Annotated in this window: 54 protein-coding genes, 1 tRNA gene and 1 pseudogene (1 of these 56 running past the window's edge); 23 read left to right on the top strand and 33 right to left on the bottom strand. The window is 61.4% G+C overall.

The window, feature by feature from the left end; genetic code table 11:
• From H7995_RS24180 to edd, 10 genes are all read right to left on the bottom strand, one after another.
• Window positions 1–1,201, bottom strand: the 5' portion of a protein-coding gene (locus H7995_RS24180; RefSeq protein WP_166591030.1) for a carbohydrate porin. Its footprint begins 146 nt before the window's first position; only the first 1,201 of its 1,347 coding nucleotides appear in the window; its start codon is at window positions 1,199–1,201; its stop codon lies off the left edge, out of view.
• Window positions 1,202–1,277: 76 nt separating this feature from the next.
• Window positions 1,278–2,438 (bottom strand): ABC transporter ATP-binding protein, encoded by a 1,161-nt coding sequence (locus H7995_RS24175; protein WP_166591029.1) that lies wholly within the window; start codon window positions 2,436–2,438, stop codon window positions 1,278–1,280.
• A gap of 3 nt (window positions 2,439–2,441) precedes the next feature.
• Window positions 2,442–3,287, bottom strand: a complete 846-nt coding sequence (locus H7995_RS24170; protein ID WP_095169821.1) for a carbohydrate ABC transporter permease — start codon at window positions 3,285–3,287, stop codon at window positions 2,442–2,444.
• Window positions 3,280–4,188 (bottom strand): carbohydrate ABC transporter permease, encoded by a 909-nt coding sequence (locus H7995_RS24165; RefSeq protein ID WP_185819038.1) that lies wholly within the window; start codon window positions 4,186–4,188, stop codon window positions 3,280–3,282. The genes H7995_RS24170 and H7995_RS24165 overlap by 8 nt, the downstream gene beginning before the upstream one ends.
• Before the next feature lie 159 nt (window positions 4,189–4,347).
• The gene (locus tag H7995_RS24160; RefSeq protein ID WP_166591027.1) at window positions 4,348–5,640 is read right to left on the bottom strand and encodes an ABC transporter substrate-binding protein; all 1,293 of its coding nucleotides are present in this window, start codon (window positions 5,638–5,640) and stop codon (window positions 4,348–4,350) included.
• 116 nt (window positions 5,641–5,756) lie between these two features.
• Window positions 5,757–7,016, bottom strand: a complete 1,260-nt coding sequence (locus tag H7995_RS24155; RefSeq protein ID WP_185819037.1) for a D-mannose isomerase — start codon at window positions 7,014–7,016, stop codon at window positions 5,757–5,759.
• A gap of 137 nt (window positions 7,017–7,153) precedes the next feature.
• Entirely contained in the window at window positions 7,154–8,623 is a 1,470-nt protein-coding gene (locus H7995_RS24150) for an ATP-binding protein (RefSeq protein WP_166591025.1), read from the bottom strand.
• Window positions 8,613–9,344 carry a response regulator gene (locus tag H7995_RS24145; protein WP_095169826.1) on the bottom strand — a complete coding sequence of 244 codons (732 nt, stop codon included), beginning with the start codon at window positions 9,342–9,344 and terminating at the stop codon, window positions 8,613–8,615. The genes H7995_RS24150 and H7995_RS24145 overlap by 11 nt, the downstream gene beginning before the upstream one ends.
• Window positions 9,345–9,490: 146 nt before the next feature.
• Complete coding sequence (locus H7995_RS24140) at window positions 9,491–10,441, bottom strand: glucokinase (RefSeq protein ID WP_166591024.1); 951 nt, start codon at window positions 10,439–10,441, stop codon at window positions 9,491–9,493.
• Complete coding sequence (edd, locus tag H7995_RS24135) at window positions 10,438–12,264, bottom strand: phosphogluconate dehydratase (RefSeq protein ID WP_182341979.1); 1,827 nt, start codon at window positions 12,262–12,264, stop codon at window positions 10,438–10,440. Before edd ends, H7995_RS24140 begins: the two co-directional genes overlap by 4 nt.
• A gap of 223 nt (window positions 12,265–12,487) precedes the next feature.
• Between edd and gap the strand changes: the two genes are divergently transcribed.
• The 10 genes and pseudogenes from gap to H7995_RS24090 all read left to right on the top strand — a co-directional run bounded on the left by gap (window position 12,488) and on the right by H7995_RS24090 (window position 23,308).
• Window positions 12,488–13,489 carry a type I glyceraldehyde-3-phosphate dehydrogenase gene (gap, locus tag H7995_RS24130; protein ID WP_166591022.1) on the top strand — a complete coding sequence of 334 codons (1,002 nt, stop codon included), beginning with the start codon at window positions 12,488–12,490 and terminating at the stop codon, window positions 13,487–13,489.
• A gap of 55 nt (window positions 13,490–13,544) precedes the next feature.
• On the top strand, window positions 13,545–14,009 hold the full coding sequence (locus H7995_RS24125) for a methylglyoxal synthase (protein ID WP_166591021.1): 465 nt from the start codon (window positions 13,545–13,547) through the stop codon (window positions 14,007–14,009).
• A gap of 78 nt (window positions 14,010–14,087) precedes the next feature.
• On the top strand, window positions 14,088–14,606 hold the full coding sequence (locus tag H7995_RS24120; RefSeq protein ID WP_166591020.1) for an RNA polymerase sigma factor: 519 nt from the start codon (window positions 14,088–14,090) through the stop codon (window positions 14,604–14,606).
• Window positions 14,607–14,725: 119 nt separating this feature from the next.
• Window positions 14,726–15,697, top strand: coding sequence for a FecR domain-containing protein (locus tag H7995_RS24115; protein ID WP_166591019.1), 972 nt, complete (start codon window positions 14,726–14,728; stop codon window positions 15,695–15,697).
• A 120-nt stretch (window positions 15,698–15,817) separates the two neighbouring features.
• Complete coding sequence (locus tag H7995_RS24110) at window positions 15,818–18,406, top strand: TonB-dependent receptor (protein WP_185819036.1); 2,589 nt, start codon at window positions 15,818–15,820, stop codon at window positions 18,404–18,406.
• A 122-nt stretch (window positions 18,407–18,528) separates the two neighbouring features.
• Window positions 18,529–19,137 (top strand): biliverdin-producing heme oxygenase, encoded by a 609-nt coding sequence (locus H7995_RS24105; protein ID WP_182341987.1) that lies wholly within the window; start codon window positions 18,529–18,531, stop codon window positions 19,135–19,137.
• A gap of 80 nt (window positions 19,138–19,217) precedes the next feature.
• Window positions 19,218–19,613, top strand: coding sequence for a YbaN family protein (locus tag H7995_RS24100; protein ID WP_182341990.1), 396 nt, complete (start codon window positions 19,218–19,220; stop codon window positions 19,611–19,613).
• Window positions 19,614–19,700: 87 nt separating this feature from the next.
• Window positions 19,701–21,047: pseudogene (locus H7995_RS28915) on the top strand (methyl-accepting chemotaxis protein); the annotation flags it as partial.
• A 102-nt stretch (window positions 21,048–21,149) separates the two neighbouring features.
• The gene (locus H7995_RS28910) at window positions 21,150–21,905 is read left to right on the top strand and encodes a methyl-accepting chemotaxis protein (RefSeq protein ID WP_371927865.1); all 756 of its coding nucleotides are present in this window, start codon (window positions 21,150–21,152) and stop codon (window positions 21,903–21,905) included.
• A 56-nt stretch (window positions 21,906–21,961) separates the two neighbouring features.
• Window positions 21,962–23,308: a CoA transferase gene (locus H7995_RS24090; protein ID WP_185819034.1), complete on the top strand. Its 1,347-nt coding sequence runs from the start codon at window positions 21,962–21,964 to the stop codon at window positions 23,306–23,308.
• A 264-nt stretch (window positions 23,309–23,572) separates the two neighbouring features.
• On the opposite strand, the gene arcD (H7995_RS24085) is transcribed toward H7995_RS24090, so the two are convergent.
• The gene (gene arcD / locus H7995_RS24085; RefSeq protein WP_182341996.1) at window positions 23,573–25,000 is read right to left on the bottom strand and encodes an arginine-ornithine antiporter; all 1,428 of its coding nucleotides are present in this window, start codon (window positions 24,998–25,000) and stop codon (window positions 23,573–23,575) included.
• Between the two features lie 433 nt (window positions 25,001–25,433).
• Here arcD (H7995_RS24085) and arcD (H7995_RS24080) point away from each other — a divergent pair, with 433 nt between their 5' ends.
• From arcD (H7995_RS24080) to H7995_RS24025, 12 genes are all read left to right on the top strand, one after another.
• Entirely contained in the window at window positions 25,434–26,861 is a 1,428-nt protein-coding gene (gene arcD / locus H7995_RS24080) for an arginine-ornithine antiporter (RefSeq protein WP_166591012.1), read from the top strand.
• A gap of 37 nt (window positions 26,862–26,898) precedes the next feature.
• Complete coding sequence (gene arcA, locus H7995_RS24075) at window positions 26,899–28,155, top strand: arginine deiminase (RefSeq protein ID WP_166591011.1); 1,257 nt, start codon at window positions 26,899–26,901, stop codon at window positions 28,153–28,155.
• A gap of 68 nt (window positions 28,156–28,223) precedes the next feature.
• Window positions 28,224–29,234 carry an ornithine carbamoyltransferase gene (locus tag H7995_RS24070; RefSeq protein WP_166591010.1) on the top strand — a complete coding sequence of 337 codons (1,011 nt, stop codon included), beginning with the start codon at window positions 28,224–28,226 and terminating at the stop codon, window positions 29,232–29,234.
• A 169-nt stretch (window positions 29,235–29,403) separates the two neighbouring features.
• Window positions 29,404–30,333: a carbamate kinase gene (gene arcC / locus H7995_RS24065; protein ID WP_166591009.1), complete on the top strand. Its 930-nt coding sequence runs from the start codon at window positions 29,404–29,406 to the stop codon at window positions 30,331–30,333.
• A gap of 12 nt (window positions 30,334–30,345) precedes the next feature.
• Window positions 30,346–30,708 (top strand): DUF5064 family protein, encoded by a 363-nt coding sequence (locus tag H7995_RS24060; RefSeq protein ID WP_166591008.1) that lies wholly within the window; start codon window positions 30,346–30,348, stop codon window positions 30,706–30,708.
• A 136-nt stretch (window positions 30,709–30,844) separates the two neighbouring features.
• Complete coding sequence (locus H7995_RS24055) at window positions 30,845–32,353, top strand: sigma-54-dependent transcriptional regulator (RefSeq protein ID WP_185819033.1); 1,509 nt, start codon at window positions 30,845–30,847, stop codon at window positions 32,351–32,353.
• A gap of 349 nt (window positions 32,354–32,702) precedes the next feature.
• A complete protein-coding gene (gene gcvH / locus H7995_RS24050) occupies window positions 32,703–33,086 on the top strand; it encodes a glycine cleavage system protein GcvH (RefSeq protein ID WP_166591779.1) in 384 nt (127 codons plus the stop codon).
• An 11-nt stretch (window positions 33,087–33,097) separates the two neighbouring features.
• Complete coding sequence (gene gcvP / locus H7995_RS24045; protein WP_166591778.1) at window positions 33,098–35,950, top strand: aminomethyl-transferring glycine dehydrogenase; 2,853 nt, start codon at window positions 33,098–33,100, stop codon at window positions 35,948–35,950.
• A 107-nt stretch (window positions 35,951–36,057) separates the two neighbouring features.
• Window positions 36,058–37,434 (top strand): L-serine ammonia-lyase, encoded by a 1,377-nt coding sequence (locus H7995_RS24040; RefSeq protein ID WP_166591777.1) that lies wholly within the window; start codon window positions 36,058–36,060, stop codon window positions 37,432–37,434.
• A gap of 43 nt (window positions 37,435–37,477) precedes the next feature.
• Window positions 37,478–38,602 carry a glycine cleavage system aminomethyltransferase GcvT gene (gene gcvT / locus H7995_RS24035; RefSeq protein ID WP_166591776.1) on the top strand — a complete coding sequence of 375 codons (1,125 nt, stop codon included), beginning with the start codon at window positions 37,478–37,480 and terminating at the stop codon, window positions 38,600–38,602.
• A gap of 401 nt (window positions 38,603–39,003) precedes the next feature.
• Window positions 39,004–39,216, top strand: a complete 213-nt coding sequence (locus H7995_RS24030; protein ID WP_166591775.1) for a cold-shock protein — start codon at window positions 39,004–39,006, stop codon at window positions 39,214–39,216.
• Between the two features lie 97 nt (window positions 39,217–39,313).
• Window positions 39,314–39,802 (top strand): RDD family protein, encoded by a 489-nt coding sequence (locus H7995_RS24025; RefSeq protein WP_166591774.1) that lies wholly within the window; start codon window positions 39,314–39,316, stop codon window positions 39,800–39,802.
• A gap of 74 nt (window positions 39,803–39,876) precedes the next feature.
• Here the strand turns inward: H7995_RS24025 and nadA are convergent, their stop codons facing one another.
• The 19 genes from nadA to H7995_RS23930 all read right to left on the bottom strand — a co-directional run bounded on the left by nadA (window position 39,877) and on the right by H7995_RS23930 (window position 55,101).
• Complete coding sequence (nadA, locus tag H7995_RS24020; RefSeq protein ID WP_185819032.1) at window positions 39,877–40,935, bottom strand: quinolinate synthase NadA; 1,059 nt, start codon at window positions 40,933–40,935, stop codon at window positions 39,877–39,879.
• 273 nt (window positions 40,936–41,208) lie between these two features.
• Window positions 41,209–41,284 (bottom strand) — tRNA-Lys (locus H7995_RS24015).
• 63 nt (window positions 41,285–41,347) lie between these two features.
• On the bottom strand, window positions 41,348–42,040 hold the full coding sequence (gene queC / locus H7995_RS24010) for a 7-cyano-7-deazaguanine synthase QueC (RefSeq protein ID WP_166591772.1): 693 nt from the start codon (window positions 42,038–42,040) through the stop codon (window positions 41,348–41,350).
• A 1-nt stretch (window position 42,041) separates the two neighbouring features.
• Window positions 42,042–42,689 (bottom strand): 7-carboxy-7-deazaguanine synthase QueE, encoded by a 648-nt coding sequence (gene queE, locus H7995_RS24005; RefSeq protein WP_166591771.1) that lies wholly within the window; start codon window positions 42,687–42,689, stop codon window positions 42,042–42,044.
• Between the two features lie 167 nt (window positions 42,690–42,856).
• Window positions 42,857–43,684 (bottom strand): tol-pal system protein YbgF, encoded by an 828-nt coding sequence (ybgF, locus tag H7995_RS24000; protein WP_166591770.1) that lies wholly within the window; start codon window positions 43,682–43,684, stop codon window positions 42,857–42,859.
• Window positions 43,685–43,690: 6 nt separating this feature from the next.
• On the bottom strand, window positions 43,691–44,188 hold the full coding sequence (pal, locus tag H7995_RS23995) for a peptidoglycan-associated lipoprotein Pal (RefSeq protein WP_003178634.1): 498 nt from the start codon (window positions 44,186–44,188) through the stop codon (window positions 43,691–43,693).
• 52 nt (window positions 44,189–44,240) lie between these two features.
• Window positions 44,241–45,521 (bottom strand): Tol-Pal system beta propeller repeat protein TolB, encoded by a 1,281-nt coding sequence (tolB, locus tag H7995_RS23990; protein WP_166591769.1) that lies wholly within the window; start codon window positions 45,519–45,521, stop codon window positions 44,241–44,243.
• A 17-nt stretch (window positions 45,522–45,538) separates the two neighbouring features.
• Complete coding sequence (tolA, locus tag H7995_RS23985) at window positions 45,539–46,618, bottom strand: cell envelope integrity protein TolA (RefSeq protein ID WP_166591768.1); 1,080 nt, start codon at window positions 46,616–46,618, stop codon at window positions 45,539–45,541.
• Window positions 46,618–47,070 carry a protein TolR gene (tolR, locus tag H7995_RS23980; protein WP_162530237.1) on the bottom strand — a complete coding sequence of 151 codons (453 nt, stop codon included), beginning with the start codon at window positions 47,068–47,070 and terminating at the stop codon, window positions 46,618–46,620. The genes tolA and tolR overlap by 1 nt, the downstream gene beginning before the upstream one ends.
• Before the next feature lie 23 nt (window positions 47,071–47,093).
• Window positions 47,094–47,789, bottom strand: coding sequence for a protein TolQ (gene tolQ / locus H7995_RS23975; RefSeq protein ID WP_034149144.1), 696 nt, complete (start codon window positions 47,787–47,789; stop codon window positions 47,094–47,096).
• Complete coding sequence (ybgC, locus tag H7995_RS23970; RefSeq protein WP_027619828.1) at window positions 47,779–48,246, bottom strand: tol-pal system-associated acyl-CoA thioesterase; 468 nt, start codon at window positions 48,244–48,246, stop codon at window positions 47,779–47,781. Before ybgC ends, tolQ begins: the two co-directional genes overlap by 11 nt.
• Window positions 48,247–48,382: 136 nt before the next feature.
• Window positions 48,383–49,444: a Holliday junction branch migration DNA helicase RuvB gene (gene ruvB, locus H7995_RS23965; protein WP_166591767.1), complete on the bottom strand. Its 1,062-nt coding sequence runs from the start codon at window positions 49,442–49,444 to the stop codon at window positions 48,383–48,385.
• Complete coding sequence (ruvA, locus tag H7995_RS23960; protein WP_166591766.1) at window positions 49,445–50,056, bottom strand: Holliday junction branch migration protein RuvA; 612 nt, start codon at window positions 50,054–50,056, stop codon at window positions 49,445–49,447.
• 118 nt (window positions 50,057–50,174) lie between these two features.
• Entirely contained in the window at window positions 50,175–50,699 is a 525-nt protein-coding gene (gene ruvC, locus H7995_RS23955; protein ID WP_008147379.1) for a crossover junction endodeoxyribonuclease RuvC, read from the bottom strand.
• A 157-nt stretch (window positions 50,700–50,856) separates the two neighbouring features.
• A complete protein-coding gene (locus H7995_RS23950) occupies window positions 50,857–51,603 on the bottom strand; it encodes a YebC/PmpR family DNA-binding transcriptional regulator (RefSeq protein WP_166591765.1) in 747 nt (248 codons plus the stop codon).
• 113 nt (window positions 51,604–51,716) lie between these two features.
• Complete coding sequence (gene aspS / locus H7995_RS23945; protein ID WP_166591764.1) at window positions 51,717–53,492, bottom strand: aspartate--tRNA ligase; 1,776 nt, start codon at window positions 53,490–53,492, stop codon at window positions 51,717–51,719.
• Between the two features lie 107 nt (window positions 53,493–53,599).
• On the bottom strand, window positions 53,600–53,821 hold the full coding sequence (locus H7995_RS23940) for an FmdB family zinc ribbon protein (protein WP_010457489.1): 222 nt from the start codon (window positions 53,819–53,821) through the stop codon (window positions 53,600–53,602).
• A 176-nt stretch (window positions 53,822–53,997) separates the two neighbouring features.
• Window positions 53,998–54,333, bottom strand: a complete 336-nt coding sequence (locus H7995_RS23935; RefSeq protein ID WP_166591763.1) for a ribbon-helix-helix domain-containing protein — start codon at window positions 54,331–54,333, stop codon at window positions 53,998–54,000.
• A gap of 294 nt (window positions 54,334–54,627) precedes the next feature.
• A complete protein-coding gene (locus H7995_RS23930; protein ID WP_166591762.1) occupies window positions 54,628–55,101 on the bottom strand; it encodes a Dps family protein in 474 nt (157 codons plus the stop codon).
• 380 nt (window positions 55,102–55,481) lie between these two features.
• Between H7995_RS23930 and H7995_RS28660 the strand changes: the two genes are divergently transcribed.
• Window positions 55,482–56,087 (top strand): cold-shock protein, encoded by a 606-nt coding sequence (locus H7995_RS28660; protein ID WP_166591761.1) that lies wholly within the window; start codon window positions 55,482–55,484, stop codon window positions 56,085–56,087.
• A gap of 96 nt (window positions 56,088–56,183) precedes the next feature.
• Here the strand turns inward: H7995_RS28660 and H7995_RS23920 are convergent, their stop codons facing one another.
• The 3 genes from H7995_RS23920 to H7995_RS23910 all read right to left on the bottom strand — a co-directional run bounded on the left by H7995_RS23920 (window position 56,184) and on the right by H7995_RS23910 (window position 57,376).
• Window positions 56,184–56,390, bottom strand: a complete 207-nt coding sequence (locus tag H7995_RS23920; protein WP_166591760.1) for a SlyX family protein — start codon at window positions 56,388–56,390, stop codon at window positions 56,184–56,186.
• A gap of 3 nt (window positions 56,391–56,393) precedes the next feature.
• Window positions 56,394–56,819, bottom strand: a complete 426-nt coding sequence (locus tag H7995_RS23915; RefSeq protein WP_095166122.1) for an HIT family protein — start codon at window positions 56,817–56,819, stop codon at window positions 56,394–56,396.
• Window positions 56,820–57,133: 314 nt separating this feature from the next.
• Complete coding sequence (locus tag H7995_RS23910; protein WP_166591759.1) at window positions 57,134–57,376, bottom strand: hypothetical protein; 243 nt, start codon at window positions 57,374–57,376, stop codon at window positions 57,134–57,136.
• Window positions 57,377–57,671: the final 295 nt, after the last annotated feature.

Here is a 57,671-nt window from a genome sequence, read left to right as displayed (position 1 = left end):
CGGTGCTGCGCAGTGGCGAGAACAACGGATCGGCGTAGTCACTGACGCCATTGGCCGCGTTGACCAGTTCGGCATTCTTCTTCACGTCGTCGTTGACGTGGATGCGGGCGAAGCCGATGCCGACGTCATCTTTTGGCCGCGCATCGAACGGCCCCTTGTACACGAACATCAGCGACTGGTAGTTGTCGACGACGTTGGTGTCCTTGTCGTGGAAAGTGGCGTTGGCCGCGATGTTCAAGCCGCGGGAAGCGTCGCCGTTGTGGCTGGTCAGTTGCTGCTGGGCGACGAACCAGTAACCGTGCTTGCTGCTGTGCTCGCGGTAGGCGTTACCGCTGGTGGCGGCGTCCTGGCCGTTGTCGTCCTCACGAACGTCATTGGCTGCGGCCGTGCTCTTGTAGTAACCGACACGGTATTCACCGGGCAGGTTGTTGACCTTCGGCGACCAGACCAACTCGACCGGCAACACGGTGCCCTGGGTGCCGCTGCCGCTGAGCTTGAAGCCGTTGCCGTGCTCCAGTTGCGAGGGGTTCTGGTTGTAGGCACCGATCTGCGCAAAGAGCTCTGGCGTGATGTTGTACTTCACGCGGATAGCCGCCTGGCTGACCGGCCAGTTGTACCAGATGTTGGTGGCCCAGTTACCCACCTGGGATCCGCAGAACGCCAGGTTCTGGAACTCACACGGGAAGGTATTGAAGTCCTCGCCCTCACCGAAGTAACCGGCCTTGACGTCGAGCTTGTTGTCGAGGAACTGGTGCTGGATCCACAGCTGGGTCAGACGCACCATATGGCCGCGGCCGTAGACTTCCTGGGAGGAGCTCAAGGTGCCGGCACGCGGGTCGCCGATACGGTCGTTGGAGATGTTTTCGCCATTGCGGTTGGTCAGCTGGATCTTGGCCTGGGTGTTGTCCCAGCCCCAGAGTTTTTGCAGGTCCAGCGCCACGCCCAGGCCAAACTGGTCGGCATAACGTGCGGTCTTGTCGTCGTTGTAGCCACCGTTGAGGTTGCCACCGACTTCGCCCACGTAGTCGGCCTTGATGTCGATGCCCTGCTCGATCAGCCGGGTACGCTCGCCGCCCCAATCGCCAGTCATCCACTTGGAGTCAGCGCTGAACGCGTCAGCGGCATGCGCGTTGGCCGCCAGGCACATCGCCGCGACCGCCGACAGTTGGCAGATGAGTTGAGCGTTGTTCTTGATCTTCATCCCTACTTCCTCGTTTTATTGTTATTAACGGTCATCCCCTGTGGGAGCGAGCACGCTCGCACCCACAGGCTTGTGCTCAGCGACCTTTGAACTGAGCAACGTTGGTGCTGTGCGCCTCGGCTTTCGGTACGCCGGCAACCCCTAACCGCTCCCCGGTCTTGGCATCGAACAGCAGCACCTTGGCCGGATCGAATTGCAGGGTCAGGGTTTCGCCCACGGCAGGCGCCACATCCGGGGCCAGGCGGCAGCAGACTTTGGTTTCATTCAGGTTGACGAACACCAGCGTGTCCGGCCCGGTCGGCTCCGTGACCTGGACCTCGGCACGGATAGTCGGCAAGCCGTTGGCTTCGCCAGACGCCAGCACGATCTGCTCCGGACGCATGCCGAGGATCACTTCGCGATCCTCAAGGCCCGCGTCCTGCATGCTCAATGGCAACTCGACGCGCGCCTGGCCACTGTCCAGCAGGGCCAGCAGGCGGCCGTCCTTGCGCTGCAGGCGCAGGGGGATGAAGTTCATTGGCGGCGAGCCAATGAAGCTGGCGACAAACAGATTGGCCGGGTCGTTGTAGATCTGCTTCGGGGTGCCGAACTGCTGGATGATCCCGTCCTTCATCACCGCCACCTTGTCCCCCAGGGTCATGGCTTCGATCTGGTCGTGGGTGACGTAGACTGTGGTGGTTTTCAGGCGCTGGTGCATCAGCTTCATTTCGGTACGCATCTCGACCCGCAGCTTGGCGTCGAGGTTGGACAGCGGTTCGTCGAACAGATAGATCTTCGGCCGCCGCGCCAACGCCCGGCCCATCGCCACGCGCTGTTGCTGGCCGCCGGAAAGCTGGCCCGGCTTGCGGCTGAGCAGGTGTTCGATCTGCAGCAGCTTGGACACCCGCGCCACTTCTTCATCGATTTCGGCCGTCGGCATTTTGCGGATCTTCAGGCCGAAGGCGATGTTGTCGCGCACGCTCATGGTCGGGTACAGCGCGTAGGACTGGAACACCATGGCGATGTCGCGATCCTTGGGGCTCATGCCGCTGATGTCGGCGTCGTCCACCAGGATCGCCCCGCCGCTGATGTTCTCAAGGCCGGCGATGCAGTTCATCAGGGTCGACTTGCCGCACCCGGATGGACCGACCAGGATCAGGAACTCACCGTCGTCGATCTTCAGCTCGATGTTTTTCAGGGTGTCCGGCAAGCCGGCGCCATAGGTCTTGTTGACGTTGCGTAATTCGAGAGTTGCCATGTTCTACCCCTTGACCGCGCCGGACGTCAGCCCACGCAGGAAATACTTGCCAGCGAATATGTAGACCAGCAGTGTCGGCAACCCGGCGATCATCGCCGCCGCCATATCAACGTTGTATTCCTTGGCCCCGGTGCTGGTGTTGACCAGGTTGTTCAGGGCCACGGTGATCGGTTGCGCGTCGCCACTGGCGAAGACCACGCCAAACAGGAAGTCATTCCAGATCTGGGTGAACTGCCAGATCAGGCAGACCATCACGATCGGGATCGACATCGGCAGCAGGATCTTCCAGAAAATCGTGAAGAAGCCCGCGCCGTCCAGGCGTGCCGCCTTGACCAGGGCATCGGGAATGCTCACGTAGTAGTTACGGAAGAACAGCGTGGTGAACGCCAGCCCGTAGACGATGTGCACCAGCACCAGCCCGGTGGTGGTGTTGGCCAGCCCGAGCTTGCCGATGGTGAACGAGGCCGGCAGCAGCACGGTCTGGAACGGCAGGAAGCAGCCGAACAGCAGCAGGCCGAAGAACAGCTGCGAGCCGCGGAAGCGCCACATCGACAGTACGTAGCCGTTCATTGCACCGATAAAGGTCGAGATCAGTACCGCCGGCACGGTGATCTTCACCGAGTTCCAGAAGTACCCTCCCACGCTGTCCCAGGCCTTGAGCCAGCCGATGCCGTCGATCACTTGCGGCCAGCTCAAGAGGTTGCCGGTCCGGATGTCTTCCGGCGACTTGAAGCTGGTCAACAGCATCACCACCAACGGGATGAGGTACACCGCAGCAGCCAGCAGCAGGGTCGCGTAGATGGCGATCCGGCTGACGCTCAGGCGCGGGGTGGCAAGCGAGTTATTCATGGCGTTTGCCCCGTAGTTCGGAGTACAGGTATGGCACCAGGATCGCCAGGATCGCGCCGAGCATCATCATCGCGCTGGCGGAACCGATGCCCATCTGGCCACGGCTGAAAGTGAAGGAGTACATGAACATCGCCGGCAGGTCGGAGGAGTAACCCGGACCGCCCGCAGTCATCGCCGCGACCAGGTCGAAGCTCTTGATCGCAATGTGCGCGAGGATCATGAACGCGCTGAAAAACACCGGGCGCAGGCTCGGCAGGACAATCTTCAGGTAGATGGTCGGCAAGCTCGCACCGTCGACCTGGGCGGCGCGGATGATCGACTGGTCGACCCCTCGCAGACCGGCCAGGAACATCGCCATGACGAAGCCTGAGGCTTGCCACACGGCGGCGATCACCAGGCAATACACCACGCGATCCTGATCCACCAGCCAGTCCAGGCGAAAGCCTTCCCAGCCCCAGTCGCGCAGCATCTTGTCCAGGCCCAGGCCCGGGTTGAGCAGCCACTTCCAGGCGGTACCGGTGACGATCATCGACAGCGCCATCGGGTACAGGTAGATGGTGCGGATGAAACCTTCCTTGCGAATGCGCTGGTCCAGCAGCACCGCGAGGAACACCCCCAGCACCAGGCTGATGCCGATGAACAGGCCACCGAACAGCGCCAGGTTCTTGCTCGCCACCCACCAGCGGTCGTTGTCCAGCAGGCGGGCGTACTGCTGCAGGCCGACCCACTTGTAGCTCGGCATGAAGCTGGAATTGGTGAAGGACAGTACGAATGTCCAGATGATGTAACCGTAGAAGCCGACCAGAACGATCAGCATGCTGGGCGCCAAAACCAGTTTGGGCAGCCAGTGCTGCAGTGCATCGAACGGTGAGGCTTTGCTGAAAACCGCCACAGAGCTCATCGGGATTATCCAGGTAAGGAGAAATATTCGGCACACAGCGATCCCTTGTGGGAGCGAGGCCGCTCGCGAAGGCGGTGTATCAGCCGACATCCATGGTGAATGTCAGTCCGTCTTCGCGAGCAGGCTCACTCCCACATTGGGAGTAGCCTGTGTCAGGGATTACTGCGCGGCTTTGACCGCCGAGGCCAATTGAGCGCTGGCCTTGGCCGGGTCGGCGTCCTTGTCGTTCATGAAGTTGGTGACGACGTCGAAGATCGCCCCCTGCACCGCCAGCGAAGTGGCCATGTTGTGGGCCATGCTCGGTTGCAGGCCGCCGGACTTGTCGTCCGCCAGGAAGTCCTTGGCCGAGGCCTGGGCACAGGAATCGAAGCCCAGCGCGCTCATGTCGTTGAGCATGTCGGTGCGCACCGGGATCGAACCCTTGTTGATGCTGAAGACCTTCTGGAAGTCCTTGCCCAGCGCGACCTTGGCCAGGTCCTGCTGCGCGGCGATATCACCCTTGCGATCGGCTTTGAGCTTGAACACCGCCAGGGAGTCGATGTTGTAGGTGAAGGCATTTTGGGTGCCCGGGAACGGCACGCACTGGTAGTCCTTGCCGGCGACTTTATGGGCGGCGGTCCACTCGCTCTTGGCCCAGTCCCCCATCATCTGCATGCCGGCCTTGCCGTTGATCACGTCGGCGGCAGCGATGTTCCAGTCACGGCCCGCGCGGTTGGGGTCCATGTAGCCGATGAGTTTTTTCAGCACGGTGAACGACTTGACCATCTCTGGACCGGAGAGGGTTTGCTGGTCCAGGTCGACCAGGGCTTTTTTGTAGCCTTCGGCGCCCATGACCGAGAGCACCACGTCTTCGAACACGGTGCTGTCCTGCCATGGCTGGCCGCCGTGGGCCAGGGCAATGAAACCGGCCGCCTTGAGTTTGTCGGCAGCGACGTAGAATTCTTCGAGGGTGGTCGGGGCCTTGTCGATCCCGGCCTTCTTGAACACTTCTGGGTTGATCCACAGCCAGTTGACCCGGTGGATGTTCACCGGCACCGCGACGTAGTCACCTTCGTACTTGACGGTGTCAGAGACTTTTTTCGACAGCAGGCCGTCCCAGTTTTCCGCCTTGGCGACGTCGGTCAGTGCGTCGGTGCTGAGCAGGCCGGTGCTGCCCCACTCCTGGATGTCCGGGCCCTTGATCTGGGCCACGCCCGGTGGGTTGCCCGCCACGGCGCGGCTCTTGAGTACGGTCATGGCCGTTGCGCCACCGCCGCCTGCCACCGCACCGTCCTTCCAGGTAAAGCCGTCTTTTTCAACCTGGGCCTTGAGTACGTCGACCGCCGCTTTTTCGCCACCCGAGGTCCACCAGTGCACAACCTCCACGGAACCTTTGGGGTCGGCGGCCAGGGCGCTGAGGGGAAACAGGGAGGCAAGGGAAATGACAGTGGCGAGGCGAGAAATCGCATTCATCTGAAGTACCTTTCTTGTTGTTATGCATGCAAGTCTGGTGCTTGCGCTGCAAACGAGTTTAAACAGGCTGGGATCCGCCGCAGGTAACGAAGCGACGGCGAAATGTCACCGCATGGTTACATAACCCGTGACCCAGAGCCCTGCGCCAACGCCGTGGCCATGCTCGGCGCCAACGGCAGGCGCGGAATCAGCACCGCTTGCCAGGCGTGATAGAGGTCCGGCTTGCCGCCCCAGATCTGCGCACTCGGGCGATTGTCGGCATCCAGTTCGTGGTGCCAACTGCCGTGGACGGGGTCGATCAGGTACTGCTCGCTGTACTCCCAAAGCCGCCGATACCAGGTTTCGTATTGGGCCTCGCCGGTGCGCTGGAGCAAGGCACTGGCTGCCGCGCTCGCTTCGCAATGCACCCAGTGCAAACGCTGGCGCACCACCGGGCGACGATCCCAGTCGAGGGTGTAGACCATGCCCGGCGCACCATCGACCTGCCAGGCGTGCTGGCAGTTGTGGGCGAACAACTGCTGTGCATCGCGCAGCAGCCAGCCGGGGGTCAGCATGCCAGCCTGGACCCGCGCCGCCTCAAGGTGCAACAACAGCCGCGCCCATTCAAAACCGTGGCCCGGGGTGGTACCAAAGGGGCGAAAACCATCGGCCGGGTTGGCCTGGTTGTAAGCGTGCAGCGGTTGCCATTGACCGTCGAAATGCTCGATCACCAGGTACTGGTTGGCTGCGCCGTGGCCGTGGATCAGTCGCTCGGCAATGCGCAAGGCGCGGTTCAGCCAGCGGCTGTCCTGGGTGACATCGGCCAGGGCGAGAAAGGCCTCGGTGGCGTGCATGTTGCTGTTGGCGCCGCGATAGGCTTCCTCGACGCTCCAGTCGCGATTGAACGACTCACGCATCGCGCCCTGGGTTTCGCACCAGAAATGGCGCTCGATGACCGCGATCGCATCGTCAAGCAACGCTTGGGCTCCGGGGCGCCGCGCGACCTGCGCGGAACTCGCGGCCAATGCCACGAAGGCATGCAGGTAAGCGGCTTTGTCGGTACTGCCGTCGCGCGGCTCGAGCGTGGCGAACCAGCCGCCGTGTTCGGCATCACGCAGCGGCCCACTGAGGGCCTGGATACCGTGATCCACCAGCTCGGCAAACCCCGGCAAGCCCTGGAGATGGGCCAGGGCGAAGCTGTGGGTCATGCGCGCGGTGTTCATGGTTTCGGCTTGCGCGTCCGCCGGCAGCTGGCCGCGCTCGTCGAGATTGCCGAAACCGATGGTCAGCCTCGAGGCCTTGGCGAACGCCAACAGGCGCATGCCCTCGGCGGCGAGCCATTGCTGATGGGCAGGTGTGTTCAGCCAACTGCTGGAGGCGGCAGGGATGGAGTGCATGGTGGACCTTTTTTTGTTGTTATGACTGCCAGCAGTCTAAACAACAGGCCGTGACGGCCAGGTAACGAAGGCGCCGAGTTATGTCACCAGGCTGTGACATTGGCTTCAGGCGCCATCGCGGGCAAGGCGGTCCCTGATTAATCCACGCTGCGCGGCAACTGCAACGTCACCCGCAACCCGCCCTCGCGCAAGTTCTGCAAACTCACTTCGCCGCCATGGCTATGGGCGATGTTGCGCGCGATCCCCAATCCCAGGCCATACCCCTGCTGCTGCCCGGCCAGGCGAAAGTGCGGCTCGAACACCTGTTCCAGGCGCTGCTCCGGCACACCCGGGCCCTCGTCGTCGACGTGCAGGATAAACGCGCTGTCATCGTCATCGATGTGCAGGTGGGCGGTCTGCCCGTACTTCAGGGCGTTGTCGATCAGGTTGCCGATACAGCGCTTGAGCGCCAGCGGTTTGCCCGGATACGTCGCCAGCGCCCGCCCCTGCTGGGTTACGCGGCCGTTGCCGTTGGGCGCCAGGTAAGGTTCGACCAGGCATTCGAGCACGTGATTGAGGTCCACCGGCTCGATGTTCTCGTGAATGTCGGTGTCCTTGACGCATTGCAGGGCTCCCTTGACCAGCAGCTCCAGCTCGTCCAGGTCGCGGCCGAACTTGGCCTGCAACTGCTCGTCGTCCAGCAATTCGACCCGCAGCCGCAAGCGCGTGATCGGCGTGCGCAGGTCATGGGAAATGGCGCTGAACAATTGGCTGCGCTCGGTCAGGTAGCGGCTGATGCGCTCACGCATGGCGTTGAATGCCCGCCCCACTTCGACCACTTCACTGCCACCGCCCTCGGCCACCGGCTGCACGTCCGCGCCCAGGGACATGTCCCGCGCTGCCCGCGCCAGGCGCTTGAGTGGCCGGCTCTGCCAGTGCACCAGCAGGCCGATGAACAGCAACAAAAAGCCACTGGTGAGCACGATGAACCACACCTGCTGCGACGGCAGCCCCTGCTCTTCCAGGCTGGTGTAGGGTTCGGGCAACAGGGAGGCGATGTACAGCCATTCGCCCTTGGCCAGCTTGATCTGGGTCACCAGCACCGGCGGGTTGACCGGCTCCAGCGTCAGCGCGTAGTGCGCCCAGGAGCGCGGCAATTCATCGAGCTTCAAGCCGCCATTGAAGATCCGCAGATCATCCGGGCTGACAAACTGCACGGAAATATCGGTGTCGGCCCCCAGCGACGTGCGCAACACCTCGTCCACCGCGGCCAGCACGGCCTGCTTGCGCGGGGTGGCGGGCAGCAGTTGCATGTCCAGGGGTTTGTCGTTGAGGGTCACTACAAATCGGGTGCCGCCCATGCTGCGCAACTGGTCCAGCACCAGCGGCCGATACGCCACCGGCAACGAACGAAAATAACTGACGCTGGCGTTCATCGAATGGGCCAGGCTACGGGCGGCGGTCACCAGCCCTTCGAGCTGGGTGGCGCGCAACTGCGAGACCCAGATCACGCTCGACAGCGTCTGGGCGAACAGCACCGCCAGCAACGTCAGCAGCAACATCCGCCCCAGCAGCGAGCGCGGTACCGGGACCTTGCGCAGCAGCCGGGCGAAGAACTCAGTGGCCATTGCTGGCGACCACGCTGGCCGCCAGCTGATAACCGCTGCCGCGCACGGTACGGATCAACCGTGGCGGTTTTTCGGTATCACGCAGGCGCTGGCGCAAGCGGCTGACCGCCATGTCGACAATCCGGTCCAGGGGCATCAGGTCACGGCCCCGGGTGGCGTTGCCGATGGTGTCGCGATCGAGGATGGCCTGGGGGTTGTCGAGGAACAGTTTCAGCAGGGCAAAATCGGCGCCGGAGAGAATCACCTCCTCACCGTCGGTGTGAAACAGGCGGTGACTGACCATGTCCAGCCGCCACTCGTCGAAAGCCAGCACTTCGCCGCCCGAACGCTCCTGGCCGAACTGGGCACGGCGCAGCAGCGCCTTGATCCGCGCCTGCAATTCACGGGGACTGAAGGGCTTGCCCAGGTAGTCGTCGGCGCCCAGCTCCAGGCCAATGACCCGGTCGGCCTCGTCGGAACTGGCGGTGAGCATGATGATCGGCACATGGGCCTGGCGCGGGTGCTGGCGAACCCAGCGACACAGGCTGAAGCCGTCTTCGTCCGGCAGCATCACGTCGAGGATCACCAGGTCGCAGGGGGCATCGTTCAGCGCCTGGCGAAACCCCGCGCCATCGGGCGTGGTACGCACCTGAAAGCCGGCGCGGCTGAGGTAAGTGTCCAGCAACTCGCGTATTTCCTGATCGTCATCGACCAACAAAATCGACTTGTTGACTGAGCTCACGGGCGGCTTCCTTATTGTTATGAAGGGGACGGATTATGCCTGATCGGGTTGGGATCTTCGTCGTCGGACAAGCCCTCATTGCTGGTCAGCCAGCGCCTACAGAAATCGTACAAGCCTGTAGGCGCCAGCGATTTTCCAGCGCTGTCTCAAGCCTGTTCCAGGGCCACGCCCGCGCCCACCAGCCCGGGATACGGGGCGGTTACCAGCCACACTGGGATGCCCTGGAAATACTCGCTCATGCAGCCTTTGTCGGCAAAACAACGGGCGAATCCACTTTCCAGGAAAAAATCGGCAAACCGCGGGATGACTCCACCGACAATGTAGACACCGCCACGGGCACCGGTGGTCAGCACGTTGTTACCCGCCACCCGTCCCAGCCAGCAGCAGAACTGCTCGAGCACTTCGCGGGCAATCGGGTCGCCGGCCAGGCCGGCGGCGGTGATGGCTTGCGGGGTGTCGAGTGTTGGCGTATGCCCGTCCACTGCGCAGATCGCCCGGTACAGCCGTGGCAAACCACCGCCGCTGAGTACGGTTTCGGCGCTGACATGGCCCATTTCGTTATAGAGGTGCTGCCACAGCTGAGTTTCCCGCGGGCTGCTCAACGGCAGGTCGACATGCCCGCCCTCACCCGGCAGGGCCGCCCAGCGTCCCTGCCCCTGATCGAGCAAGGTGCCAACCCCAAGTCCCGTGCCCGGGCCGATGACCACGGCCGGGCGCAGCGGCTCGGGGGTTCCGGCGCAGACCACGCGAAATTCCCCCGGCTGCAGGCGTGTCATGCCCAGGGCCATGGCCGAAAAATCATTCACCAGCAACAACTGCTCAAGCTGCAAGGCCTGGCAGAAAGCCTTGCGACTCAGGCGCCAGTGGTTGTTGGTGAAACGAAACTCGTCGCCACTGACCGGGCCGGCCACCGACAGGCAGACCGCACCGATCGCTCCCGGCGCCAGGCCCAGGCCCTTGAGATAGGCGCCAATGGCGTCTTCCGGGCAGGCGAAGTCGGCTGTCGCCAGCACCTGGACCGACGCCAGTTGCTGGTCTTTCCACAAGGCAAAACGTGCATTGGTCCCACCAATGTCACCGACCAGCGCTAGTTTCACTTAAGGGTCTCCAAGGCAGAGGTAAAGGCGCTGGCGCCCTGCTCTGCCGAGCTGAAGGCCATGCGCATGAACCCGAACAGTTCGCGCCCGCAACCGATGCCGTTATCCAGCAGGCCAGTGGCCGGGTTGCGCGCCGCAAATTCAGCGGCGTCCACCAGCACTTGCAGAGTGCCCTGGACGCCATCGACGCGGATCATATCGCCCTCTTGCACGCGGGCCAAAGCACCACCGACAAAAGCCTCGGGGCTGACGTGAATGGCCGCCGGGATTTTCCCCGACGCACCGGACATCCGCCCGTCCGTGACCAGTGCCACCTTGAAGCCGCGATCCTGCAGCACGCCGAGGAATGGGGTCATCTTGTGCAGCTCCGGCATGCCATTGGAACGCGGGCCCTGGAAGCGCATCACGGCGACAAAATCCTTCTCCAACAGGCCAGCCTTGAACGCATCGGCCAGGTCCTGCTGATCCTGGAACACCATGGCCGGAGCCTCGACCACCTGATGTTCCGGAGCCACGGCCGAGACTTTCATCACCCCGCGCCCCAGGTTGCCTTCCATCACCCGCAGGCCGCCTTCGGCCGAGAACGCCCGGGCCACCGGCCGCAGGATGTTTTCATCGAGGCTTTCGCGCGGACCTTCGCGCCATACCAGTTGGCCGTCCTCCAGGAACGGTTCCTGGGTGTAGCGACTCAGGCCGTGGCCGGCCACGGTGTTGACGTTTTCATGCAGCAGACCGGCCGCCAGCAATTCACGGATCAGGAACGACATGCCGCCAGCCGCCTGGAAGTGGTTGATGTCGGCCTTGCCGTTCGGGTACACGTGGCTCAGGGTCGGCACCACCTCGGAGAGGTCGGCCATGTCCTGCCAGGTCAGCTGGATGCCTGCGGCCATGGCAATCGCCGGCATGTGCAGGGTGTGGTTGGTCGAGCCGCCGGTGGCGTGCAGGGCCACGATCGAATTGACCAGCGAGCGTTCGTCGACGATTTCGCCGATCGGCATGAAGTTGCCGCTCTGTTTGGTCAGGCGTGTGATCTGGAACGCCGCTTCGCGGGTCAGGGCATCACGCAGCGGGGTGTTCGGGTTGACGAACGAAGCCCCCGGCAGGTGCAGGCCCATGACTTCCATCAGCAACTGGTTGGTGTTGGCGGTGCCGTAGAAGGTGCAGGTGCCCGGGCTGTGGTAGGACTTCATTTCCGACTCCAGCAGCTCTTCGCGGCTGGCCTTGCCTTCGGCGTAGCGCTGGCGTACGTCGGCTTTTTCCTTGTTGGAAATCCCCGAGACCATCGGTCCGCCTGGGACGAAGATGGTCGGCAGATGACCAAAACGCAGCGAGCCCATCATCAGGCCCGGGACGATTTTGTCGCAGATGCCCAGCATCATCGCCGCGTCGAACATGTTGTGGGACAGCGCCACGGCGGTCGACAGAGCGATCACTTCACGGCTGGCAATCCCCAGTTCCATGCCCGGCTCGCCCTGGGTCACGCCGTCACACATCGCCGGGACACCGCCGGCGAACTGGCCGACCGAACCGATCTCGCGCAGCGCCTGTTTGATCTGTTCCGGGTAGGTCTCGTACGGCTGGTGCGCCGAGAGCATGTCGTTATATGACGAAACAATTGCCACGTTGGCGGCGTTCATCATCCGCAGGCTTTGCTTGTCTTCGGTGCCGCACCCGGCCACGCCGTGGGCGAAGTTGGCGCATTGCAGCTTGCCGCGCATCGGGCCATCACTGGCGGCGCCGCGAATCAATGCAAGGTAAGCCTCACGGGTAGCGCGGCTACGGGTGATAAGCCGTTCGGTGACCTCAAGTACGCGGGGATGCATGTGTAGAACTCCAGGCTAACGGATGTGGCGACCTGTTCGTGTCTATGCTGATCAAGAGGCGTCTACGCGGGTGGCGTTGACGATTTTCTTGACCACTCGGACCAGTTGATTCAGGTCACTCGTTGTAGATAAAACAAAATATTGCCACTAAAAAGGCTTGTTTTCTATTTTTATGCGAATAATCTTGTAATTCCAACAACAAAACGACGGCGGCGCAATTCAAATGACTCTTCGAATCGCAATCAATGGTTTTGGCCGTATCGGCCGCAACGTCCTGCGGGCACTGTATACCCAAGGCTACCGTCAGGATTTGCAGATCGTCGCCATTAACGATCTGGGCGACAGCTCGATGAACGCCCACCTGCTCAAGTACGACACCGTGCATGGCACGTTTGATGCCGAAGTGCAGCACGACCAAGAGAGCCTGACGGTCAACGGCGACCGCATTTCGGTCAGCGCCATTCGCAACCCGGCCGACCTGCCCTGGGCTGCGGAAAAGATCGATGTCGTGTTCGAATGCACCGGCCTGTTCACCGACCGGGCCAAAGCCGCCGCGCATATTAGCGCCGGCGCACGCAAAGTGATCATTTCGGCACCGGCCAAGGGCGCTGATGCGACCGTGGTCTACGGGGTCAACCACGACATCCTGCGCCAGTCGCACCAGATCATCTCCAACGCCTCGTGCACCACCAACTGCCTGGCCCCGGTGGCCCAGGTGCTGCACCGTGAACTGGGCATCGAGAGCGGCCTGATGACCACCATCCATGCCTACACCAACGACCAGAACCTGACGGACGTCTACCACAGCGACCCGTACCGCGCCCGCTCGGCCACCCAGAACATGATCCCGAGCAAGACCGGCGCCGCGGAAGCGGTAGGCCTGGTACTGCCGGAACTGGCCGGCAAGCTGACCGGCATGGCCGTGCGTGTGCCGGTGATCAACGTTTCCCTGGTGGACCTGACCGTGCAGCTCAAGCGCGAAGCCACGGCGGATGAGGTCAACGCGCTGCTGCGCGAGGCCAGCCAGCATTCGAAGATCCTCGGCTACAACACCCTGCCCCTGGTTTCCAGCGACTTCAACCACAACCCGCTGTCGTCGATTTTCGACGCCAACCACACCAAAGTCAGCGGCAAACTGCTCAAGGTCCTGGCCTGGTACGACAACGAATGGGGTTTCTCCAACCGCATGCTGGATAACTGCCTGGCGCTGTGCAACGCCGAATAAGCACTGCGGGAGCTGCCACCGGCAGCTCCCCTCTGGTTTTGTTGGAGCCCCCCCGATGATCGGCATCACCTTCACCGAAAAAACCATGGCGGCGCGCAAGCGCATCGCCCTGGTCGCCCATGACCACTGCAAAGTGTTCCTGCTCGACTGGGCCGAGCGCCAGAAGCACAAGCTCGCCCAACATGAATTGATCGCCACCGGCACCACCGGCCTGCTGCTCAGCCAACGCCTGGACCTGCCCGTGCAAAGCATGATCAGCGGCCCACTGGGCGGTGATCAGCAACTGGGCGCGCAAATCGCCGAGCAGCGCGTAGACCTGCTGGTGTTCTTCTGGGACCCCTTCGAACCCCAACCCCACGACCCGGACATCAAGGCGCTGCTGCGGGTGGCCGCCGTCTGGAACATTGCAGTGGCCTGCAACGAATGCAGCGCCGACTACCTGCTCAGCAGCCCGCTGCTGGATCAGCCGCACGCCCACCGGATCCCCGATTACCCGGCCTACCTGCAAGGCCGCCGATAATTCCTGCAAAAAGAAGCGCTTGACCTTTGATACAGATGATAAGCATTATCATTCGCTTGAAATCGATCAGGTCCTACTGTGAGTCAAGCGCACTTCAACCACGTCTTCCTCGCTCAGCGCGTCTCGCTGCTGCGCACCCTGGAGCGGATGGTCAATAACCACAGCACCGCCGAGGACCTGTTGCAGGAAACCTACCTGCGCGTGACCCGGGCCCTGAGTGAACGGGCCATCGACCACCTGGAACCCTTCGTCTTTCAAACCGCCCGCAACCTGGCGCTGGATCACCTGCGCGCCCGCCGTATCCAGTCCCGCACGATGCTCGAGGACGTACCGCTGGAGGTGGTGCAGAACGTTGCCGCGCCGCTCAGCAGTGCCGAGGACGCCGCCCATGCCGAACAGATGCTCGAACGCTTGAACATCAGCCTCAGCCAACTGAGCCCACGCCAACAGCAGATTTTCATCCTCAGCCGCCTGCACGGCCACAGCTACCTGGAGATCGCCGAAAAACTCAGCGTGTCCCTGAGCACCGTGCAAAAAGACCTGAAGCTGATCATGGCGATCTGTGTCGGCGTCGCCGATCGTCTCAACGGCCGCTGAGTCGGTCGGCCCATTGTTGTGCACACCTGCGTCAGGGCCTCGGCTTTGTTACCCTTAGCCGAGGTTTTTAGCACTCTTATCCAAAACCAGCCGCGCGCAGACGTGGCCGAGGACCCCCCGTGACGGACAGCCACCACTCCCACCCGCCAACCCCGGCGCGGGACTCCGCCAGCACCGGGGCGATGGATCAAGCCCTGGACTGGCTGATCGTGCTGGAAAGTCCAAGCGAGGCGCAACGCCGTGAGTTTCAAGCCTGGCTCGCCGCCGACCCGCGCCACGGTGAAGCCTTCGCCATGGCCCAGGCCGTGTGGGACGGCCCGCAAGTGGCACAGTGCGCGCAGACCCTGGACAGCGCCAAGCGCAAGGTCAGCGTGCTCGGGCGCCTGCGCCCTCACTGGAAACCCCTGGCCAGCGCGGCAGTGCTGCTGCTCGGCCTGTTCAGTTTCAGCAACCTGCCGATGCGCCTGCAGGCCGATCACTTGACCGTGGTCGGCGAGCGTCAGCGCCTGCAACTGGAGGACGGCTCGAAAGTCCTGCTCAACACCAACTCGGCCTTCTCCAGCACCATCAACGATCAACAACGGGTGGCCCGCCTGTTCCAGGGCGAAGCCTATTTCGAAGTGGCCGCCAATCGTGGCCTGCCCCTGGAAATCGATGCCGGGCCGGTCACCGCCAGCGTGCGCGACACCTCCTTCGCCGTGCGCTACCTGGACGGTGTCGCCCAGGTGCGGGTGCAGCGCGGCGATGTCGACCTGCGCAGCGCCCACAGCGATGCCCGGGTGCGCCTGAGCGCCGGCGAAAGCATCCGCATCGGGCCCAATGGTTTCGATCAACCGGCCCGCCTCGACCCGGCGACAGACCTGGCGTGGGTCCAGGGCCGCCTGGTGTTCGAAAACTGCCCGCTGAACCAGGTCCTGGCCGAGCTGCGCCGCTACTACCCGGGCTGGATCATCAACACCAACGAACAGTTGGCCAATGTGTCGGTCACCGGCAACTACCGCCTCGACCAGCCGCTGGACGTGGTCCGGTCGCTGGCGCACATCACCTCCGCCAAGCTCCAGGAATTCCCGGCGCTGGTGATCTTGAACTAAATGAGAATTATTTTTACTCGATAGCCATTCACCGTACGTCTCGTTATAGCCAATGCAATTGATTCGCATCTCTGATGCCAATCTGCACCTATAAGATTCGTGCGACACGGAGCGCTATCGATGTCCTCTCGCCTTACCCGCCGGTCCTCTTCACCTTCCCAGCGCGTGCACCACTGCACGCTGTCCCTGTTGACCGCTGCCATGCTGCTGGCCGGCACCCAGGCGGCGCCTGTCATGGCCGCCACCCCGGCCCAACAGCCAAGCCGCCAGATGGGCGACTACAGCTTCGCCATTGCCCAGCAACCACTGGTCTCGGCGCTCAATGCGTTCACCGCCGTCACCGGCTGGCAGGTCGGCTTGCCGGCAGAACTGGCTGAAGGCGTGGCCTCGCCAGGCGTGCGCGGCGCACTGACCCCGGAAAAAGCCCTGGATCGCCTGTTGGTGGGGACCAACCTGAGCTATCGCAAACTGGGCAGCAACAACATCGTGCTGGAGAAACGCGCGACCGGCGGCACCCTCGCCCTGCAGCAGATGACCATCAGCGCCACGCGCCAGGAGCAAAGCGTCGACAGCGTGCCGAGCACCGTGACCGTGCACACCCGCGAAGAGCTGGATCGCAACAACGTCAACACCATCAAGGACCTGGTGCGCTATGAGCCGGGTGTATCGGTCGGCGGTACCGGCACCCGGGGCGGCATCAGCGGCTACAACATTCGCGGCATCGACGGCGACCGGATCCTGACCCAGGTCGATGGCGTCGAGATTCCCAACGGTTTCTTCAACGGCCCGTATGCCAAGACCCAACGCAACTACGTCGACCCGGAAATCGTCAAGCGCGTGGAAATCCTCCGCGGTCCGGCCTCGGTGCTGTACGGCAGCAACGCCATCGGGGGCGCGGTGAGCTACTTCACCCTCGACCCGGACGACATCATCAAGCCCGGCCAGGATGCCGGCGCTCGCCTGAAAACCGGTTATAGCTCCGCCGATGACAGCTGGCTGAAATCCGCCACCGTCGCCGGGCGCGCCGATCAGTTCGACGGTTTGCTGCACTTCAGCCAGCGCGACGGTCACGAAACCGAATCCTACGGCCACAACAACGGCACCGGCCTGGATCGCACCGCGGCCAACCCGGAAGACGTGCGCACCACCAACGTGCTGGCCAAGACGGGCTGGGACTACGCCGAAGACGCGCGCCTGGGCCTGACCTACGAGAAGTACAAGGAGCACCGCGACGCCGACCTGCAAAGCGCCGTCGGCGGCCCGTTCAACAACGGCCAGCCCCTGGGCATGTACCGCTCGCGCACCGGTGAAGAAACCGTCAGCCGCGAACGTTTTGGCCTGGAAAACAGCTTCGCCGTCGATGCCCTGCTGGTGGACAACCTCAAGTGGAGCCTGAACTACCAGATCGCCAAGACTGGCCAGAGCACCCTGGAAGACTACTTCCCGTTCAGCCGTAACGTGATGCGCTCACGCGAAACCCTCTACGAGGAAAAACAGTGGGTGTTCGACGCGCAACTGGACAAGGCATTCGCCATCGGCGAGACCGGCCACGTGCTGACCTACGGCACCAGCATCAAACAGCAGAAAGTCACCGGTTCGCGCACCGGCAGCGGCACCTGCCTGACGGTAGGCCGTGGTTGCAGCGCCGTCGGCGCCATCAGCCCCAGCGATGTGCTGAAAAAGTCCAGCGACTTCCCGGACCCGACCATCGACACCTACAGCCTGTTCGCCCAGGACCAGATCACCTGGAACAACTGGACCTTCCTCCCGGGCCTGCGCTACGACTACACCAAGCTCAAGCCCCATGTCACCCAGGAGTTCCTCAACACCGTAGCGCCTGATGGCCTGGGCACGGTCAGCGATGAGAACAAGACCTGGAACCGGGTCTCGCCCCGGTTCGGCCTGACCTACACGCTGAACGACAACTACACCTGGTTCGGCCAGTACGCCGAAGGTTTCCGTACCCCGACCGCCAAGGCCTTGTACGGTCGCTTCGAAAACCTCAACCCGGGCTACAGCGTGGCACCGAACCCGGACCTGGAGCCGGAAAAAAGCCAGAGCTACGAGACCGGCCTGCGCGGCAACTTCGAGGCGGGCAACTTCGACATGGTGGTGTTCTATAACAAGTACCGCGACTTCATCAACGAAGACGCCGTGACCCCCGGGTACAACGAGCTGACGTTCCAGAGCAACAACATCAAGCACGCCACCATCAAGGGCGTGGAGCTCAAGGGTCGCCTGAACCTCGATACCTTCGGCGCACCACAGGGCCTCTACACCCAGGGCTCGATTGCCTACGCCCACGGCCGCAACAACGACACCGGCGAGCCACTCAATTCGGTCAACCCGCTGACCGGCGTGTTCGGCCTGGGCTATGACCAGGACAGCTACGGCGCCTTGCTCAGCTGGACCCTGGTGCAAAAGAAAAACCTGGTGGACGACAGCACCTTCAATTCGCCGGATGGCGTCAGCGGCCAGTTCAAGACCCCAGGTTACGGCGTGCTCGACCTGGCCGGTTTCTACAAGGTCAGCGACGAGGTGACCCTCAGCGCTGGCGTGTACAACCTGGCGGACAAGAAATACTGGCAGTGGGACAACGTGCGCGGTTACGACAGCGTCGGCGAGGCCGCCGTGCTCAGCCCGGCCAACCTCGATCGCCTGACCGAGCCAGGCCGCAACTTCGCGATCAACCTGATCTGGGACATCTGATCGTTACCCGCTGATGGAAATCTCGTTGCGCCTTTTTCCTGGGCGCAACGAGGATTTTTTACTGTGCTGCGTCTCCTGGTTCGTCTAGTTACCAAGCGCATCTCATTCTCAAGGACTTCTTCATGACCGCTGCCGACCCGACTCAACGCCCGAGCCTGCGTTCCCAACGCCTGAACCAGATCACCCACGAGCCTCATGCCAAGCTCGACGCCCTGGTCAAGGCCCATGCGCCGTTTGAAACCCAGGCCAACTTCGCCCGTTTTGTGGTGGCCCAGTACCTGTTCCAATCGGAACTGGTGTCGCTGTACAACGATCCCGAGCTGATCGCCATTGTCCCCGACCTGGCAGAGCGCTGCCGCGCCGAAGCCGCCAAGGCCGACCTGGCTGACCTCGACACGCCGATCCCGGGCCCAGTGGCAGGCGCCGTGCAACGCCCAAGCAAGGCCGAGGCCCTGGGCTGGCTGTTCGTGTCCGAAGGCTCGAAACTCGGTGCCGCCTTCCTGATCAAGCGTGCCGTAGGCCTGGGCCTGAGCGAATCCTTCGGTGCCCGCCACCTGGGCGAGCCGGCCGGTGGTCGCGCCGAAGGCTGGAAAAACTTCGTCAGGACCCTCGACGGCCTGGCGTTCAGCGCCGAAGAAGAAGCCGCGGTCGACAAAGGCGCCATCGACGCCTTCAACCGCTTCACCGTCTTGCTGGAACAGGCTTACGCCACAGCGCCTGAAATGGCCTGACCAACCCCCTGCCCAACCTGGTTGGGCAGGGCAACCTGTAGCCTTGCGATCCAGTCTCGCGGTCAGCCTCTGAACAACCCATGTCTCGCCTCGCCTCCTCCAAACTCGCGCGCATCCTCTTCGGCCTGCTAGCCTACGTCAGCCTGGGCATTGGCCTGATCGCCATTGTCGTGCCGGGGTTGCCGACCACCGAATTCATCCTGCTGGCCGCCTGGGCGGCGACCAAGAGTTCGCCGCGCCTGAGTGCGTGGCTGGAAAACCATCGGTTGTTCGGGCCGCTCCTGAAAAACTGGCGCAACGGCAAGATTGTTGCGCGCCGGGCCAAGATCAGCGCCACCGTCAGCATGCTGCTGTGTGCGGGGCTGATGCTGCTGATGCTCGATCACGGTTGGCCGATCTACCTCGCCATCGCTGGCATGAGCCTGGGCAACCTGTGGATCTGGTCGCGCCCCGAGTCCCTGCCACACGCCTCCTGACGCCCGCCCCCAGTCGCGAAAGCAACCGTTCGTCGGCTTTTGCTCATGCCCAGCCTTTGTAAGCCGATGTGTCACACATGGCGCTGAATGGATTTGGCGAGCGGGTTGCTCACGACCCTCGGCCCACCAGTCATCCCTTCGCGAGATCGCCCCATGTTCGACTCTCTTTCCATCCGCCTGAAAATCGTGCTGTTGTCCGGACTGTGCCTGTTGGGCGTGGTGGGCTTGATCGTCGGCATGAACATCTACCAGACCAATCAGAACGATCAACTGGTCAGCGCCTCGAGCACGCGAATGCTCACCGCCAGCGTCGAAGACCTGCTCCAGGCCAAGGCGGCCGAGCAGGCGGTGCGGGTGCAGAAAACCTTCGGCGAAAGCCTGCTGGTGGTGACCGCCCTGGCCGACCAGATCGCTGACCTGCGTCGCCTGGCCGGCCAGCGCGCGCTGGATAGCGGCGCCCTGCGCGAGGAATTGAACCAGAGCCTGAAGAGCGCTTTCGAGCGCAACACCGGGGCCCTGGGAATCTGGCTGGCGTTCGAACCTAATGGCCTGGACGGCCAGGACCAGGGCTTCGTCAACGACGCTGCTCGCCTGTCCAACGAAGCCGGGCGATTTGCCAGTTACTGGAGCCGTGCCGGGGGGACCGGGCAAAACACCATCATGACCGAAGAGGACATGACCAAGACCACCCTCAACCTCAGTGGCACCCCCTACAACAGTTGGTACACCTGCCCCCGCGACAGCAAGCGTACCTGCCTGCTCGACCCCTACGCCGACACCGTCGCCGGCAAGGAAATGCTGATGACCAGTATTTCCGTACCGTTGCTGGTCAATGGCAAGGCGATCGGCGTGGTCGGTATCGACATTTCCCTCGACGCCCTGCAAGCCGCCGCCCTCAACGCCCAGCGCGACCTGTTCAACGGTGCCGGGCACATGCTGATCGTGTCCGGCAGCGGTGTGCTGGCCGGCAATAGCGTCGATGCCAGCAAACTGGGGAAAAACCTGGCCGAGGCCCTGGGCAACGACGGCAAGGACGTGCTGCAACTGATCAACGCCAACAGCGCGAAGATTCTCCAGCAGGGCGACCTGATCCGCGCGATGCTGCCGGTCAGCCCGATTGCCGACAGCAAGCCTTGGGGTGTGGTGATCGACCTGCCCCGGCAAGTGCTGCTGGCCGACTCACTGAAACTGCAAACGGTGCTCGATGAGGCGCAGGACCTGGGCACCTACAAGACCCTGGCCGTGGCCATCGGCGCCGGCCTGCTGGGCCTGCTGCTGATGTGGTTGACCGCCTCCGGCGTGACCCGGCCAATCAACAGCGTGGCCGCCATGCTCAAGGCGATTGCCAGCGGCGACGGCGACCTGACCCAGCGCCTGAACTACAGCAAGCAAGACGAGTTGGGCGAACTGGTGAGCTGGTTCAACCGCTTCCTCGACAAACTGCAGCCGACCATCGCGCAGATCAAGCAAAGCATCACCGACGCCCGAGGCACCGCCGACCAGTCCTCGGCAATCGCCCGCCAGACCAGTGAAGGCATGCAGGTGCAGTTCCGCGAAATCGACCAGGTCGCCACCGCCTCCAACGAAATGAGCGCCACCGCCCATGACGTCGCCAATAGCGCCTCGAATGCCGCCAGCGCCGCCAAGGGCGCGGACCAGTCGGCCCGGGACGGGATGTCGATCATCGAACGCAGCACCCGCGACATCAATCAACTGGCCGAAGAAGTCAGCAAGGCGGTGACCGAAGTCGAAGCGCTGGCCGTCAACAGCGAGCAGATCGGCTCGGTACTGGAGGTGATCCGCAGCATCGCCGAACAGACCAACCTGTTGGCCCTCAACGCCGCGATCGAGGCGGCTCGCGCCGGCGAAAGCGGACGCGGCTTTGCGGTGGTCGCCGATGAAGTGCGCAACCTGGCCAAACGCACCCAGGATTCGGTCGAGGAGATCCGCCTGGTGATCGAACGGATTCAGACCGGCACCCGCGGCGTGGTCGCCACCATGCATTCGAGCCAGACCCAGGCGCACAACAACGCCGGGCAGATCCAGCAAGCGGTGCAAGCCCTGGGCAAGATCAGCGAGGCGGTCACGGTGATCAGCGACATGAACCTGCAGATCGCCAGCGCCGCCGAGCAGCAGAGCGCCGTGGCCGAAGAGGTCAACCGCAACGTTTCGGCGATCCGCACGGTCACCGAGACCCTGACCGAGCAGGCCACCGAGTCGGCGCAGATCAGCAGCCAGCTCAACTCCCTGGCCACCCACCAGATGAAACTGATGGACCAGTTCCGGGTGTAGGCCCTCCACCACAGCGCTTTTGTTCTATGATCGAGCCCTCTTTCGGAGGGCACTCGATGACCGACATGCTGACTGCCCTGCAAGCCGCATTGGGCTTGCAGAAAACTGCCATCCCGTTCACCGCCGAGGGCGCCCTGCCCTCGGCGTTTGCCGTCACCGACCTGGCCAGCGCCAGCATCGCGGTGGCCGGCCAGGCCCTCAGCGAACTGCTGCTGCAACAGACCGGCCGTTTACCCGCCCTTGAAGTCGACCGCCGACTGGCGTCTTTCTGGTTCGCCACGTCTCTGCGCCCGCTGGGCTGGAAGGTGCCGCCGCTGTGGGACCCGCTCGCCGGTGACTACGCCACGAGCGATGGCTGGATCCGCCTGCACACCAACGCCGCCCATCATCGGCGCGCCGCCGAACACGTACTGGGGGCCTGCCCCGACCGCAACGCGATGGCCGCCAAGGTTGCGTCGTGGGCCAAGGATGATCTGGAACAGGCGGTGGTCGACGCGGGGGGCTGCGCGGCGGTCATGCGCTCCTGGCAGCAATGGCAGGTCCACCCCCAGGGGATGGCTGTCAACGCCGAGCCACTGGTGCACTTCGTGCCCCGTGAGGATGAGCGCCGCCATGGCGGGTGGGGATCCGTCGCCCGGCCGCTGACTGGGCTCAAGGTCCTGGACCTGACGCGGGTCCTGGCCGGCCCCGCCGCCAGCCGTTTTCTCGCCGGCCTGGGCGCCGATGTGCTGCGCATCGACCCACCCCACTGGCACGAGCCGGGCGTCGTCGCGGAAATGACCCTGGGCAAACGCTGCGCCCACCTTGATCTGCACCAGCGCCAAGACCGCCAGGTGTTTGAAGCCCTGCTCAAGGACGCCGACATTCTGCTCCACGGCTACCGCGCCGACGCCCTAGAAGCCCTCGGCTACGGTGCTCGCGAACGCCAGGCACTGGCCCCGGGGCTGATCGACGTCAGCCTCAATGCCTATGGCTGGAGCGGCCCCTGGCAGAATCGACGGGGCTTCGACAGCCTGGTGCAGATGAGCAGCGGCATCGCCGAAGCCGGCATGGCCTGGCAACACAGCGACCAACCAACGCCCCTCCCCGTGCAGGCCCTGGACCACGCCACCGGGTACCTGATGGCGGCCAGTTGCCTCAAGCTACTGACCACGCGCCTGGCCAGTGGCTGCGGCGGTTCAGCCCGTCTATCGCTGGCGCGTACGGCGAAGCTACTGCTTGAACACCCCGCCACACCACAACCGGCACTGCGTGCCGAAGCGGCCAGCGATCAGGGACTCGTGCTGGAACAGACCACCTGGGGACCGGCCCATCGGCTGCGAGTGCCGCTGAAAATCAACGGCACGCCCTTGCAATGGGCGTTGCCAGCCGGCGAGCTGGGAGCCCATCGGGCACAGTGGTAAAGGGTATTGAAAAAGCCAGTGGGCGCGAGCCTGCTCGCGAGGGCGGTGGGTCAGGCACCCTTGATGTTGAATGGGCTGGCCCTATCGCGAGCAAGCTTGCTCCCACAAAGGCATCCCGCAGTGATATCCCACAGAGATACTCCACCCAGAAAAAACCAGGCCCGCCGGTAGGCCGCCTCGCCCGCCCTGACCACAACAACGGATCTATCCACAAAGCCAAGTATGGCCGCCAGGTGTTCGCCCCCTGATAGTCGAGCGTCAGCCTCACAAACTCAGCACGCCGCGGTACAAGCCATAGGCCGCCACCATCGCACCGGCTACCACGCAGGCGAAAATGCCTTTTTCGATGTGGGTGAACAGCGGCTCGCCCTGCTCATGCTTGGCCTTGGCGAACAGAATCACCCCCGGTGCGTACAACAACGCCGACAGCAGCAGGTACTTGACCCCACCGGCATACAGCAGCCATACCGCATAGACCAGGGCGATCGCGCCGATCAGCAAATCCTTGGTGCGCTCGCCCGAGGCGTTTTCATAGGTTTCACCGCGCCCGCACAACAGCACCGCGTAGGCCGCCGACCACAGGTAGGGCACCAGGATCATCGACGAGGCGAGGTAGATCAGGCTGGTGTAGGTGCCGGCGGAAAACAGGGTGATCAGCAAGAACAGCTGGATCATCACGTTGGTCAGCCACAGGGCATTGACCGGTACATGGTTGGCGTTTTCTTTTCTCAGGAACGCCGGCATGGTCTTGTCCTGGGCCGTGGCAAACAGGATTTCGGCGCACAGCAGCGCCCATGACAACAGTGCCCCAAGCAATGAAATGGCCAGGCCGACACTGATCAGCAAGGCCCCCCACGGTCCGACGATATGCTCCAGCACGGCCGCCAGCGAAGGGTTTTGCAGTTGGGCCAACTCCGGCTGGCTCATGATCCCCAGCGACAGCACGTTCACCAGCACCAGCAGCGCCAGCACCCCGACAAAGCCGATGACGGTGGCCCGGCCGACGTCGGAGCGTTTTTCCGCGCGGGCCGAATACACGCTCGCGCCTTCGATGCCGATGAACACGAATACCGTGACCAGCATCATGTTGCGCACCTGGTCCATCACGCTGCCGAAGTTCGGGTTGCTGCGGCCCCAGATATCCCGGGTAAAGATGTCAGCCTCGAACGCCACGGCGGCAATCACGATGAACATCACCAGCGGCACGATCTTGGCGACCGTGGTCACCTGGTTGATGAACGCGGCCTCCTTGATCCCGCGCATCACCAGGAAGTGCACAGCCCACAGCAGCACCGAGGCGCAGCCGATGGCAATCGGCGTGTTGCCCTGGCCAAACACCGGAAAGAAGTAACCCAGGGTACTGAACAGCAGCACGAAATAGCCGACGTTGCCCAGCCAGGCGCTCATCCAGTAGCCCCAGGCCGACGAGAACCCCATGTAGTCGCCAAACCCGGCCTTGGCGTAGGCATACACCCCCGAGTCCAGATCAGGCTTGCGGTTGGCCAGGGTCTGGAACACGAAGGCCAGGGTCAGCATGCCCACGGCGGTGATTGCCCAGCCGATCAATATGGCCCCGGCATCGGCGCGGGCGGCCATGTTCTGCGGCAAGGAAAAGATCCCACCGCCAATCATCGAGCCGACCACCAGGGCGATCAAGGCACTGAGTCGGAGCTTTTGCGCCGGTTGCGACATCGTTACCTCTCAAATCGACGTTTTGTCATGTTTGCGAACCATAACAAGTGTTTACTCAATTAAATATCCAGCGCAGCCGAACGTTTATCAGTAAAGGATAAAAAATAGAACTCGTTTAGAACTGTCTCATCTATGCCGCCGGAGGATTTTGCCAGTTTTATGGAGCATTTCCGATAAATCCAATCTGTACTGAAAGCCGCCGGCAAAAATTTGCACATTCTGAAAAACCAACTAGCTTCATACCTTGCTGCAATACGATGCATTTACCTTAGTTTCACCTGGAAGCCTCTAGGATGGGCTTCTTGGCGCGTTTAAAAACCTGATAAATCATTCATCAACAATGGAATGTGGCAATGAACTGATCTAAGTCAGCTGTTTGAAACGTCAGCGGATTTACTCTGCGCTCTCACTTCTCCTATAACGGAGTCATGCAATGTCTGAATCTCCCGGAAAACTACGACTAGGGGCCCTGGTCGCGCTTGTGGTCGGCTCCATGATTGGTGGCGGGATCTTTTCCTTGCCCCAGAACATGGCCGCCAGTGCCGATGTAGGCGCTGTGCTGATCGGCTGGGCTATTACCGCGGTCGGTATGTTGACCCTGGCCTTTGTCTTCCAGACCCTGGCTAACCGCAAGCCGAATCTGGATGGCGGGGTCTACGCCTATGCCAAGGCCGGTTTCGGCGATTACATGGGTTTCTCGTCGGCCTGGGGCTACTGGATCAGTGCCTGGCTGGGGAACGTCGGTTACTTCGTATTGCTGTTCAGTACCCTGGGTTACTTCTTCCCGATTTTCGGCGAGGGCAACACCGTCGCCGCCGTGATCGGTGCGTCCGTGCTGCTGTGGGCCGTGCACTTCCTGGTCCTGCGCGGGATCAAGGAAGCCGCGTTCATCAACCTGGTGACCACGGTGGCCAAGGTTGTACCGCTGCTGCTGTTTGTTTTGATCGCCATTTTCGCCTTCAAGCTGGACATCTTCACGGCCGACATCTGGGGCCTGAAGAACCCGGACCTGGGCAGCGTGATGGATCAGGTGCGCAACATGATGCTGGTCACCGTCTGGGTGTTCATCGGCATCGAGGGCGCGAGCATCTTCTCCTCCCGTGCGGAAAAACGCTCGGACGTGGGTAAAGCCACGGTGATCGGCTTCATTACCGTGCTGCTGTTCCTGGTACTGGTGAACGTGCTGTCGCTGGGCATCATGACTCAACCGGAACTGGCCAAACTGCAGAACCCGTCGATGGCCGCCGTGCTGGAGCATGTGGTGGGTCACTGGGGCGCGGTGCTGATCAGCGTCGGCTTGATCATCTCCCTGCTCGGCGCCCTGCTGTCGTGGGTCCTGCTGTGTGCGGAGATCATGTTCGCCGCCGCCAAAGACCACACCATGCCGGAGTTCCTGCGCAAGGAAAACGAGAACCACGTACCGGTCAATGCCCTGTGGCTGACCAACGCCATGGTGCAGTTGTTCCTGATCATCACCCTGTTCTCGGCCAGTACTTACCTGTCACTGATCTACCTCGCCACCTCGATGATCCTGGTGCCTTACCTGTGGTCGGCGGCCTACGCCCTGCTGCTGGCAGTGCGCGGCGAGACGTATGAGAACGCCCTGGCCGAACGCAAGAAAGACCTGTTCATCGGTGGCGTGGCCCTGATCTACGCGGTCTGGCTGATTTATGCCGGCGGCCTCAAATACCTGCTGCTGTCCGCCCTGCTCTATGCCCCTGGCGTGATCCTGTTCGCCAAGGCCAAGCGCGAGTTGGGCAAACCGATTTTCACCAACGTCGAGAAGCTGATTTTCGCCGCGGTCGTCATAGGTGCGCTGGTAGCGGCCTATGGGCTCTACGACGGCTTCCTGACCCTGTAACACTCAAGTTTGTATTGTCATCTGGAGGATCACTGTAATGACCACGGAAAAAGTTAAGTACGGCGTACATTCCGAAGCCGGCAAACTGCGCAAAGTCATGGTTTGCTCCCCCGGCCTGGCCCACCAGCGGCTGACCCCGAACAACTGTGACGAACTGCTTTTCGACGATGTGCTGTGGGTTGCCCAAGCCAAGCGTGACCACTTCGACTTCGTCACCAAGATGCGTGAACGCGGGATCGACGTGCTGGAAATGCACAACCTGCTGACTGACATCGTCGCCATGCCCGAGGCACTGGACTGGATCCTGGAACGCAAGGTCACCGCCGACTCGGTGGGCCTGGGCCTGATCAACGAAGTGAAGTCCTGGCTGAAAAGCCTCGAGCCGCGACACATTGCCGAGTTCCTGATCGGTGGCGTGTCCGCCGACGACCTGCCGGACAGCTTCGGTGGCAAGACCATCCAGATGTTCCGCGACTTCCTCGGCCACACCAGCTTCATCCTGCCACCGCTGCCCAACACCCAGTTCACCCGTGATACCACGTGCTGGATCTACGGTGGCGTGACGCTGAACCCGATGTACTGGCCGGCCCGTCGCCAGGAAACCCTGCTGACCACCGCCATCTACAAATTCCACCCACAGTTCACCAACGCCGACTTCGAGATCTGGTACGGCGACCCGGACCTGGATCACGGCAGCTCCACCCTTGAAGGCGGCGACGTCATGCCGATCGGCAACGGCGTGGTCCTGATCGGCATGGGCGAGCGCTCGTCCCGCCAGGCCATCGGCCAACTGGCACTGAACCTGTTCAAGAACAAAGCCGTAGAGAAAGTGATCGTTGCCGGCCTGCCGAAGTCCCGCGCGGCGATGCACCTGGACACCGTGTTCAGCTTCTGCGACCGCGACCTGGTCACGATCTTCCCGGAAGTGGTGAAGCAGATCGTCGCCTTCACCCTGCGACCTGACGAAAGCAAACAAGGCGGCATCGACATCCGCCGCGAAGAAACCAGCTTCCTCGACACCGTGGCCAAGGCCCTCAACCTCAAGGCGTTGCGCGTGGTGGAAACCGGTGGCAACAGCTTCGCCGCCGAACGCGAGCAGTGGGACGACGGCAACAACGTGGTGGCGGTAGAGCCAGGCGTGGTCATCGGTTATGACCGCAACACCTACACCAACACCCTGCTGCGCAAGGCCGGGATCGAGGTCATCACCATCAGCGCCGGCGAGCTCGGCCGCGGCCGTGGCGGCGGCCACTGCATGACCTGCCCGATCATCCGTGACCCAATCGACTACTAACCTATAAACCCTGGCCGCCACTTATCGAGTGCGGCCGGGGGGATAACCGAAACCCAAGGAGATCCAAAATGGCTTTTAACATTCATAACCGCAATCTGCTGAGCCTGGAACACCACACCCCTCGCGAATTGCGTTATCTGCTCGACCTGTCCCGCGACCTCAAGCGCGCCAAGTACACCGGTACCGAGCAGCAGCACCTCAAAGGCAACAACATCGCACTGATTTTCGAAAAAACCTCGACCCGCACCCGCTGCGCGTTCGAAGTGGCCGCTTATGACCAGGGCGCCAACGTCACCTACATCGACCCGAACTCCTCGCAGATCGGCCACAAAGAAAGCATGAAGGACACCGCCCGCGTACTGGGGCGCATGTACGACGCCATCGAGTACCGTGGCTTCAAGCAGGAAATCGTCGAAGAACTGGCGAAGTTCGCCGGCGTACCCGTGTTCAACGGCCTGACCGATGAATACCACCCGACCCAGATGATCGCCGACGTGCTGACCATGCGTGAACACGCCGACAAGCCGATCCACGAGATCAGCTACGCCTACCTGGGCGATGCGCGCAACAACATGGGCAACTCGCTGCTGCTGGTCGGCGCCAAGCTGGGCATGGACGTACGCATCTGCGCCCCCAAAGCCCTGTGGCCCCATGACGACCTGGTGGGTCGCTGCAAAAAGTACGCGGAAGAAAGTGGCGCCCGCATCACCCTGACCGAAGACCCGAAAGCCGCGGTCAAGGGCGTGGACTTCATCCACACCGACGTCTGGGTATCGATGGGCGAGCCCGTGGAAGCCTGGGCCGAGCGGATCCAGCAACTGCTGCCGTACCAGGTCAACGCCGAGCTGATGAAAGCCACCGGCAACCCACGCACCAAGTTCATGCACTGCCTGCCAGCCTTCCACAACAGCGATACCAAGATCGGCAAGCAGATTGCCGAGCAGTATCCGCACTTGGCCAATGGCATCGAAGTGACCGATGACGTGTTCGAATCGCCAGCCTGCATCGCCTTCGAGCAAGCGGAAAACCGCATGCACACGATCAAGGCGATCCTGGTATCGACCCTGGCTGACCTGTAACAGCTCACTCGGCTCCCACTGACTGGACCCAGTCAATGTGGGAGCTGGCTTGCCTGCGATGGCAACACCTCGGTGCTCCTGACAGACCGTGGTGATGCTATCGCGAGCCAGCTCGCTCCTAGAGGGGGCCGCGTAACCGGCTTATATTTCTTCGAAGAAGGACAGCATTATGCGTATCGTCGTTGCTCTGGGCGGTAACGCCCTCCTGCGTCGTGGTGAACCCATGACGGCAGACAATCAACGCGCCAACATCCGGATCGCCACCGAGCAGATCGCCAAGATCCACCCCGGCAATCAACTGGTGATCGCTCACGGCAATGGCCCGCAAGTCGGCCTGCTGTCGCTGCAGGCCGCCGCCTACACCTCCGTTTCCCCCTACCCGCTGGACGTGCTCGGTGCCGAAACCGAAGGCATGATCGGCTATATCATCGAACAGGAACTGGGCAACCTGCTGGACTTCGAGGTGCCGTTCGCCACGTTGCTGACCCAGGTTGAAGTCGACGCCAACGACCCGGCGTTCAAGAACCCGACCAAGCCGATCGGCCCGGTCTACAGCAAGGCGGAAGCCGAAGCGCTGGCGGCAGAAAAAGGCTGGGCCATCGCCCCCGATGGCGACAAGTTCCGCCGTGTGGTGGCCAGCCCGAAACCCAAGCGTATTTTCGAGATCCGCCCGATCAAGTGGTTGCTGGACAAGGGCAGCATCGTGATCTGCGCCGGTGGTGGCGGGATCCCGACCATGTACGACGAGAACCGCAAGCTCAAGGGCATCGAAGCGGTGATCGACAAGGACCTGTGCTCGGCGCTGCTGGCCGAACAGCTGGAAGGTGACTTGCTGGTGATTGCCACCGACGTCAGCGCGGCGTTCATCGACTTCGGCAAGCCCACCCAGAAAGCCATTGCCCAGGCGCACCCCGACGAAATGGAAAAGCTCGGCTTCGCCGCAGGCTCCATGGGGCCGAAAGTCCAGGCCGCCTGCGAGTTCGCGCGCAACACTGGAAAAGTCGCGGTGATCGGTTCACTCTCGGACATCGAAGCAATCGTCCAGGGCAAGGCCGGCACCCGTATCAGCACGTCCAAGCCTGGCATTACCTACCTGTAAGGAGAGACGTCTATGGCAATGTTTGAGCCAGGTCATTTGCATATCGAACGTCATGCGCTGACCCCGGATGATGTCAGCTACAACGTGCACCTCGACTATGAAGTCAGCAAGAACCCCAAGGGCGAGAAGGGCATCCAGTTCACCCTGCATGGCAGCATGCAGGGCAAGGACATGAGCGAGACGTTCTTCCTGCCCAAGGAAGAAGCCTACAACTTTGCCAACAACGTGACTAAAATCGCCGAGAAGTACGGCATTCCCAAGACACACAGCCAGATCGGTTCGGTGCACAAGCATTACGACCTGATGTTTGAAGACATCCGGGCGCAACTGAACATGAAATCCGGCGACCCGGTGAATATCGAAAACTTCGAGTAAACCCACCCTGTGGGTTCAAGCCTGCTCGCGATGGCGCACTGTCGACTGACACATCGCTATCGCGAGCAGGCTTTCACCACGCGCCCGCCCCAAGGCATACTTGCCCCCTCCGCACCTCAGAACCAACAAACGCCCCATGCGTATCCACGTCAGCTTCATCGACCGCGTCGGCATCACCCAGGAAGTCCTGGCCTTGCTCGGCGGGCGCAATCTCAACCTGGATGCGGTGGAAATGGTCCCGCCCAACGTCTACATCGACGCCCCGACCTTGAGCCCGCAAGTGCTCGAAGAGCTGCGCGATGCGCTGTTCAACGTGCAGGGCGTGCAAGCGGTGACCGTGGTCGACATCCTTCCCGGACAACGCCGGCACCTGCAACTGGACGCCCTGCTGGCCGCCATGACCGACCCGGTGCTGGCCCTGGACAGTGCCGGCACCATTCTGTTGGCCAACCCGGCGTTGATCGCCCTGTACGGCCGTGAACCGGCCGGGGAAAACGTCGCCGAACTGTTTGCCGACCCTGCCCTGCTGGAGACCTTGCTGGAGCACGGCTTTCGCTTGCCGCTGCGGGAAATCACGGTCAACGGCCAGACCTTGCTGCTGGGCGCCACGCCGATCACCGACGCTGGCGCCCTGCTGACCCTGTACCCACCCAATCGTATCGGCGAACAGCTCTCGGCACTGCACCACGATCACGCCGAAGGTTTTGACGCCTTGCTCGGCGAGTCGCCGGCGATCCGCACGCTCAAGGCCCGCGCGCAACGGGTAGCGGCCCTCGACGCGCCGCTGTTGATCCAGGGTGAAACGGGCACCGGCAAGGAACTGGTGGCCCGCGCCTGCCACGCCATCAGCGCCCGCCACAGCGCGCCGTTCCTGGCGCTGAACTGTGCGGCGTTGCCGGAAAACCTCGCCGAAAGCGAGCTGTTCGGCTACGCCCCCGGCGCCTTTACCGGCGCCCAGCGCGGCGGCAAGCCGGGGCTGATGGAGTTGGCCAACCAGGGCACGGTGTTTCTCGACGAGATCGGCGAGATGTCGCCGTATCTGCAGGCCAAGCTCCTGCGGTTTCTCAACGATGGCAGCTTTCGCCGGGTGGGCGGGGACCGCGAGGTCAAGGTCAATGTGCGGATCCTCAGCGCGACCCACCGCGACCTGGAGAAGATGGTCAGCGAAGGCACTTTTCGCGAAGACCTGTTTTACCGCCTCAATGTGCTCAACGTCGAAGTTCCGCCATTGCGCGAGCGCGGCCAGGACATTCTGCTGCTGGCGCGCTACTTCATGCAGCAGGCTTGTGCGCAGATCCAGCGCCCGGTCTGCCGCCTGGCGCCCGGCACCTACCCGGCCCTGCTCGGCAATCGTTGGCCGGGTAACGTGCGCCAGTTGCAGAACGTGATCTTCCGCGCTGCGGCCATTTGTGAAAGCAGCCTGGTGGACATCGGCGACCTGGACATCGCTGGCACCTCGGTCGCGCGCCAGAGCGACAGCGAAGTCGACAGCCTGGAGCAGGCCATGGAAAGCTTCGAGAAGACCCTGCTGGAAAAGCTCTACGTCAATTACCCCTCGACCCGCCAACTGGCCAGCCGCCTGCAGACCTCCCACACCGCCATCGCCCATCGGTTGCGCAAGTACGGAATTCCCGGCAAGGCCTAAACACCATTCCCCACAGTGATTGAGGGTGTTCGCAGATGGCGCCAACACCCAGCGCAAAAGCGACCTCCACCTGTACTGAAAGCGCTACAGCGGAACGATATCGCTACAGTGGCGTTCCACCAGCATTGTGCAAGGCTTTGATCCTCATAGGCTTTTTTCTTGGCCCTCGACTGTAGCGATATCGCTACAGCTGCGCTCGCGCCCCCTCTCGCAACAGTTCGTAACTCGTTGATTAGTAACAAATAAATAATATTGGCCGTGATTTTGCTAGGTAACCCTCCATAAAGCAGGGCTTTGCCCGAGCCTTCCATCGCGTCCACCAGACCTGTCTGGCCCCTGAGGAGTTTCCATGAGCGAGTTGCGTTTTACTGAAGATCACGAATGGCTGCGTACCGAAGCTGACGGCAGCGTTACAGTCGGCATCACCGCCTTCGCCCAGAATGCCTTGGGCGACGTGGTTTATGTGCAACTGCCTGAGCTGCAGGCCTACGCCCAAGGCGCTGAAGCCGCCACCGTCGAATCGGTAAAGGCTGCCAGCGGCGTCTACATGCCACTGGACGGTGAAGTGTTGGAGACCAACCCGGCCCTGGAAAGCAGCCCGGAACTGGTCAACGAAGATCCGCTGGGGCAAGGCTGGTTCTTCCGCTTCCAGCCAAGCGACGCCGCCGCAGTCGGCCAACTGCTGGATCAGGACGCCTACGACCGCCTGATCAAAGCCCAAGCCGACGCCTGAGGAGAACGCACATGACTCACGTCAACCTGAGCACTGCCAACGAATTCATCGCCCGGCACATCGGCCCGCGCGCCAGTGACGAGCAAGCCATGCTCAACACCCTGGGTTTCGACTCCCTGGAAGCCCTGAGCGCCAGTGTCATTCCCGACAGTATCAAGGGCACCAGCGTGCTGGACCTGGGCGCAGGGCAGAGCGAAGCCGAGGCCCTGGCCGCGATCAAGGCCATTGCCGGCAAGAACCAACTGTTCAAGACCTACATCGGCCAGGGCTACTACAACTGCCACACGCCGTCGCCGATCCTGCGCAATCTCCTGGAAAACCCGGCCTGGTACACCGCCTACACCCCGTACCAGCCAGAAATCTCCCAGGGCCGCCTGGAAGCCCTGCTGAATTTCCAGACCCTGATCAGCGACCTCTCCGGCCTGCCGATCGCCAACGCCTCGCTGCTCGATGAAGCCACCGCCGCTGCCGAGGCCATGACCTTCTGCAAGCGCCTGAGCAAGAACAAAGGCAGCCACGCCTTCTTCGCCTCCGTGCATTGCCACCCGCAAACCCTCGACGTGCTACGCACCCGTGCCGAGCCGCTGGGGATCGAGGTGGTGGTGGGCGACGAGCGTGAACTGAGCGACGTGACGCCGTTCTTCGGCGCGCTGCTGCAATACCCGGCCAGCAACGGCGACCTGTTCGACTACCGCGAGCTGACCGCACGGTTCCACGCGGCCAACGCCCTGGTCGCCGTGGCGGCCGACCTGCTGGCCCTGACCCTGCTGACTCCGCCGGGCGAGTTCGGTGCCGACGTTGCCATCGGCAGCGCGCAACGCTTTGGCGTACCGCTGGGCTTCGGTGGCCCGCACGCGGCGTACTTCTCCACTAAAGATGCGTTCAAGCGCGACATGCCGGGCCGTCTGGTCGGTGTCTCGGTCGACCGCTTCGGCAAGCCGGCCCTGCGCCTGGCGATGCAGACCCGCGAGCAACATATCCGCCGTGAGAAAGCCACCAGCAACATCTGCACTGCCCAGGTACTGCTGGCCAACATCGCCAGCATGTACGCCGTGTACCACGGCCCGCAGGGCCTGACCCAGATCGCCCAGCGTATTCATCACCTGAGCGCGATCCTGGCCAAGGGCTTGAGCACACTTGGCCTTAAGGTCGAACAGGCTCACTTCTTCGACACCCTGACCCTCAACACCGGCGCCAACACGGCCCAGTTGCACGACAAGGCGCGGGCGCAGCAGATCAACCTGCGGGTGATCGATGCCAACCGCCTGGGCCTGTCCCTCGACGAAACCACCTCGCAAGCCGACGTGGAAAACCTCTGGGCGTTGCTGGCCGACGGCAAGACCCTGCCGGACTTCGCGGCCCTTGCCGCCACCGTACAGAGCACCATCCCGGCCGACCTGGTTCGCCAGTCGCCGATCCTCAGCCACCCCGTGTTCAACCGGTACCACTCGGAAACCGAGCTGATGCGCTACCTGCGCAAGCTGGCCGACAAGGACCTGGCCCTCGACCGTACGATGATCCCGCTGGGCTCGTGCACCATGAAACTCAACGCCGCCAGCGAAATGATCCCGGTGACCTGGGCCGAATTCGGCGCCCTGCACCCGTTCGCCCCGGCCGAGCAAAGCGCCGGCTACCAGCAGTTGACCGATGAACTGGAAGCGATGCTCTGCGCCGCCACCGGTTATGACTCGATCTCCCTGCAGCCGAACGCCGGTTCCCAGGGCGAGTACGCCGGCCTGCTGGCGATCCGCGCCTACCACCAGAGCCGTGGCGAAGATCGCCGCGACATCTGCCTGATCCCCTCCTCCGCCCACGGCACCAACCCGGCCACCGCCAACATGGCCGGCATGCGCGTGGTGGTGACGGCCTGTGATGCCCGCGGCAACGTCGACATCGAAGACCTGCGTGCGAAAGCCATCGAGCACCGCGAGCACCTGGCGGCCTTGATGATCACTTACCCGTCCACCCACGGCGTGTTCGAAGAAGGCATCCGCGAGATCTGCGGGATCATTCATGAGCACGGCGGCCAGGTGTACATCGACGGCGCCAACATGAACGCCATGGTCGGCCTCTGCGCCCCAGGCAAGTTCGGTGGCGACGTGTCTCACCTGAACCTGCACAAGACCTTCTGCATCCCCCACGGCGGTGGCGGTCCGGGTGTCGGCCCGATCGGCGTCAAGTCGCACCTGGCCCCATTCCTGCCCGGCCACGCGGCCATGGAGCGCAAGGAAGGCGCGGTCTGCGCCGCACCGTTCGGCAGCGCCAGCATTCTGCCGATCACTTGGATGTACATTCGCATGATGGGCGGCGCCGGCCTCAAGCGTGCTTCGCAGCTGGCGATCCTCAATGCCAACTACATCTCCCGCCGCCTGGAAGAGCACTACCCAGTGCTGTACACCGGCAGCAACGGCCTGGTGGCCCACGAATGCATCCTCGACCTGCGTCCGCTCAAGGACAGCAGCGGCATCAGCGTCGATGACGTCGCCAAGCGCCTGATTGACTTCGGTTTCCACGCCCCGACCATGTCGTTCCCAGTGGCCGGCACGCTGATGATCGAGCCGACCGAAAGTGAATCCAAGGAAGAACTGGACCGCTTCTGCGACGCCATGATCCGCATCCGCGAAGAAATTCGCGCAGTGGAAAACGGCACCCTGGACAAGGACGACAACCCGCTGAAGAACGCCCCGCACACTGCGGCGGAAATCGTCGGCGAGTGGACCCACCCCTACAGCCGTGAACAGGCGGTGTACCCAGTGGCGTCGTTGATCGAAGGCAAGTACTGGCCACCGGTTGGCCGGGTCGACAACGTGTTTGGTGATCGCAACCTGATCTGCGCCTGCCCGTCGATCGAAAGCTACGCTTGATCCATAGGGGGGCGGGTTTGCCCGCCTCCCTATCTCCCTTCGTGGGAGCGAGCCTGCTCGCTCCCCAGATTCCGCCAATTCCTATAACAAGAAACCGGAGAACAACCATGTCGTTAAGCGTGTTCGACCTGTTCAAGATTGGCATCGGCCCCTCCAGTTCCCACACCGTCGGCCCGATGCGTGCCGCTGCGCGTTTTGTCGAAGGTCTGCGCCGAGACAACCTGCTGACGGCCACCACCTGCGTCAAGGTTGAGCTGTATGGCTCACTGGGCGCCACCGGCAAGGGCCACGGCAGCGACAAGGCGGTGTTGCTCGGCCTGGAGGGCGAGCACCCGGACACCGTGAACACCGAGAACATCGCTGCGCGCCTGCACGACATCCGCAGCAGCGGCCGCTTGAGTCTGCTCGGTGAGCACCCGATCGACTTCAATGAAAAACTGCACCTGGCGATGATTCGCAAGCCATTGGCCTATCACCCCAATGGCATGATCTTTCGCGCCTTCGATGCCGCCGGCCTGCAGATCCGCAGCCGCGAGTACTACTCGGTCGGCGGCGGTTTTGTGGTCGACGAAGACGCCGCCGGCGCTGACCGGATCGTCGAGGACGCGACGCCACTGACCTTCCCGTTCAAAAGCGCCAAGGACTTGCTCGGGCATTGCGCCACCTACGGCCTGTCGATCAGCCAGGTGATGCTGACCAACGAAAGCGCCTGGCGCCCGGAGGCGGAAACCCGCGCCGGGCTGTTAAGGATCTGGCAGGTGATGCAGGACTGCGTCGATGCCGGCTGTCGCAACGAAGGCATCCTGCCTGGCGGCCTCAAAGTCAAGCGCCGTGCCGCGGCCTGGCACCGGCAACTGTGCAAGAACCCGGAGTCGTCACTGCGCGACCCGCTGTCGGTGCTGGATTGGGTCAACCTGTATGCCCTGGCGGTCAACGAAGAAAACGCCAACGGCGGGCGCGTGGTCACGGCCCCCACCAATGGCGCGGCGGGCATCGTCCCTGCCGTCCTGCATTACTACATGCGCTTTATTGCGGGTGCCAGCGAAGACGGTGTGGTGCGTTTTCTGCTCACCGCCGCCGCCATCGGCATCCTGTACAAGGAAAACGCCTCGATCTCCGGGGCCGAAGTCGGCTGCCAGGGTGAAGTCGGCGTGGCCTGCTCGATGGCCGCAGGGGCGCTGTGCGAAGTGCTGGGCGGCACCGTCCAGCAAGTGGAGAACGCCGCCGAGATCGGCATGGAACATAACCTTGGCCTGACCTGCGACCCCATCGGTGGCCTGGTCCAGGTGCCGTGCATCGAGCGCAACGCCATGGGCTCGGTCAAGGCCATCAATGCGGTGCGCATGGCCTTGCGTGGCGACGGTCAACACTTCGTCTCCCTCGACAAGGTGATCCGCACCATGCGCCAGACCGGCGCCGACATGAAAAGCAAGTACAAGGAAACCGCCCGTGGCGGTTTGGCCGTCAACATTATCGAATGCTGATGCGTGCTCACCCGCATCCGCTGAATTTTTTCAGGAGCTGAATATGTCCACCGAAACCCTGTCGAAAACCCCGCTGCATGCGCTGCACATCGAACTGGGCGCGCGCATGGTGCCGTTCGCCGGCTACGACATGCCGGTGCAGTACCCGTTGGGCGTGATGAAAGAGCACCTGCACTGCCGTGAGCAGGCCGGGCTGTTCGATGTCTCGCACATGGGGCAGATCCGCCTGACCGGTGCCCATGCGGCCAAGGCCCTGGAAACCCTGGTGCCGGTGGACATCATCGACCTGCCGGTGGGCATGCAGCGCTACGCCATGTTCACCAACGAGCAGGGCGGCATCCTCGATGACCTGATGGTCGCCAACCTGGGTAATGACGAACTGTTCCTGGTGGTCAATGCGGCCTGCAAGGACCAGGACCTGGCCCACCTGCGCCAGCATCTGGGCGATCAGTGCCAGATCGAGCCGCTGTTCGAGGAACGCGCCCTGCTCGCCCTGCAAGGCCCGGCGGCGGTGACCGTGCTCGCTCGCCTGGCGCCGCAGGTAGCGCAGATGACCTTCATGCAGTTCACCCGCGTGACCCTGCTGGGGATCGAGTGTTTTGTCAGTCGTTCGGGCTACACCGGCGAGGACGGTTTCGAGATCTCCGTGCCCGCCGCCAACGCCGAAGCCCTGGCCCGCGCCCTGCTGGCCGAGCCGGAAGTGGCCGCCATCGGCCTCGGCGCGCGTGACTCGCTGCGCCTGGAAGCCGGCCTGTGCCTGTATGGTCATGACATGAACAGCGACACCACCCCGATCGAAGCCAGCCTGCTGTGGGCCATCTCCAAGCCGCGCCGTGCCGATGGCGTGCGTGCCGGCGGGTTCCCCGGGGCCGAAGCGATCTTCGCCCAGCAACAAAACGGCGTCAGCCGCAAACGTGTCGGCCTGCTGCCCCAGGAACGTACCCCGGTGCGTGAAGGCGCAGAAATCGTCAACGCTGCCGGCGAGATCATCGGCAGCGTCTGCAGCGGTGGTTTCGGTCCTTCCCTCGGCGGTCCATTGGCGATGGGTTACCTGGACAGTGCCTACGTGGCACTCGATACCCAGGTCTGGGCGATCGTGCGTGGGAAACAGGTGCCATTGCTTGTTAGCAAAATGCCATTCGTCCCACAACGCTACTATCGTGGCTGATAGACTGTTCCCATAAGTAACGCAGTTGCGTAACAGTGCACTAATCTGTAACGCAACTGCCATAAAACAGTGCAGACTTTTGACTCTAAGCTTCGATTTTGAACTTGCGTTATAACAATCGAAAACAACTGAACGAGCCTATCGAATAAGCCGCAACGGCCCACCCCAAAATAGCCACAGGCCCAGCTATACAAGGCTTGCAGGGGGGCTTGTTTTTCCTGCCGTAGTTGGCGTAGAGTTTGTCCACTGTGTTTGCATGGGTCGCTTGGAATCGTGACCTGGGCAGTAGCCAACAAGTTTGCTACACCCGTTCTACGTCTTTCTTCTTTCCTGCAACCAGCCCCAGTACTCTTTCATGAGAAAGAGGCTGTCATCAATTTTTGCGTCAAAGGAAATAAGAAATGTCCCAACGTCAGAGCGGCACCGTCAAGTGGTTTAACGACGAAAAAGGTTTTGGTTTTATCACTCCAGAAAGCGGCCCGGATCTGTTCGTGCATTTCCGTGCCATCCAGGGCAACGGCTTCAAGAGCCTGAAAGAAGGCCAGAAAGTGACCTTCGTTGCGGTGCAGGGCCAAAAAGGCATGCAGGCTGACGAAGTTCAAACAGAAGCCTAATCTTCTGTAACGAAAAAGCCCCTGATGCTGACATCAGGGGCTTTTTTGTGCGCGCAAACCCGTAAAATGGCTTCCTTTTTCAATCGAGAGCCACTCCATGTCGAAACGCCTGCTAAGCCCCCAGGGTGATTTCCCCGTCGCCGGCCTGGGACGTCGCCTGGCAGCGATGTTCTACGATTTCCTGCTGTGCACCGCCCTGATGATCGTCACTGGCGGCCTCTACAAGATGGCGCAGATGGCAATCATCGGCGAAGAGCGGATGCGCGCATTGACCGATGCCGGCGCATTGGATGGCGATCCCTTGCTCTCCACGATCCTGCTGTTTGTGCTGTTCGGTTTTTTTGCCAAGTTCTGGACCTACTCCGGCCAAACCCTGGGGATGCAGGTGTGGTGCATCCGCGTGCAGAACGCCGACGGCTCGGCCATCAGCCTGTGGCAAGCCTTGCTGCGCTTCGTGGTATCGATTGCGTCACTGCTGTGCGTCGGCCTGGGCTTCTTCTGGACGCTGTTCGACAAACAGCAGCGCAGCTGGCACGACATGTACTCCAATACGCAGTTGGTGCGGATTCCGAAAAAAACCAAGTAATTTCAGCAGACAAAAATCACTGTGGGAGCGAGCTTGCTCGCTCCCACAAGTGTTGTGTACCTAGCTGACAGCCCTCAGGCGTTGCCGGCGAGCTTCATCCGCGCCGCCGCCGTGAAGTCGAGCATGCGCTTGAGCGGGCGAATCGCCTGCGGGATCAACGCCGGTTCGACGAAAATCTCCCCAGAGCCCTCACGCAGGCACTGTAGCGTGCGTTCCAGGGTGTTCATCGCCATCCACGGGCAATGTGCACAGCTGCGGCAGGCCGCGCCGTTGCCGGCCGTAGGGGCTTCGATAAACACCTTGTCCGGGCACAGCTGCTGCATCTTGTAGAAAATCCCGCGGTCGGTGGCCACGATCAGCGTCTTGTGCGGCAGGCTCTGTGCGGCCGCGATCAACTGGCTGGTGGAACCCACCGCGTCGGCCAACTCGATCACCGCCGTCGGCGATTCCGGGTGCACCAGAATTGCCGCGTCCGGGTACAGCGCCTTCATGTCTTCGAGCTGCTTGGCCTTGAACTCTTCATGGACGATGCAGGCACCATCCCAGAGCAGCATGTCGGCGCCGGTCTTGCGCTGGATGTAGGTACCCAGGTGCTTGTCCGGGCCCCAGATGATGGTCTCGCCGTTGTCCATCAGGCTTTCGACGATCTCCAGTGCGCAACTGGAGGTCACCACCCAGTCCGCCCGCGCCTTGACCGCTGCCGAGGTGTTGGCATAGACCACCACGGTGCGTTCCGGGTGCTGGTCGCAGAACGCCGAAAACTCGTCGACCGGGCAACCCAGGTCCAGCGAGCAGGTCGCTTCCAGGGTCGGCATCAGCACGCGTTTTTCCGGGTTGAGGATCTTCGCGGTCTCCCCCATGAACTTCACGCCGGCCACCACCACGGTCTTGGCCGGGTGGGCGCTACCGAACCGGGCCATTTCCAGGGAATCGGAAACACAGCCCCCGGTTTCTTCGGCCAGGGCCTGAATGATCGGGTCGCAATAGAAGTGGGCAACCAGCACCGCGTCCTGAGCCTTGAGCTCGGCGGCGATGGCGGCGCGGTAATGGGCCTCCTCTGCGGCGGTCAGCGGCTTGGGCTGCTTGGCGTCGAGGTGGGCTTGAACCAGAAGGCGTTCGGAAATTTGCGTCATGATCGCAAGACCTGCGGGCGCTTTCGCGCGAAAGTCGAGTATACACCCGGCTCCGGACCGATCAGGGTACCGCCGGGAGAGTGAGTATTCATCAGGCACGGACAGCGTTGAAGCTGCGCAAGGCTACAGAATATCCCTGAGTTGCAAAAGACCATTCTGCACCCAGGCGCGCGGTGCAAGCATTGCGATTGCCCAAGACAGGAATCGCAGGCAAAAAAAAACCCGGAAATCCTCACTTTCGTGGGCCTTCCGGATTTTCTAAACCGCCAAATATGGTGGGTCGTGTGGGATTCGAACCTACGACCAATTGGTTAAAAGCCAACTGCTCTACCAACTGAGCTAACGACCCGCTTCGTTGTGGTGCGTATAATACTGATTTTTAAGGACTATTCAACACCTAAGTGAAAATAAATCAAAAATAGTTGGTCGGGTCGCTGATTCCGGCTGCGGCGAAGCCTTCCGCACGCAGGCGGCAGCTGTCGCATTTGGCGCAGGCACGGCCTTCATCGTCCGCCTGATAGCAGGAAACGGTCAGCGCGTAGTCGACCCCAAGCTTCACGCCCGCCTCGACGATCTGCGCCTTGCTGAGATTCTGCAGCGGCGCCTGGATGCGGAAACCATTGCCCTCGACCCCGGCCTTGGTCGCCAGGTTGGCCATGCGCTCGAAAGCCTCGACGAACTCCGGACGGCAATCCGGGTAACCGGAGTAGTCCACGGCGTTGACCCCGATGAAGATGTCCCGCGCGCCCAGCACTTCGGCCCACCCCAGGGCCAGGGACAGGAACACCGTGTTGCGTGCCGGCACATAGGTCACCGGGATGCCTTCACCCGGGGTCTCAGGCACGTCGATGCTGCTGTCGGTCAGGGCCGAGCCGCCGATCCCGTTCAGGTTCAGGCCGATCACCTTGTGCTCGATCACACCCAGGTCGCGGGCCACCCGCGCAGCGGCGTGCAGCTCGGCGTGTGAGCGCTGGCCGTAGTCAAAACTCATGGTGTAGCAGCTGTAGCCTTCGGCGCGAGCCATGGCCACGACCGTCGCCGAGTCCAGGCCACCGGACAGCAGGATGACCGCACGTTTTTCTACAGTGTTCAGTTGTTCAGTCATGTCAGCGCCCCGGCTCGTCATTCCAAAGATATTTGTGCAACTGCAATTGCAAGCGCACTGGCAGGTTGTCGGCAACCACCCAGTCCGCCAGGTCGCGTGCATTGAGATCGTGATGGCTCGGTGAGAACAGGACTTCACCGGCCCGCCGATCAAGACCGTACTGGATCAGCTTGGAGACCGCCCAGTCGTAGTCCTCGCGGGAACAGATCACGAACTTGACCTGGTCGTTGGGTGTCAGCAGCTCGATATTCTCGTAGCGGTTACGGTGTGCTTCCTTCGAGCCCGGGGTCTTCAGGTCGACCACCCGGCTGACCCGCGAATCTACCGCCGAGATGTCGATCGAACCACTGGTTTCCAGCGACACTTCGTAACCGGCGTCACACAGCTGCTTGAGCAAAGGGATGGCGTTAGGCTGGGCCAGCGGTTCGCCGCCGGTCACACAGACATAACGGGGACGGAAACCGGCCACCTGCTCGAGGATATCGTCGAGCGATCGCACGGTGCCGCCCGTGAAGGCATAGGCACTGTCGCAGTACTGGCAACGCAATGGGCAACCGGTCAGGCGCACAAAAACAGTGGGCAGCCCGGCAGTGCGCGTTTCACCCTGCAACGAGTAAAAAACTTCGGTAATTCTCAATGTGTCTTGCATAGTCGCCACGGGCGTAACAGCTAAACAGGCTGTCCGCCTCCGTCAGGCACTTGATGGAACCCCGCCAACGCGCAGATCCCAAAAAGCGGTGTTGCTAAAAAGGGCGTGAATTCTAACGAAAAAACCCGCGACAAGCGCGGGTTTCTTGAAACACGGGTCAAACTGCCTTACATGCGCTGCAAATCACGCTGGGCCAACTGAGCAGCGGAGGTACCAGGGTACTGGCTGACCACCTGCTGCAAAATGCCCTTGACCTTGTCGGCATGCCCCAGGCGACGCTCGACATCAGCCAGCTTGTACAGCGAGTCCGGCACCTTGTTGTGCTTGGGATACAGCTGCGAAACCTTGGCAAACGACTGGCCGGCGCCTTGCAGGTCGCCTTTGGCCAGGTTCACTTCACCCAGCCAGTATTGGGCATTGCCCGCGTACTGGCTGTTCGGGTATTTGCGCAGGAACGCGGCAAAAGCCAGGCTGGCCTTGTCGAAGTCCTTGGCTTTGATCAGGTCGAAGGCAGCATCGTAGTAGAGCTTTTCCTTCGCCGGATCACCCGGTTCGCTGCTGGCGGCAGGGGCTTGCGCCGCAGCGCCCGCACCTGCAGCCGCACCGGCGGCGCTATTGCCACCGGCTGGAGAATTCTCAGGAGCCGCAGCGGGTGCACCGCCCGATCCTATGCGCCGGTCAAGATCCTGGTATCGCTCCAGGGCTTCTTGCTTCATGCGCGAAACATCATTTTGCAAAACTTCGATCACGCCTTGTTGGCGCGCGATCTGTTCCTGCATCTGTTGCAGTTGGTTGAACAGCTCGCCCTGTGCCGAGACAGGGGCCGTAACCCCTCCCCCGGCATAGGCGCCGTTCGTACCGTAACCCGCAGGCGGATAACTGCTCCCGCTATTGTTATAACCGGAATTGTTATCGACCACAGGAACCGCAGCCCACGCCATGAATGGCGCGAGGCTGAGAGCCAGGACAGTTACAGCACGACGGCACGTTCGCATGACGAATTACTTACGCAGTTCGACGCGACGGTTTTGAGCCCAGGACTGCTCGTCGTTGCCGGTAGCAACTGGACGCTCTTCGCCGTAGGAAACCAGTTCCAGCTGAGCTGGGGAAACACCTTGCAGTACCAGGTAGCGTTGAACGGCTTTCGCACGACGCTCGCCCAGTGCCATGTTGTACTCACGAGTACCACGTTCGTCGGTGTTGCCTTCCAGAACAACGCGAGCGCCGTTTGCTTTCAGGTCTTTGGCGTGAACGTCCAGAGCGCGCATGGCTTCTGGCTTCAGGTCCGAGCTGTCGTATTCGAAGTAGAAGGTGGTGATTGCGCGCAGAGCAGCTTCTTCGCTCAGGGAGCCGTCAACAGCACCAGTGTTAGCGCCGTAACCAGCGTTTGGATCAACAGCGCCTTCACCGGCGTTGTCGCCGCCTTTGGACGAGCAACCTACAGCTACAGCCATGGCCAGAGCCAGCGCAGCAAACTTACCAAACTTCAGCATTTCCATCGTGAAACTCCTAATGAACCCCAATGTGTTAAGTACAACGTATAGCGCCGCGTCAGTTCAGGTAAGGGGACCAGGAAGGTTCTCTGACTTCGCCTTGTGCGGTAGGAAGCGGGAGCCTTACGCGTCCATTGATGGACACGAGCATCAAGACTCCCCGGCCCTGCTGGCGGGTGGCGTAGATTACCATGGTGCCGTTGGGCGCAACAGTAGGTGACTCGTCCAGAGTGCTATCAGTTAGGATTTTTACGCTACCGCGCTGCAAATCCTGGGCCGCCACCTTGAAATTGGTGAAACCTTCCTGGCGATGGATCATCACCAGGGTCTTTTCGTCAGCCGACAATTTCGGGTTGGCATTGTAGTTGCCGATGAAGGTCACACGCTCGGCACCGCCGCCACTGGCGCTGGTCTTGTAGATCTGCGGTTTGCCGCCACGGTCGGAGGTGAAGTAGATGGTCGAGCCATCCTTGCCCCAGAACGGTTCGGTGTTGATGCCAGGCCCTGCGGTTACGCGGGTGATCTGGCGCGAACCCAGGTTCATCACGTAGATATCCGGGTTACCGTCCTTGGACAGTACGAATGCCAGGCGCGAACCGTCCGGCGACCAGGCTGGAGCACCGTTGAGTCCTTCAAAGTTGGTGATCTGCTCACGACGACCGGTGTCGATGTTCTGCATGAAGATCCGCGGACGCTTCTGCTCGAAGGAGACATAGGCGATACGCTTGCCATCGGGGGCAAAACGTGGCGACAGGATCGGCTCGCGGGACTGCAGCAGGGTCACGGCACGTGCACCGTCGTAGTCCGAGCGTTGCAGGGTGTAGCGGGTGTTCTTCTCGGAGAAACGCTCGGCCGTCACGTACAGCAGACGGGTCGAGAACGCGCCCTTGATACCCACCAGCTTCTCAAACGACTGGTCCGAAATGTAGTGCGCCATGTCGCGCAACTGGTCGACGCCACCGGAAACGCTGCCGGTCAGCACTTGCTGCTCGGTGTTGACGTTGAACAGGGCGTACTGCACCTGCAGGCGACCGCCGGCCGGAACAATGCTGCCGACCATGATGTACTGGGCGCCCAGGGCCTTCCAGTCGCGGTAGATGACTTCGCTGGCCTGGGTCGGCTGGCTGATCATGTTCTGCTTGGGAATGGGCGAGTAGTAACCCGAGTTGCGCAAATCATTACCAATGATTTCCGCCATGTCATCCGGCAGCACGCTGCCGCCCTGCCAGCCGAACGGCACTACCGCAATCGGGGTCGCCCGATCACTGCCGCTGGTGACCAGAATGTTCTTTTCATCCGCCGCCGCTATCCCTGCCATGCAGCAAATAACGACAAGCATTCCTCGAAGAAGGTTTCTCACAAGGCTAGATCCTCAGGTGTGAATGTCATCTTGAATGAACGATAGGGAGCGAAATCGCTCGGCTTCATTCCCTGCATTTCTGTCAAACGTCCAATGTTCTTGACCGCTGCTACAGCCGAGCTGTCGAACGGACCATCGCCACTGGACTTGGAAACCGTGACCGAGGTCACCGTCCCATCGGGCAACATGCCAATTTGCAGCACGACCGTCATGTTCTTGCGTGCCGAAGGAGGACGCGCCCAGCCTTCCGCTGCCCGTGCTCGAATCAGGTCGTCGAAACTGCCCGCGACTTCATCGCCTTGTTCATCGGCCAAGGCCTGCTGACGCTGCGGCGTGTCGGAAAGCAAATCTGCCAGGGCCTGGGCCTTTTTCTCTTCGGCGGATTTACGTGCCGCTTCCTGCGATTTTTTCTTCGCAGCATCGGCAGCAGCTTTCTTCTTCGCATCCTCGGCGACTTTCTTCTTCGCCTCGTCCGCTTCAGCTTTCTTCTTGGCGTCTTCCGCGGCTTTTTTCTTCGCGTCTTCGACTACTTTCTTCTTCGCTTCTTCAGCGGCCGCTTTCTTGGCCTCTTCTTCAGCTTTCTTCTTGGCTTCTTCTTCGGCTTTCTTCTTGGCTATATCAGCCAATTGTTTCTCTTCTGCCTTCTTGGCTTCGGCGGTCTTCTTCGCTTCATCGGCTTTCTTGGCTTCATCAGCCTTTTTCGCTTCTTCGGCTTTCTTCGACTCGTCGGCCTTCTTGGCTTCCTCGGCCTTTTGAGCCGCCTCTTCTTTCTTTTGTTCCGCAGCCTTCACCGCTTCCTGCTCGACCTTTTTCTGCTCCATCTGTTCGACTTCGGTCTGGCGCGCAGCGGATTTCTTCGCTTCACCCGCAATCTTCTGATTGGTCTGGGTGGTTGCCTGACTTTTCGATTTCAACTGGTACAGGGTCGCCTGGACAATCGGCTTGGCCGGCGGCAGCTCCGGGGTAAAGGCAAAGCTGACGAACAGCATGCCGAACACCAGCACGTGCAAGCCAATTGCCCAGACACTAGGCCAGAAGTAGCTTTCCGAGGCTGTTGGCTCTCGCTGTTGCTGCATCAGGGCGCCTCGGTAATCAAGCCAACGTTACCGACTCCGGCTTTCTGCAACCCACCCATTGCGCCCATGACGGCGCCGTAGTCGACGGTCTTGTCGCCACGAATGAACACTTGGGTGTGTTTGCCACCTTCGTTGCCGGCGCGAATGATCTTGGTCACCGCATCCGTCATCTGCGGCAGGGTCATTGCCCGGTCCTGCTGCTTCTCGGTGTCGACTTCGCTGCCAAGGTTCCAGTAGTAGGTCTTGTCAGCCTTGATCGAAATGGTCAGGACCTGGGTGTTGTTGTCTTGCGGCAAGGCTTCGCTGGAAACCTTGGGCAGATCAACTTTCACGCCCTGATTGAGCATCGGCGCGGTCACCATGAAGATGACCAGCAGTACCAGCATCACGTCGATGTAAGGCACCACGTTCATCTCGGCGACCGGCTTGCGCTTTTTGCGAGCTCGAGCGATTAAAGCCATTGGGAAATACCTGCTTATTCTTCGCTGGTGTGCACTTTACGGTGCAGGATCGCCTGGAATTCATCGGCGAAGGTGTAGTAGCGGCTGATCAGGGTTTCGCTGCGCGCGGCAAAGCGGTTGTACGCGATAACGGCCGGGATGGCGGCGAACAGACCGATGGCGGTAGCGATCAGTGCCTCGGCGATACCCGGGGCCACGGTGGCCAGGGTCGCTTGCTGGGCAGTGGCCAGGCCGCGGAAGGAGTTCATGATGCCCCAGACGGTACCGAACAGACCGATGTACGGGCTGACCGAGCCGACGGTGGCGAGGAATGGCAGGCTCTGCTCGAGCTTTTCTTCTTCGCGGGAAATAGCCACGCGCATGGCACGGGCCACGCCTTCCATGACCGCTTCCGGGTCCACACCCGGTTGCTGGCGCAGGCGGGAGAATTCCTTGAAGCCGGCACGGAAGATCTGCTCGACGCCCGAATCCGGATCAGGGTTGCTGCCGGCCTGACGGTACAGCTTGGACAGGTCGATACCCGACCAGAAGCGCTCCTCGAAGCTCTCCAGGGCACGTCGACCGGCACGCAGCAAATTGCTGCGCTGAAAGATCATGATCCATGAGGTCACCGATGCGGCTACCAGGGTCAGCATTACCAGTTGCACCACGATACTGGCATTGCTGACCAGGCTCCACATGGAGGAATGGTCGACGACGTTAGCTTCCACGCTTTATCTCCTGCTTTGAGTGTGTACCCGCGCCGCTCACGTCGGCAAAGGCCGCACGTAGAGCTTCGGGAATGGCCCGGGGTTTCAAACTATGGGTGCGCACACAGGCCACCAAAAACTGCCCTTCGCAGAGCAGTGCATTATCCGTGGCTCGCCTGACCTGCTGCTTGAAGCGCAGGCTGACACGGTTCAATTCGATTACTTCAGCACTTACCACAAGCTCGTCGTCCAGTCGCGCCGGCGCGTGGTAGCGCGCTTCGCTGGAATGCACGACAAACAACAGGTCCTCGCCTGCCAGCTGTGACTGGGCAAAGCCCAACTCACGTAGCCGCTCGGTCCGAGCCCGTTCCATAAACTTGAGGTAATTAACGTAATACACGATGCCGCCGGCATCGGTGTCCTCGTAATAAACGCGACAACGATGTGCGAACGACTCTAGCCCGTTTTGCGCGCGCATACTCTAGTGCTTACTCCTCAGGTTGCCAATCCGGCCAGGCAACTGTTTTTCATTCTTCTGCGCCTTTGCAGCCAAACAAGGGTTCGCCAGCCACCTAGGACCACACAAAACCGGAATAAATCGGCGCAGACCGTCATTAATCGTCCACTGCATCCAGAAACGCGTCTACTGCGGGCATTTCGCCCATGCGTGTCGGAATGTTCAGGCCAAAGTGCAAATAAGCATGCCGGGTCACTACCCGTCCACGGGGCGTACGCATGATGTAGCCCTGCTGGATCAGGTATGGCTCCAGCACGTCTTCAATGGTGTGCCGCTCTTCGCTGATGGCCGCCGCCAGACTGTCCACCCCCACCGGACCGCCATCGAACTTCTCGATCATGGTCAGCAGCAAACGCCGGTCCTGGTGATCGAAACCGCGCTCATCGACGTCCAGCAGGTTGAGCGCCAGGTCGGCGATCGGCTTGGTGATGTGGCCCTTGGCCCGAACTTCGGCAAAATCCCGCACCCGCCGCAGCAGGCGGTTGGCGATACGTGGCGTGCCGCGGGCCCGCCGGGCGATTTCAAACGCCCCTTCAGGGTCCAGCGGCAGCCCGAGGATACCGGCCGAACGACTGACGATGGTCGCCAGGTCGGCGGTGCTGTAGAACTCCAGGCGCTGGACGATGCCGAAGCGGTCGCGCAGCGGGTTGGTCAGCATGCCGGCGCGAGTGGTCGCCCCCACCAGGGTGAACGGTGGCAGGTCGAGCTTGATGGAGCGTGCTGCCGGGCCTTCGCCGATCATGATGTCGAGCTGGAAGTCCTCCATGGCCGGGTACAGCACTTCCTCGACAATCGGCGACAGGCGATGGATTTCATCGATGAACAGCACGTCATGGGGTTCGAGATTGGTCAGCAGTGCGGCCAGGTCGCCGGGACGCTCCAGGACCGGCCCCGAGGTGCTTTTGATCGACACGCCCATTTCCTGGGCGATGATGTTGGCCAGCGTGGTCTTGCCCAGGCCCGGCGGACCGAAGATCAGCGTATGGTCCAAGGATTCGTTGCGCCCGCGCGCCGCCTGGATGAACAGCTCCATCTGCTCGCGAACGGTCGGCTGACCGATGTATTCGGCCAGGCTGACCGGGCGGATGGCGCGGTCCTGGACTTCTTCGCGGTCACGCGGGCCACCGGTGGCGGCAATCAGACGATCAGCTTCAATCACTTAGATCATTCCCTTCAGTGCACGACGAATCAGGTCTTCACTGCTCAAGCCTTTCTCCTTGATCGCGGAAATCGCCTTGCTGGCTTCCTGCGGCTTGTAGCCCAGGGAGATCAGCGCGCTGACCGCATCATTCTCCGCCGAGACCACCGGTTGCGCCGGGCCATCAGGCTGGTTCGGCACCAGGGCAAACATGCTCGGCACGGTTTCCCAGGCCTTGAAGCGGTCCTTGAGTTCCACCAGCAAGCGCTCGGCGGTCTTTTTGCCGACACCGGGCACCTTGGTCAGCGCCGAAGTGTCCTGGGCCTGCACACAACGCACCAGCTCATCGACCTCAAGGCTCGACATCAACGCCAGCGCAAGCTTGGGACCCACCCCATTGAGGCGGATCAACTCGCGGAAAAAGTCCCGATCACGCTTGCCGATGAAACCATAAAGCAACTGGGCGTCTTCGCGCACCACCAAATGGGTGTGCAGGGTGATCGGTTCTCCGATCGACGGCAGTCGATAGAGGGTGGTCATCGGCACTTCCAGCTCATAGCCCAGGCCGTTGACATCCAGTATCAGGTGCGGCGGCTGTTTCTCAGCCAAGGTGCCGCGCAAACGTCCAATCACGTTTCAAATCCTTAAGCGTTAGCCAGATCAGGCGTTCGAAGAGCAAAGTGAGCGAAGCTGCCGACAGTACAGGCGCAAAACGCTCAACCAAAAAAACCAGTCGGTGGATGCTATCAGATCACAGGCGCAGGCGACCGCCACGACTGCGCGCCGTCCCCAGGCCATGGGGCAACAGGCTGGAGCGGGTATGGGCATGGCAAATGGCAATCGCCAGGGCATCGGAAGCATCGATTTGCGGCTTGCTCGTGAGCTTGAGCATGTGCATGACCATCATCTGCACCTGCTCCTTGTTGGCCGCGCCGGTACCGGTGACCGCCTGCTTGACCTGGGTAGCGGTGTATTCGGCAATCTCCAGGCTCTCTTCGGCCCCCGCGACAATCGCCGCACCACGGGCCTGGCCGAGCTTGAGCGCGGAGTCGGCATTGCGGGCCATGAACACCTTCTCGATGCCCATGGTCACCGGGCCGTAGGTCTGGATCACCTCACGCACGCCGCGATAAACAATTTGCAACCGTTCATGTAGCTCACCGCTGCCGGTGCGAATACAACCCGACGCCACATACACGCAGCCACGACCGGTATCGCGTACCACGCCATAACCGGTAATGCGTGAACCGGGGTCGATACCAAGAATTAAAGTCATAACGCCTGCGGGTCAAAAAAGCACGATATTCGATGATCCGAATAAACAAATGTGGGAGCGAGCCTGCTCGCGAAAGCGGTCTCCTATTGAGCAACGATGTTGCCCGAAAGTCCGCATTCGCGAGCAGGCTCGCTCCCACAGTAGATCCTAGTCGCCTTTAACCGAGCTGTGCAGCTACCGACTCAGGGATATCGGCGTTGGAATAGACGTTCTGCACGTCATCCAGGTCTTCGAGCATATCGATCAGCTTGAGCACCTTCTCGGCGCCTTCCAGGTCCAGTTCGGCACTGGTGGTGGGCAGCATCACGATTTCCGCGTCATCAGCCTTGAAGCCTGCCGCTTCCAGGGCGTTGCGCACGGCATAAAAACCGGCGAACGAGGTGAATACGTCGATCGAACCGTCTTCGTTGGTCACCACGTCGTCGGCATCAGCCTCCATCGCCGCTTCCATCAAGGCGTCTTCGTCGATACCCGGGGCAAAGGAGATCTGCCCCTTGCGCTCGAACAGGTAGGCCACCGAGCCATCCGTGCCCAGGTTGCCGCCGCACTTGCTGAAGGCATGTCGAACCGCCGCCGCCGTGCGGTTGCGGTTATCGGTCATGCACTCGACCATCACCGCCACGCCACCCGGGCCATAACCTTCGTAGCTCAGCTCGACCATGTCATCGGTGTCGGCAGCGCCAGCCCCACGGGCCACCGCGCGATCGATGATGTCGCGGCTCATGTTCGCACCCAGGGCCTTGTCCAGCGCCAGGCGCAACCGCGGGTTGGAGCCGGGATCGCCGCCGCCCTGACGGGCCGCAACTGTCAGCTCACGAATCCACTTGGTGAAAATCTTGCCTTTCTTGGCATCCTGACGTTCTTTGCGGTGCTTGATGTTCGCCCACTTGGAATGACCCGCCATAACTCGCTCCGAATTCTCTTTAAAACAATGCCCGCACACCCTGGAAGGCGAGCGGGCAATACACGCTGGATCTGACCCCTGGCGTATCCACAGATACGCCAGGGTGGCCAGCCTTACTCAGCCTTTGGCTGTTCGCGCAAACGGATGTGCAGCTCGCGCAGAGCCTTGGCATCCACCAGGCCTGGGGCCTGGGTCATCACGCATGCCGCGCTCTGGGTTTTCGGGAACGCGATCACTTCACGGATCGACTGGGCGCCGGTCATCAGCATCACCAGACGGTCCAGGCCGAAGGCCAGGCCGCCGTGGGGCGGTGCACCGTACTTCAGGGCGTCGAGCAGGAAGCCGAATTTCTCTTCCTGTTCCGCTTCGCTGATACCCAGCAGGCGGAATACCGATTGCTGCATTTCCTTGCGGTGGATACGGATCGAACCGCCACCCAGCTCAGTGCCGTTGAGCACCATGTCGTAGGCGCGCGACAGGGCGGTCGCCGGGTTGGCTTCCAGCTCTTGCGGCGTGCACTTCGGCGCGGTGAACGGGTGGTGCAGAGCAGTGAAGCTGCCGTCGTCGTTCTCTTCGAACATCGGGAAGTCGACCACCCACATCGGGGCCCACTCGCACGTCAGCAGGTTCAGGTCGTGACCGAGCTTGATCCGCAGTGCGCCCAAGGCTTCGCTGACGATCTTGGCTTTGTCGGCACCGAAGAACACGATGTCGCCATCGACTGCGCCAACGCGGTCGAGGATCACGTTCAGGTTGTCTTGCGGAATGTTCTTCACGATCGGCGATTGCAGACCGTCAACCCCGGCAGCGCGCTCGTTGACCTTGATGTAGGCCAGGCCCTTGGCACCGTAGATGCCGACGAACTTGGTGTAATCGTCGATCTGCTTGCGCGGCATGCTCGCCCCGCCTGGAACGCGCAGTGCCGCGATACGGCATTTCGGGTCGTTGGCCGGGCCGCTGAACACCTTGAATTCAACGTCTTTGAGCTGGTCGGCAACGTCAACCAGTTCCAGCGGGTTACGCAGGTCCGGCTTGTCGGAACCGTAACGACGCATGGCCTCGTCCCAGGTCATGTGCGGGAAATCGCCGAATTCCAGACCCAGCACTTCCTTGAACAGGTTGCGGATCATGCCTTCGGTCAGGCCCATGATGTCTTTTTCATCAAGGAAGCTGGTTTCGATGTCGATCTGGGTGAATTCCGGTTGGCGGTCGGCACGCAGGTCTTCGTCGCGGAAGCACTTGGCGATCTGGTAGTAGCGATCGAAGCCAGCGACCATCAGCAGTTGCTTGAACAGCTGAGGCGATTGCGGCAAGGCAAAGAAGCTGCCGGCGTGAGTACGGCTTGGTACCAGGTAGTCACGGGCGCCTTCTGGCGTGGCACGGGTAAGGATCGGCGTCTCGACGTCGAGGAAGCCGTTCTCGTCCAGGTAACGACGGATGCTGGTGGTCATGCGCGAACGCAGGCGCAGCTTCTCGAGCATTTCCGGGCGACGCAGGTCGATGAAGCGATAGCGCAGGCGGGTTTCTTCGCCGACGTCGGAGAACTCGTTGAGTGGGAACGGCGGGGTTTCCGCTTCGTTCAGCACTTCCAGTTCGTAACCCAGGACTTCGATCATGCCCGAGGCCATGTTGGCGTTGCCGGCACCGGCCGGACGCAGGCGCACCTTGCCGGTGACCTTGACCACATATTCGCTGCGCACGCGGTCGGCGGCGGCGAAGGTTTCAGCACGATCCGGGTCGAACACCACCTGGGCCAGACCATCACGATCACGGATATCGAGGAAAATCACCCCGCCGTGGTCACGACGACGATGGACCCATCCGCAAAGGGTAATTTCCTGACCTTCCAGGCTTTCGTTCAGTTGGCCGCAATAATGGCTGCGCATCATGGTAGTGGTTTCACTTCTCGTAATTCGAAATTCGATGGGAGGTCTTGCTGCACCGCCGCACTTGAATGAAGTGCCAGATAATGCAAGAGCTCGGTGTGTCGTTCAACTCAGTCAGCTTTGTCGCCACCGGCCAGATTCTTCTTCGAACCGGTCTTGAAGTCGGTTTCGTACCATCCGGTACCACTCAGGCGGAAGCCCGGCATCGACAACATTTTTTTCAGTTCGGGCGCCTGGCAGGCAGGGCAGTCGACCAACGGTGCTGCGCTGATCTTCTGAATGGCTTCCAACTGATGACCACAGGAAGCACATTGATAGTCGTACATCGGCATGGGGTTGTCTCGGCGATCAGGTTCATCCCGCGCAAACAATGGGTTTGGCGGCAAAGAGCGGGATTATATCGATTAAATCGAGCCTGTGCAGCCGTAACGCTGCACAGGGGCCGCATCCGGGGCCGATGGCGACCGGCACTTGGGCGTACCGGCCGCACTGCCCCGGCCCCTCGACGTCATTCCATGCCCACGGCGCCCTGGTCCAAGCTGTGCACGACACACATCACCCGGACCAGGCCACTGAAGTTCTTCACCCCGCCATGGCGCAGGTGCACCTCGCGATCAACCCGGGACAGCAAGGCGTTGACCGAACAGCAATTATTCCTGGCAATACTGGCCAGGATATTCCAGTACACCTGTTCCAGCCGCAGGCAGGTGGCAAACCCATTCAAGCGGACCGACCTGGCCAAAGGCTGTGCCAGGCCCATGTCAAACTCACGTACGAAGGGATCGATCTTTATATCCTGAGGCCTGGAAACTTCATCGGCTCCTGTCGCTAAAATTCTAACCATATGTCTGACACTCCTTTGCCATTCCATTTATAACAACGTTCCATGTCGTTATAAAAACGTAAGCAGATACATATTTCCAGATGCTTTTATAACCGCAGACGTAGGACAAGCCGACAGCAACAACAAGACTATTAGCACTCTCCTACATGCAACAGCGAAACGGAAAGATGGCGCAGGAAGAGTCCCGCAAGAGGCACGGAAAAGCGCCATCAGTGCCCGAGACCTTTCCCGAACCCGGACGCGACAACTCGCGCGGATGGCGCCGGCAGACCGGCGCCATCAATCAGCTCAGAATTACTGGCCGTCCAGCAGCGAACGCAGCATCCAGGCGGTTTTCTCATGGACTTGCATGCGCTGCGTCAGCAGGTCCGCGGTGGGTTCATCGCTGACTTTTTCCAGCAGGGGAAATATCCCGCGCGCGGTACGGGTGACCGCTTCCTGCCCCTGGACAAGTTGCTGGATCATCGCTTCGGCACTGGGTACCCCCTCCTCTTCTTTAATGGAAGAAAGTCGTGCGTAAATTGAATAGGCGCCTGGGGCCGGAAAACCCAATGCACGAATACGCTCGGCAATCAGATCCACCGCCAGGGCCAACTCGGTGTACTGCTCTTCGAACATCAAGTGCAGGGTCCGAAACATGGGACCGGTGACATTCCAGTGGAAGTTATGGGTTTTCAGATAGAGCACATACGTGTCCGAGAGCAACCGCGAAAGCCCATCGACGATGGACTTGCGATCCGCCTCGCTGATACCGATATCAATTGCCATGCTGTTCCCCTTGTCAGTGATGAAGTCCATTGCACAGGTGCGCCCTCACTGTAGCAAGAGTCCCGGCTCTGTGCCGGTTGCTTCTTTGCTGGCCGATCGGCGCCCGCCAATAGGGGCTGAAGCCTCTAAAACAAGCCTTCGGCCACCCCCCCCCGATGCCCCGACGCAAATCGCCGACCACCCCGGCGCACGCGCCCTCTGCGCTGATTTGAGAAGGTACGGTCTTTGCTGTTAAATAGACGCCGTGTCACTGCCGCTATTTCCCCGCGTGCCGTGCATAGGCTGATACCGGGTACGTGTCCAACGCCTCCCATTGTTCAGAAGCGAACCGTACTCAATCAGCTCTTCCTTGCGATCCGTCTTAACGTGAGTCAATTAAAATGTTGAAAATCGTCCACCTGCTAACGGGCGCAGCAGCTTTGCTGTTGTCCTTCATCCCTAGCTTGCGAACCGAAGCCATACCTTACCTGCAACAACCTGACGCGTTGTACCTGGCGTTCTTCGGTCTGCTCAACCTGACCCTCGCTCCGGTGATCCCTTACTGGAACAAAGGTCCTCGCCATCAACTGCAAAACCTGGTCAGCGCCTTGCTGGTGCTTGCCGTTGTCCTGCAAACCCTGACACTGCTGGCACCGATGCCGGAAATCGGCGGTCACCCCGCAGTGCTGTTCAGCCTCATCGTTGCGTTGGTCGCAGTCCTGCTGCACCTGGCCATCAGCTTCTACAAGTCCTCACCCGCTGCCGCGACTCATCAAAACTACGACATGACCAACCGGGATACCGGCACCGTGAAGTGGTTCAACACCTCCAAGGGTTTCGGTTTCATTTCCCGTGACTCCGGAGATGATATTTTTGTGCACTTTCGCGCCATTCGTGGCGAGGGTCACCGCGTTCTGGTCGAAGGCCAGCGCGTGGAGTTCTCGGTGATGAACCGGGATAAAGGCCTGCAAGCGGAAGACGTGATCGCGGCCCTGCCGCGTCGCTGATCCCGACCTCGTTACCCGCTCGAAAAAAAACCGCGATGCAGCCAGGCTGCTTCGCGGTTTTTTTATTGCCTGCCGATGGGCAGTCGCCATTGACACTCAATAGTGCGGTGGCGGCGCTTCCTCTTCGAACGCCTCGAACTGGCCGCCCATTTCTTCCTGACGCTTGAGCAGCGCTGCCATCTGCAACTGCAGTCGCTCGACGACCCGCTGCTGAGTGACCAGCACATCATTCATCGCCTCGATGGCGTCATCCTGAAACGCCAGGCGACTTTCCAGGTCCATAACGCGCTCTTCCAGGCTCATGGCTCAACCCTCCAGAAAAGTGAAACCATCGCTCAACACCAGACGCAGGCGCTCACGAATCGCCGCCACTTGTTCGGCGGTATAGGGACGTGCCGGGTGCTTGCCCCAGACCGGTGCCGGCCAGGCGGCATCCTCACGTTTGCGCACGATGACGTGCATGTGCAACTGGCTGACCACATTACCCAGGGTCGCCACATTCAACTTGTCGGCGTCGAACGAATCCTTGAGTGTCTCGGCCAACAGCGTTGTTTCCCGCCACAACTGCTGTTGATCGGCCGCCTCTAACTGAAACAACTCACTGATATCCGCACGCCGCGGAACCAGGATGAACCAGGGATAATTCGAGTCATTGGACAACAGCAAGCGGCTGAGCGGGAAATCCCCAATGGTCAGGGTGTCTTGTTCAAGTCGTGAATCCAAAGCAAACACCGCGGGCACTCCTGCATAGTCGATGATTGAAGCCTGGCGCCAGCCTTCAAGGCTAATGCGCCGGCCATACATGAGCAGCATACCCGCGAACCCGATGCGGTTCACGGCGAAAAATCAGCTCCCTGCACGCAAAAACCCGACACCCTACCGCGCTCTAACCGGCAAACGCCCCAACACAGGACATTTGCCATCCCCGCGCACCATGAAGGAACCGTCGCCCCGCCAGCCCAAAAGCGAACACCCCTCCAGGACCCGCGCCGCCCTCGGCAAAAGTGTGACGTCCATGTAAAAGATGAAAAAAATCCAGCAAAAAATCAATCCACGTCTAAGCTGATTTCTCCGAGCATCCGCCGTTTACACACCCCAAAGGGTGAACCGGTAACATTTTTCACGTTCACCCATGCACAGGCATGGTGCAACACCAGAAGAGCTACGGAGTCAAGTCCAAACAAAACGGTCTCGAAAGCCCCGTATTTATTCGGTTTGGTGAGTTGAAACGGGCGTTTCATAAAAAAACGCAGGTAAAAAGCCGATTTGTGCACGCTTGTTGCATTCATTCCCACATCGTCTATAAGGCACCCGCTGGAAGTGGAACCCTTTAGACCTATAAGAATAGCGGCACGGAAGCCCACGGAGATTCAAGTGCAAGACAAGGACACTTTTTCTGACGCACACGCCTTGTAAAACAGCGCTGAAGTTGTCAGTCCGAATGCACAGATTTTGCAAAAATACGACCTCCAACGCGCATATTGCGACAAGGCCGTAAAGAAGCTGAAAGGTTGAAAGCGCAAGTATCGCCAACATTGTCGGCGTGATATAAGTTTGCGCCGACACAAAAAGAAAGAGCCGCCC

Origin of the sequence: Pseudomonas kielensis (genome assembly GCF_014236655.1) — a bacterium.
Classification (GTDB): Bacteria; Pseudomonadota; Gammaproteobacteria; order Pseudomonadales; family Pseudomonadaceae; genus Aquipseudomonas; species Aquipseudomonas kielensis.
Note: the sequence above shows the minus strand (reverse complement) of the source record. Positions and strands in the feature narration are given on the sequence as shown.

Excerpts from the sequence above, each read along its gene's own strand:
- H7995_RS24175 (WP_166591029.1), bottom strand. The coding sequence starts at position 2,438 with ATGGCAACTCTCGAATTACGCAACGTCAACAAGACCTATGGCGCCGGC.
- H7995_RS24170 (WP_095169821.1), bottom strand. The coding sequence starts at position 3,287 with ATGAATAACTCGCTTGCCACCCCGCGCCTGAGCGTCAGCCGGATCGCC.
- H7995_RS24165 (WP_185819038.1), bottom strand. The coding sequence starts at position 4,188 with ATGAGCTCTGTGGCGGTTTTCAGCAAAGCCTCACCGTTCGATGCACTG.
- H7995_RS24160 (WP_166591027.1), bottom strand. The coding sequence starts at position 5,640 with ATGAATGCGATTTCTCGCCTCGCCACTGTCATTTCCCTTGCCTCCCTG.
- H7995_RS24155 (WP_185819037.1), bottom strand. The coding sequence starts at position 7,016 with ATGCACTCCATCCCTGCCGCCTCCAGCAGTTGGCTGAACACACCTGCC.
- H7995_RS24150 (WP_166591025.1), bottom strand. The coding sequence starts at position 8,623 with ATGGCCACTGAGTTCTTCGCCCGGCTGCTGCGCAAGGTCCCGGTACCG.
- edd (WP_182341979.1), bottom strand. The coding sequence starts at position 12,264 with ATGCATCCCCGCGTACTTGAGGTCACCGAACGGCTTATCACCCGTAGC.
- gap (WP_166591022.1), top strand. The coding sequence starts at position 12,488 with ATGACTCTTCGAATCGCAATCAATGGTTTTGGCCGTATCGGCCGCAAC.
- H7995_RS24125 (WP_166591021.1), top strand. The coding sequence starts at position 13,545 with ATGATCGGCATCACCTTCACCGAAAAAACCATGGCGGCGCGCAAGCGC.
- H7995_RS24110 (WP_185819036.1), top strand. The coding sequence starts at position 15,818 with ATGTCCTCTCGCCTTACCCGCCGGTCCTCTTCACCTTCCCAGCGCGTG.
- H7995_RS24105 (WP_182341987.1), top strand. The coding sequence starts at position 18,529 with ATGACCGCTGCCGACCCGACTCAACGCCCGAGCCTGCGTTCCCAACGC.
- H7995_RS24100 (WP_182341990.1), top strand. The coding sequence starts at position 19,218 with ATGTCTCGCCTCGCCTCCTCCAAACTCGCGCGCATCCTCTTCGGCCTG.
- H7995_RS28910 (WP_371927865.1), top strand. The coding sequence starts at position 21,150 with ATGCAGGTGCAGTTCCGCGAAATCGACCAGGTCGCCACCGCCTCCAAC.
- H7995_RS24090 (WP_185819034.1), top strand. The coding sequence starts at position 21,962 with ATGACCGACATGCTGACTGCCCTGCAAGCCGCATTGGGCTTGCAGAAA.
- arcD (WP_182341996.1), bottom strand. The coding sequence starts at position 25,000 with ATGTCGCAACCGGCGCAAAAGCTCCGACTCAGTGCCTTGATCGCCCTG.
- arcD (WP_166591012.1), top strand. The coding sequence starts at position 25,434 with ATGTCTGAATCTCCCGGAAAACTACGACTAGGGGCCCTGGTCGCGCTT.
- arcA (WP_166591011.1), top strand. The coding sequence starts at position 26,899 with ATGACCACGGAAAAAGTTAAGTACGGCGTACATTCCGAAGCCGGCAAA.
- H7995_RS24070 (WP_166591010.1), top strand. The coding sequence starts at position 28,224 with ATGGCTTTTAACATTCATAACCGCAATCTGCTGAGCCTGGAACACCAC.
- arcC (WP_166591009.1), top strand. The coding sequence starts at position 29,404 with ATGCGTATCGTCGTTGCTCTGGGCGGTAACGCCCTCCTGCGTCGTGGT.
- H7995_RS24060 (WP_166591008.1), top strand. The coding sequence starts at position 30,346 with ATGGCAATGTTTGAGCCAGGTCATTTGCATATCGAACGTCATGCGCTG.
- H7995_RS24055 (WP_185819033.1), top strand. The coding sequence starts at position 30,845 with ATGCGTATCCACGTCAGCTTCATCGACCGCGTCGGCATCACCCAGGAA.
- gcvH (WP_166591779.1), top strand. The coding sequence starts at position 32,703 with ATGAGCGAGTTGCGTTTTACTGAAGATCACGAATGGCTGCGTACCGAA.
- gcvP (WP_166591778.1), top strand. The coding sequence starts at position 33,098 with ATGACTCACGTCAACCTGAGCACTGCCAACGAATTCATCGCCCGGCAC.
- H7995_RS24040 (WP_166591777.1), top strand. The coding sequence starts at position 36,058 with ATGTCGTTAAGCGTGTTCGACCTGTTCAAGATTGGCATCGGCCCCTCC.
- gcvT (WP_166591776.1), top strand. The coding sequence starts at position 37,478 with ATGTCCACCGAAACCCTGTCGAAAACCCCGCTGCATGCGCTGCACATC.
- H7995_RS24030 (WP_166591775.1), top strand. The coding sequence starts at position 39,004 with ATGTCCCAACGTCAGAGCGGCACCGTCAAGTGGTTTAACGACGAAAAA.
- H7995_RS24025 (WP_166591774.1), top strand. The coding sequence starts at position 39,314 with ATGTCGAAACGCCTGCTAAGCCCCCAGGGTGATTTCCCCGTCGCCGGC.
- nadA (WP_185819032.1), bottom strand. The coding sequence starts at position 40,935 with ATGACGCAAATTTCCGAACGCCTTCTGGTTCAAGCCCACCTCGACGCC.
- queC (WP_166591772.1), bottom strand. The coding sequence starts at position 42,040 with ATGACTGAACAACTGAACACTGTAGAAAAACGTGCGGTCATCCTGCTG.
- queE (WP_166591771.1), bottom strand. The coding sequence starts at position 42,689 with ATGCAAGACACATTGAGAATTACCGAAGTTTTTTACTCGTTGCAGGGT.
- ybgF (WP_166591770.1), bottom strand. The coding sequence starts at position 43,684 with ATGCGAACGTGCCGTCGTGCTGTAACTGTCCTGGCTCTCAGCCTCGCG.
- pal (WP_003178634.1), bottom strand. The coding sequence starts at position 44,188 with ATGGAAATGCTGAAGTTTGGTAAGTTTGCTGCGCTGGCTCTGGCCATG.
- tolB (WP_166591769.1), bottom strand. The coding sequence starts at position 45,521 with ATGCTTGTCGTTATTTGCTGCATGGCAGGGATAGCGGCGGCGGATGAA.
- tolA (WP_166591768.1), bottom strand. The coding sequence starts at position 46,618 with ATGCAGCAACAGCGAGAGCCAACAGCCTCGGAAAGCTACTTCTGGCCT.
- ybgC (WP_027619828.1), bottom strand. The coding sequence starts at position 48,246 with ATGCGCGCGCAAAACGGGCTAGAGTCGTTCGCACATCGTTGTCGCGTT.
- ruvC (WP_008147379.1), bottom strand. The coding sequence starts at position 50,699 with ATGACTTTAATTCTTGGTATCGACCCCGGTTCACGCATTACCGGTTAT.
- H7995_RS23950 (WP_166591765.1), bottom strand. The coding sequence starts at position 51,603 with ATGGCGGGTCATTCCAAGTGGGCGAACATCAAGCACCGCAAAGAACGT.
- aspS (WP_166591764.1), bottom strand. The coding sequence starts at position 53,492 with ATGATGCGCAGCCATTATTGCGGCCAACTGAACGAAAGCCTGGAAGGT.
- H7995_RS23940 (WP_010457489.1), bottom strand. The coding sequence starts at position 53,821 with ATGCCGATGTACGACTATCAATGTGCTTCCTGTGGTCATCAGTTGGAA.
- H7995_RS23935 (WP_166591763.1), bottom strand. The coding sequence starts at position 54,333 with ATGGTTAGAATTTTAGCGACAGGAGCCGATGAAGTTTCCAGGCCTCAG.
- H7995_RS23930 (WP_166591762.1), bottom strand. The coding sequence starts at position 55,101 with ATGGCAATTGATATCGGTATCAGCGAGGCGGATCGCAAGTCCATCGTC.
- H7995_RS28660 (WP_166591761.1), top strand. The coding sequence starts at position 55,482 with ATGTTGAAAATCGTCCACCTGCTAACGGGCGCAGCAGCTTTGCTGTTG.
- H7995_RS23920 (WP_166591760.1), bottom strand. The coding sequence starts at position 56,390 with ATGAGCCTGGAAGAGCGCGTTATGGACCTGGAAAGTCGCCTGGCGTTT.
- H7995_RS23910 (WP_166591759.1), bottom strand. The coding sequence starts at position 57,376 with ATGAATGCAACAAGCGTGCACAAATCGGCTTTTTACCTGCGTTTTTTT.